The organism is Mammaliicoccus sp. N-M50, from assembly GCF_022386995.1.
GTDB classification, from domain to species: Bacteria; Bacillota; Bacilli; order Staphylococcales; family Staphylococcaceae; genus Mammaliicoccus; species Mammaliicoccus sciuri_A.
Window position 1 is genome coordinate 115,343 of sequence record NZ_JAJNJA010000007.1, and the last position, 57,278, is coordinate 172,620.

Below are 57,278 nucleotides of genomic sequence, written 5' to 3' on the forward strand. Positions count from 1 at the left end.
GAAGGTAAACTGTTCCAATATTTCTGTAAAAATTGATATCTTAGATCGTCTTCTGAAGGTGATTTCATCGGTACAAAGTGTGTGTATTTAGCATCAAGTGTTAAAAGAAGTTCATTTGATAGTCTCGTCTTACCTGATGCGGGAACACCTTCAAATACAATCATGATAGGAATTCCAAGTTCTTTTGTCTTCCTCGTTAATGCTGCTACTTCTAAAGATAATTGTTCATTATTTTTAGTCATTTATATACACCTCTTTTCATTTCATATTATATGCTTTTACCTTTATTTTCGCAATTTTCAATAAAATTACAACAAAGAAATGTTATAATAAATGTATTAAGGGAGGTTTTAACATGACGTTAACTTTTAAAGATTATCAATATGAACAAATCAATATTGAAGAAAAAGAAAAACAAACCAAATCATTATTAAATGAATTCGATAATGCAGAAACGGTCGATCAAGCAATTGAGGCGATTGATGAAATTAATAAGATTAGAAACCATACTGATACGCATTATAACTTAGCTTACATAAGAGCATCTATCGATACAAATGATGAATATTATAATAAAGAAAGAGATTTTTTTGATGAAACAATGCCTAAAATACAACATTTAGATCATTTATTCTATCAATCTTTATTAAAATCTAAATTTAAAAATGATTTAATTGAGCATTTTGGACAACAACTATTTTCTTTAGCAGAAGTTGCTCTTAATACATATAATCCTTCTATTAATGACTTACTTGTTAAAGAAAATAAATTAGTAAGCGAATATGATAAATTAATTGCTTCAGCAGATATCGAATATAACGGTGAACATTTGAACTTATCACAATTCAGTAAGTACTTAATCAACGAAGATAGAGAAATTAGAAAAGATGCATTTAAAGCGAGAGAACAGTTTTTTGCAGATCATCTAGAGGATTTAGATCGTATTTATGATGACCTTGTAAAAACAAGACATGAAATAGCTTTAAAATTAGGATACGAGAACTTTGTTCAACTAGGCTATGATAGAATGCAAAGAATTGGTTACGACGCAAATGATGTAAAAATTTTTAGAGAGCAAGTTAAAGAACATGTCGTACCTATTACTGAAGAGATCAAATCACAGCATGCAAAACGTATTGGCGTTGACAGTTTAAAAGCTTACGATAATAATTTCACTTTTAAAACGGGATCGCCTAAACCACAAATATCAACAGAGGAAATCGTGAAAAATGCTAAAAAAATGTACCATGAACGTTCTAAAGAAACTGGTCATTTTATAGATTTTATGATTGATAAACAATTATTTGATTTAGAAGCTAAAAAAGGAAAAGAAAGTGGTGGATATTGTACAATCATAAATGATTTTAAATCACCATTCATTTTCGCAAACTTTAATGGTACACAAGGCGATATTGAAGTTATGACACATGAAGCCGGACATGCTTTCCAAGTATTTGAAAGCTTGAAGTATTCTGTACCAGAATATTACTTCCCTACTTCAGAAGCATGTGAAATTCATTCAATGAGCATGGAATATTTAACTTATCCATGGATGTCATTATTTTTCAAACAAGATACGGATAAATTTAAACTAGCTCACTTAGAAGACAATATTAAATTCTTACCATATGGTGTAGCAGTGGATGAATTCCAACACTTTGTTTATGAGAATCCAGACATTTCTTCAGAAGAACGCAGAAAAGCTTGGTCAGATTTAGAAAATAAATACTTCCCAAGTGTAGACTATGACAATATTCAACATCTTGAAAATGGTGCATTCTGGCATAGACAAGGTCATATTTTTGCATCACCATTTTATTATATTGATTATACATTAGCGACAATTTGTGCAATGCAATTTTTCATTAAACAAGAAGCTGATCCAGATCAAGCATGGTCTGATTACTTAAAAATATGTCAAATCGGCGGTTCACAATCATTTATTGATATTATGGCATCTGTTCAGTTACAATCTCCATTTGAAGAAGGTACTGTAAAATCCATTATAGAAACATTATACAAAGCAACACAGAATATTGATCAAAGTGAATTTTAATAAAAAGGTGAGAGCGGGACAGAAGTCTACTTTCAAGATAATAGAAGAGACTGAGACATTTCATTATGTGCCAGTCTTTTTTATTTGGAAAAATCAATGAAAAAGCGAGGTTCTATGTTGCTTGTTTGGTGTGTCTTGCAACATATGGGGTTTCTATGTTGCTTGTTTAGGGAGTCTTGCAACATACGGGATATCTATGTTGCTTGTTTGGTGTGTCTTGCAACATAGAAAGCGGCTATTTATCTTGTTTCGTCTGTCTTGATAAATACAAGGCGGTTATTTATCTTGTTTGGTCAGTCTTGATAAATAGAAAGTGGCTATTTATCTTGTTTGGGTAGTCTTGATAAATACAATGCCCCTATTTATCTTGTTTTACCAGTCTTGATAAATACAAAGTGGCTATTTATCTTGTTTGGGCAGTCTTGATAAATACAAAGTCCATATTTATCTTGTTTCACTAGTCTTGATAAATACAAAGTCCATATTTATCTTGTTTCGCCTGTCTTGATAAATACAAGGTCCTCCAACATTGCTAGTCATGCCTCACTTGCAATATCCAGACCTCCAACATTGCTTGTCACGCCCTACTTGCAATATTCAGACCTCCAACATTGCTTGTCACGCCTCACTTGCAATGTTCAGACCTTCAACATTGCTTGTCACGCCCCACTTGCAATGTTCACCCTCCTATTTCTAAAAATATAAAAAGAGTCTAGAACATTTCTGTCCCAGACTCACTTTTATTATATTTATGATTTTGAAAATCTTCGCATTATGAATAATATGATGAATCCTAATACTAGTACGATTGCGATTGAAATACCAATGATGAATGGTTTAGAAATACCTTTGTCGTCAGAAGCTGTTTCAAAACTTTCTGTCGTAGTTTGAGTTGTTTCTGTTTTAGTATCATCATCATCTACAGAAGTAGTTTCAGTCGTTTTATTAGTCTTTTTAAATTTTGGTTGTGCTAAATCAGGTCTACTACCAACTTTACTTGTTACGAGCGCTAGTACATCTTCATCCAATTTACTATAATACGCTTCTGAATGGCCAGGTATAAATTTAGGCGCCTTTTCATCAGTGTATTGCGGATTGTAATATCCATCCCCTACTTCATTTGTATTTGGATATGCTGGCATTGTTGGTTTATATTGATTTACATTTTGATCATTATTGCTATTTGAATTTGGTTCATTAGTTTTAGGTTCTTCAGAAGATGGTTTCCCACTATTGGATTGGTTCGGTGGTGGTACTTGATGATTGTTATCATTACTTGAAGGTTCTTCCGTGCTCGGTTTTTCACCAGACTTTGGTTCAGTACTTGGCTCTTCAGTTGTTGGTTCCTCTGTTGTTGGTTTATCATCTGTCTTTGGCTCTTCTGTACTTGGTTCTTCTGATGTTGGTTTATCATCTGTTTTTGGCTCTTCAGTGCTCGGTTCTTCTGTTGATGGCTCCTCTGTACTAGGCTTTTCATCAGTCTTCGGTTCTTCTGTACTTGGTTTCTGATCTGATTTCGGCTCTGTACTTGGTTCTTCTGTTGTTGGTTCTTCTTTACTTGGCTTTTCATCTGATTTTTGTTCAGACTTTTTATCTCTAGTAGGTTCTTCTGATGACTGTTCCTCAGTGCTTGAATCTTCTTCTGACTTCGGTTCAGTAGTTGTTTCCTCAGTTTTACTATTTTGTTCGCTATTTGAATCAGTTTCTTTGGATTGCTGTGCTTCTATATTTTGATTCGATTGTTCTTGAGTTGTGTTCGGAGAAGTATCTTTTGTACTAGATTCATTGCTTTCTATTGCATCTGTATTATTCCCGTGTGCTACTCCAAATGCCATAGAAGATAATAGTAATGTTGAAATCATAGCATTTTTAAATATCTTCATAAAAATTCTTCCCCTCCTCTACATTAATTAATAGTTAAAGTATAAAGGAATGTTTCTTCGTTTTCTATGCTTGAACGCCATATGTTACACAGAATTAATATTTTGTAATAACTTATTCATATTTCTTACAATTTACTGATATTAAAATAAACACTTGCTGTATCAGAACAACAAGTGTTTTTGATTCATTTAATTATTTAGTTGTAAGTCATATTTCGTAAACTTCAAGTAAACTTGGCCAGACTCTGTAGAAGTTCTGAAATTAACAGCATCTTCATCAGGGAATATTCTCGTTGTTAATACTTTTTCACCATCGTTAACGAAAATTTCTAAACTAGATGTATCGCTATAAATTCTCAGTTCTTTTAAGTCGTTATCTAAAGTTGTTGTACGAGTTGTCTTCTCAACCGCTTCACTCACAATACCACTTTCAAATCGATCTAAAGTAAGTTGTTTAGAACGTGTATTATAAATAATTTGTGTTGAACATTTTTTAGAAACTCTTAAATCAAAGTATATTTCGCTAGCTTCATTCTCTAGAATCTCAATCATTAATTCAAATTGTTTACCTTCATATGGGTGAAGTTTAACTGAATGCTTATTAGCATAACCTTCAGCAGTTTCTTTATTTGTTCTTAATTTTTCTAGTGCTTTTATAGGTCTTTGTTTCAGTTTGCCTTCTTCAATTGTTAACACTCTTGGAATTGTTAAACAATGTGCCCAACCTTCTTCATCTGTAGCATAATCTATTTCAGGAAGTCCCATCCAACCAATTAAAATTCTGTCACCATGTTCATCTAAGAATGTTTGTGGTGCATAAAAGTCAAATCCTTGGTCTAATTCAACAAATTCTTTGTGCTCAAACTTCAACGTATCTATATCAAAATCACCAATTAAATAACCAGATTGATAGATGTTCTCGAATTGGTTATTTTCCGCTTCAATACCTTGAGGTGAAAAGATAAATACATCTTTATCATTTAACTTAAATAAATCTGGACATTCCCACATATAACCAAAGTTTTGCAGTTGTGTTTCGATTTCGCCTTTAAAGTTCCAATCTTGAATATTTTCAGATTCATATATAACAGCCGTACCTGTTTCATTCTCTCTTTGAATACCAAATATTGCGTAGTATTTTCCGTTCTCAAACCATACTTTAGGGTCTCTAAAATGTTCAGTATATCCTTCTGGCTTGTTTGGAATAGCTGGTTGATCAAACTTTTTAAAAGTGCATTCTTCTAATTGTTCAGCAATCATTTGGACAGATTTACGATCCCAATTTTCATTTCGCACATTTCCCGTATACATTAAATATAACTTACCATCATAATCAAAGGCACTACCCGAATATACACCGTGACTATCATATTCTGTATCAGGCGCTAATGCGATTCCCTCATCTTTAAATTCTAATAAATCTTTGCTTGTATAATGATACCAATACTTCAAACCATGTACTGCACCAAGCGGAAACCATTGATGAAATATATGATAAACACCATTATGATAAACTAATCCATTTGGATCATTTAACAATCCTGTTTTTGGTTGAATATGAAAAGTTTGACGCCATTTTGACGCATTCACTTTATCTATTAATTCATTGTATGCTTCATCAGATATGTCTGATAATTTTTTATATCTTTCTTCTCGTGTCCAATTTACCATTATCATTCTCCTTACATCCGATTTAGACCGGTTCCATAATATATATATTTTAGCATACTTGAAAGGCTTAATTTTTTAACCATTCAAATTGTGTTTCAATAATATTTAATTTTTCTACCGTTTCATGATTAATACTTTTATTTAATACATGAACTGCTGTCTCACCAGCTAAATAATAGTTAAACTTCACAGTCCCAATATGAGGTGCCACAATTTCTGTCATCTTATTTCCACCAAATCCAATAATCGTTGGCATATCAACTTCTCTTTTTAGAAGTGTATGGTATATACCTAATGCTATATTATCCGTAGCAGCGACAATAACTTCGTCTTCTCTCAATTTAATATCATTACCCAATATCTGAGCATCTTTAATACTGAAACTACTTTCAATAAATGTTGGTTTGATGCCTTGATCCTTTAGTGGGACAAACAGACCTTCTTTTCTCGTTTTACCGACTGCAATGTCATGTTCAGAAACACCGATATATGTAATATTGTGCTTTTGATGTTTCAATAACCATTCTGCTACTTGATTACCTGCTTGGAAATCATCGTGAACAATCGATAAAAGTGATTCATGAGATTGACCAACAATAACAATCGGGCATTCAACTGACTCAATTGCTTTCATATGTTCTTCAGAAATGTTCGTTGCCATCAAAATAATGCCATCCACTTTACGCTTAGCTAACAGATAAATAGAATCAATTTCTCTACCTTTTGATAAATCTGTATTTACAATCATTGTTTGAACATTTTGTTTAAGTAAAGTTGTTTCAATACCTTTTAACGTTTCAGTCGTTGCATAGGAATCTAGCCTAGGTACAATTGCACCAATGAGCCCCGTTCTCTTAGCCTTTAAACTTTGTGCAAATTGATTCGGTTTATATCCTGTTTCTTCTACTACTTTATGTATTTTTTCTTTTGTACTTTTACTAATGGAGCCGCCATTTAAATATCTAGAAACTGTACTTTTAGAAACACCTGCCATATTAGCAATATCTTTAATCGTCTTCATGTATACACCTCTCAGTCATTTATTTTATCATAAAACCGTTTCCAATTCTTTATAAATAAAATGCTGTTTTAAACAAAAAAACCTAGAAACAAAGCTTAATGTCTTTGTTTCTAGGTTAACTGTAATTTATTGTTTTTCAACCGTTATTGTCCATGAAGCATCTCCAAGTTGTTCATAATTCGTAACGGGATAGCCATTTTCTGCTGCCCAATTTGGAAGTGCTTCTGTCGCTTGTGTACAATCAAAATCAATTTTCAATTGTTCGCCTACTTGTAATTCATCCATTTTATTTTGTGCTTCTATTAATGGGAACGGACATACCATTCCTACTGTACCTAATTCATGTACCATATATATTGACTCCTTTTATTAAATACTTTGTGTGCTAACTTGTGCTTTTGTTTGTCTTGCTTTTCTAGGTTTAACAAAGATGAAATAACTCATAAACCATGCACCAAAAATCATTGATGGTAAAGCAACCCAACCTTGCCAACTCATAGCTGCTGTTGAAACTAAACCATTACCGATTGAACAGCCACCTGCTAATGATGCACCAACACCCATGCATGCACCACCGATAACACTGTTTCTTATTGTTTTAGTATCTGGCATTCTCCATTTAAATTCTCTTGAACCTTTTGCTGCAATATATGAACCGATAAATATCCCAAGTACTAAAAATACGCCCCAGTTAATTAATGACGCATCACCAGTAACTAAGTATTGCACGATATTTGCTGAAGGTGTTGTAATACCAAGGCCAGCAATTCTTCCTGTTGAAGCACTCATTGGCCAAGCAATTAAAGCTATTATCCCTACTGCAATTGCAGCTGCAAATGGGTGATATCTTTTTTCAAATAAGATATGACGAATGCCGGTATATTTTTGTTTTAATTGAGGAATTGCTACTTTTGGTTTTTTGAGAGTCTTTGTCACAAAATAAACTGTAACAATCACTAAAATAGCAATCAATACCCATACAGGTACATTTAGTGTTTCTGCCATATTAGAGTTAACGACACTATATGAATTAATTTTTTCTTGAACAGGATTTAATGGTCCAGATTTCATAATTGCCGCTGTTACACCATATAATACTAAGGCTATCCAGCTTCCAATTAATCCCTCGCCTGCTCTGTACCAAGTCCCAGTCGCACATCCACCAGCTAAGATAATTCCGATACCAAATACAAATGATCCATATATCGTACCTACTAATGGAAATGTTTCTGCTTCTAGCTTAAATACACCTAATCCAACTAGTGTAAATAATCCAATACTTTGAATAGAGATTGCAATTAATAAAGCATAAAACATTTTATTATTTTTCTGTACATACATATCTCTAAACCCGCCTGTTAAACAAAAACGTGTTCTTTGCATAACAAAGCCAAGTAATATTCCGACTATAAGTCCACTTATAATCATCCAAACCATATAAACAACTCCTTATTCCTATTACAATGATAGGAATAATAATATATCATAAACCACACATATTCAAGTTAACATTTGATTACAAATATCAGACAATTCAATAAAAAACAGCTATAGCAATAAGCTACAGCTGCTCTTTATCTTCTTCATCCATCCCAAGTTCTTCTTCCATTAATTTTTGCTCTGCTTTTAAATATTTTTTATAGCCTATTTTTGAAATAATAATACTGATTTCATAAAGTAAAATCATTGGTAATGTAAATAACATATGTGTCATAAAGTCAGGTGGTGCGATTAACGCAGCCACAACAAGTAAAATAAAATACGCATATTTTCTATTTTTCTTTAAAAACATCGGTGTAACGATACCTAATCTTGTTAAAAATAGTAATAAAATTGGTAATTGAAAGACAAATCCGAATGGTATAGTAAATTTAAACATTTCACTAAAGTACTCTTTAATCCCGATTGTTTGCTTAATCCCCATATCATCAGCTAATCCCATTGTGAATGAAATTAAATACGGAAAAATCACAAAGTATGAGAATAATAAACCACCTACAAATAAAATTAAACTAAATGGTATATAACTTAATGTCACTTTTTGTTCTTTCGGATGTAAACCTGGAGATATAAATGCCCATAATTCATATAAAATGACAGGCGATACAATGATAAATGCAATCACAATTATCATTGTTATGTATATCGTTAATGGATCCGTTATTCTAAATGCATTGAGTTCTAATGTTTGTGTAAAATCATCATTTGTTATATAAAAAATAACAGGTTTAGCTACGAAAAAGCCAACGATGAGACCACCAACAAGGAAATATGCAATAATCATAATACGTCCACGAAGTTCTTCTAAGTGTTCGACAAATGTTAAATTGTCTTTATCCACCGTCTTACCTCCAATCTAAAAAAGATGTGGCAGGAAACCCGCCACATTCTTGGGAACATCTGTTAAATAAAATTCTATTTAACTTCTTTATCTTTGCCATCCTCTGGAGTGCTTTTCTTCTCATCAAAGTTTGTCATGCCATCAGTTGCATCTTTAAATTCTTTCAAAGTTGAACCCATTGCTCTACCGAATTGTGGTAATTTCTTTGGTCCAAATATAATTAATGCAACTACCCCTATAAATAATAAACTGACTGGTCCTGAAATACCAAGTGTGTTAATAAACATTAAAGCTTCCATTTGATACCCTCCTATTGATTCTTCATAAAGAAGATTAAAGATTGTAATTCAATTCCTAAATCTATATGATGAACCTGCACTTTCTCAGGTACATTAATTCTTTGAGGTGTAAAATTCAAAATACCAGTAATACCCGAAGATGTTATACGATCCGCAACTTTTTGAGCTGCTTGTTGTGGTACTGTTAATATTACAACTTGTATACCTACTTCTTCAACTACCTTTTCAAAATCATCCATACTATCCACAGTTAATTTACCAACCATACTACCAATGATATCTTCTGATTGATCAAAAGCAGCTACAATTTGCATTCTATCATTAACAGTAAAGTTATAATTCACAAGTGCAGTACCTAAATTACCAACACCAACGATTGCGACTTTAGTCATATCATCTTGTTCAAGCGTTGTTCTAAAAAATTTAAGTAAATAACTAATATTGTAACCATAACCCTTTTTGCCTAATTCACCAAAATACGAAAAATCTCGACGAATAGTAGCTGAATCAATTTTAAGTCCTTCACTTAATTCTTTCGATGAAACACGATCTACGCCAGAATTATGCAATGTGCTAACAAATCTATAATAAAGAGGCAAACGTTTCAAAGTTGCTTTAGGGATCTTCACATCATTCTTTGCCAAAATCCTCACCTTTTCCAATATAAAATAATGTGATTGCGTTCACATCTAATGGCTTAATTATAACAAACTTCACGTAAAATAACTATATAAATATTGTATGTGATTTACATACAATTATCACTCGTTTTCATGTAAAATAATAACTAATAGAGAGGTGTAAACATGATACTTTTACAAATAAATAAATTAGAGAAATCTTATGATGGAGAAGTTATATTCTCTGATGTAGATTTCGAAGTAAAAACCGGTGAAAGAATCGCTATTGTCGGTAGAAATGGCGCGGGAAAAACAACATTAATGAAAATCATCGCTGGTGTTGAGTCGTATGATGAAGGAAATATTTCTAAAGGTAAACAAGTTACGATGGGATACCTTACTCAACAAATGACATTAGATTCTAATGACACTGTTATGAATGAAATGAAAAAACCATTTAAAGACGTTATCAATATTGAAGATAAAATGAAAACTTTAACAGATTGGTTAAGTATTCATGCTGATGAATATGACAAAGACATATATAAAGAAAAATTGTCTCAATACGAAGCGTTATCTAATCAATATGAATTAATGGATGGCTATAATTACGAAAGCAAAATTAAGACCGTATTAACAGGTTTAGACTTTAAAGAATCTGACTTTGATAGACAAATTCAATCATTTAGCGGCGGCCAAAAAACAAGATTATCTATGGCTCAAATGTTATTAAGTGAACCTGATTTACTGTTACTCGATGAACCTACAAACCATTTAGATATGGAAACAACTGAATGGTTAGAAAATTATTTAACACACTTTAAAGGTGCAATTGTTATTATCAGTCATGACAGATACTTCTTAGATAAAATAGTCAATCAAGTATATGATGTCGCTTTAGGTTCTGTTAAAAAGTATGTCGGTAATTACAGTAAATTCTTAAAAGAACGAGATGCACATTACGAAAAAGTCATGGCTGAATATGAAAGACAACAAAATGAAATTAAAAAGTTAGAAACATTTGTCGAAAAAAATATTACACGTGCTTCAACAAGTGGTATGGCAAAAAGTCGTCGTAAAGTACTAGAAAGAATGGAAAGAATCGAAAAGCCGAGACTTGATGCTAAAAGTGCACAAATAAATTTTGAAATAACTAGAGCTACAGGTGAAGATGTCCTTAAAGTTCAAAATTTAGATATCGGTTATTCTAAAAGCATTACACCACCTATCAACTTAGAAGTGAAGCGACATGATCGTATTGCGATAATTGGTCCAAATGGTATTGGGAAATCTACGTTGATTAAAACAATTGCACAAAAAATACCTGCTTTAGGCGGGAATATTGTTTATGGTTCTAATATTCAAATCGGTTATTACGACCAAAAACAAGCAGAATTCACTTCTAATATGACAATTTTAGACTATGTTTGGAATCAGTATGCACATATGCCCGAGAAAGATATAAGAACGATTTTAGGTAGATTTTTATTTACTCAAGAAGAAGTAAAAAAAGTCATCAATGATTTATCTGGTGGAGAAAAAGCTAGACTTCAACTCGCTTTACTCATGTTAGAAAAAAACAATGTACTCATTCTAGATGAACCTACCAACCACTTAGATATCGATTCTAAAGAAATGTTGGAACAAGCTTTGCAAAATTTTGAAGGTACATTACTCTTTGTATCACATGACCGTTATTTTATTAACGAACTAGCAAATAATATTTTCCACATCACACAAAGTGGAAATGAATTATTTAGAGGCGATTACCAATATTATTTAGAAAAGCTAGAACAACGTGAGGCTATTAGTCGTTATGAACAAGAAGACATCCAATCTACTGAAACGGCTAAAGACGATCAATATTACGCAAATCAAAAGCAACTAAAAAAAGAAAAGCGTAAACTTGAAAGACAGTTAGAAGAAATTGAAAATAATATTTCGACATATGAAGAACAAATCTCTGACTATGAACATCAACTGACATTACCAGAGATATTTAATGATATTGAAAAAAGCAATGAAATTAATAAGTTACGAATAGAAACAGAACGTTTGCTCGAAGAAAATATGGAAAAATGGGAAGAACTTGAAAGTAAGTTAAATTAACGAAAAACGGCTGAGGTAAATTTTACACCTCAGTCGTTTTTTTCTGAAATAATTAAGCACATCTTTATACACATCAAAAAGTCTTATTTTTCAAGTAATCCACAAAGTTATCCTAGTTATCCACAAGTAAAATGTAAAATATCGATCTGAATCAACTATTTTATCCACAAATATTTAAAAACTTATACTAATGTTATCCACAAAATGTGGTTAACTTGTGCACAAGTACAAATGTTCTGTATTGACTTTATGATGAATATCTTACAAACATTGATATGACAGCGTTTTTAGGCGTTTTTACATGTTCTCATTTTTACGAACAAAACAGCTATTTCAACCCTATATACCCCCTATTTATACCCAAACTGTCGGAACAACTGTCGGAAGCTAAACTTATTCACAATTGTTACTTGGCCAAGTAACAAAGGTTTTGTTAATAAAAATAAGATTTTTTAAATATAATCTTGGAGACTTGGGGAATTTTTCGATTAATAAATTAATGGTATTGTAATTTATAATTAAAGATGAATAGAAAGCATTGGTGATATAGATATACAGTGGTATCAACACTCTTTGACATGTCCGTATTAATTGGATAATATCAAGTCAAATATAAAAATAATTATAAAAAGGAAGTGTTTATTATAAACATTATTTTAAGTACACAACAACATGGTTATATTTATGAGCATGGTGCTGAATTATTTGGAGCAATAATAACTGCATTAGCCTTTATATATACTTTTAGAAGAATATATAAAGAAAACGAAAAAGAAAATGAAACTGAAAATGAAAAAAATCAAAAAACACTAATAATGATTGATTTAATAAGTGGGAAACATATAGATAATATTGAACATATAAAAAACCAACTGAATGATGTAAAAGTTGGAACTACTTTGCAAATAGGTTTAAACGGTGTAAAACCAGCTTACCAAATAGATTTGAATGATATAGATAGTCACAATATTATGCATACAAAAAAAGTTTATTATACACGTTCTTTCGATAAATATCATATTTTAGAAAGTTTTAAAAGAATAAAAGAAAATAATACAACACAAATAATTAAAGAATATAAAGATGAAATAACAAAAATACTTAGTAACCAACATTTAAATTTGAATCTAAACTCTTTAGATAAAATAAATAATAAAATAAATAATTTAAGTGAGTTACTACAAAAATTAAAAGCACTAGATCGATTTATTGAATTAGTAGAACATTCTGCAGATGTTGAAATGAATGACCCACGAGTAATAAAAAGTGAAAAAGCAAATGAAAATAAATCGAATGACTTTCTCAAAGATAGAATAAAGGATAAAATAGAAGAATTAGACTCAATAATGGAGTGCTTGGAAAAAATTCAAAAAAAATTAGAATAAATTCAATATTACTTTATTGAAATTTGTTCATTCGCATTCATTACAATACTTATTTACCTATCTAATTAATAAAAAATAACCCTATCTAGTTTCCGCTAGATAGGGTTTAATAATGTACGACGGTTCAGTCGTAACCAAGCTATAGCTAATTACATTTTATCACATTTGCTACTTCCATTTAATTTTACCGTACAACTTTTTCTCATTCTTAATCTTCTCTTTTTTATCTGTCACTTCACCTAATGTCGTATAGAAATAGCCTGCTTTAGGATTAGTTGGATACTTAAATTTGGCCATCCAATATTTCTTTTTACCTTTTGTAACTTTTATTAATTGAACAAAGTCGAACCAATCTCCTTTTTTAATCCATGAACCTTTATTTACTACATTCTTATCATCTGATAAACTAGCTGATTTTCTAACCTTAATAGCGGTGTTTGCTGTAAATTTACCTGGCCAATTCCATGTATTCTTTTTACTCTTACCTGCAGGCGTTCCACCTATTGGCTTACCATGTATACCCTCAGCTATACGTTTAGTAAAGTCTTGTAGATTATTCTTGATATAGTCCATATCCTTTTTAGATGTGATGAACCCTAATTCAACTAAACGATAGTTAATATTTTGATTATAAGCTACGTTAACGTTGAGTAAGTCATTTCTAGTTGTTATACCCCTAATTGTCCCTACAGTTTCTTCTAATGCTTTCTGTATGCCTTTATCAATACTATCTGCTGCATAGGCATTTTTGATGACATGGCCACCACTAGCGTTACCACTCGACCAATCTAAGTGGAACTCAATTACCGCATTAGGTTTAAGTTTATTCTTAACCCAATATAACCCGTAGTTCTTCGTATCACCACGATTATATCCATATGCTGTATCTTGGTACATATCTTGCTTTTTATCGTATAACGTTACTGTATGACCTGCTGAACGTAAGTATTTTGCAACATTATCGATAATGTTTTTTCGGATAAAGTCACGTTCATTAGTACCATTACCAACCGCACCTGGATCGCTATAACCATGACCAGCAACAAGAACAAATTTTTTCTTAGTTGCTTTAGCTTTAGGTTTAACCAAATTAGCCACTTTCTTCACAACTGATGGTGATTTAGCATAATGCGGACGAATAAACCACATTGGAAAGTCGTAAGTATGCCATCGTCTAGTTGCTCGTTCCCAACCAGGCTTACCATTTACCCAACCTCCACCAAGCCAATTGTTTTCAATAACTTGAAATTGCGATAAATTTGCTTGAGTGACGACTGCAACATGTCCGCAACCTTCGCCCCAATTACCATTCCAAACAGCTAAATCACCTGGCAATGGTAAGAATGAAGTTGTATTTTCATGTACCGTTGCATAACCCGTGAAATTATTATCTTTAGGAATATCTTTTGCATATAAACCATATAATTTACGACCTGTTACATAATACCAATACTTGTTAGCAACATCATAACATTGATAGCCATACGCTAAATCAAAATCTACAAACGTCCCTTCCATTGCATTGATATATTTAACCGATTCTGCTTGTGTCTTCATTTATTCACCTCATTAAAAAAGGGTGGCCCCTAATTGAGCCACCCTAAAATATTTTATTTATTTTGCAATCCATCTATTGGCTCTTCTGTAACTGGTGCATATCCTGTAGCTTTAGCCATTTTCTTTTGTGCCTTATACTTGTTCGTTTTCTCTTGTCCCCATTTAGCTTCTTTAGTGAAATTATTGTTCTTCCACCATGCTATTAGCGACACAATACCAGTGATCACTGTACTGATTGTTACCTCATCTACTGGTATAGGCGATATACCATTTAACGCTAACGCTTGGTTTACCCACACCATCACTAATAATATTGTTCTAATAATTGTCCCTGTATCCATTTATATTGCCTCCTTATTTAAATAAGACCTGTATTAAAACTGGCACAAATCCACCTGCCCCAAGTCCAGCTGTAATTATTGTTATGAGAAACTTGTTTCTATCTACAACACCTGCTTGTTGGCTTTCTTGGACTCGTTTTAATTCAGTTTCAATACTGTCTGTTTTCTTTACGTAATCTATTAATATGGTATTGACCTCTTTTAAATCATCACGAATACCTTTCATATTTTCATTTATTGGTTTTTGTCCTTCTATAAATGTTCGTATTGTTAAATTCAAAGCATTAAAGTTCTGATCGTGTTTATCTTCTACTTCGTTTATTCTTGCATGTAATTTACCTTTATCTTTCTCACGGCGTAGTTCATCTTCATAATATTTCTCTGTTGTTAGATAGTTCATTACTTACTCTTTTCTTGCTTCATTTCAGAAACGTTTTTGTAAGCTAATAGTGCAGTTGCACCACAAAAGATAGAAAAGGAAAGATTCATAATTGGCGTGACTAAATTTAAGCCACTGTCAAAACCAGCCGTTGAGAAAATATAATAAAAAGGACATGCTATTGCATATCCCCATGCAGTCAATCTATAAAAACTAATACTTGTTTGATGATATGGTAGTTTGATTCCTGCAAGAATAATTAATATTCCAGCAAGTACAAATGGAATGCCCCAAATCGTTAAAGGCATCACCTTATGCATAGCTGTGTAGAGTTCACTTTCGTATTGTGCTTTCTCAGCAAAAAGAATCCAATAGCTACCTCGAACAATACAACATATTCCAAAAGCGAAATCCCACGCAATTGCGTAAAAATGAAAAAAGTTTAATCCTTTTCTGCCCGTCATTAAAGCACCTACTTTCATTAGAATCTAAAAGCACCTACATTAGTAAGTGCTTTATGATCTACTCTGTTTCTTCTGTATCTTCTACGTAATTCTGTCCGTCTTGTTGTTTTTTAGTACGTGAGATTGTTTCTTCAACGTAATAAGTGAATGTGTTATTACCAAAAATTGTTGCTAATGTGTTTTGGACTGTACATGCCGTCTTAGCGTCTGCTTCGTTTAAAAACTTATGCGCATTTTGAGGCGTACCTCCCCTATTAAAACCGTTGCCATAGTTCTTGATCAAACAAGTTTCTTGTCCGTTTTGATCACGCTCTACTAAAAAATACTGTTTGATGTTCATTTCCATTTAAAACACTCCTTTTAATTTTTTTATATATAAAAAAGCGCCTTACTCGTTTTGAGAAGGCACTTGATTATCTTGATTATTTTGTTCTTGAATAATTGCTTTTAACATTGCGTTTTCCTGTGTTAGTGATGCAACCTCTTGCGTTAAATAATTAATAACTAATTGCGGGTTTGCTTGCATTTGATTATCTTCATCCATTTGTATTATCCTCCAATATTTTTACTTTTTCATTTAGTTGCTGTATTGCGCGTAACGCCCAACTCAACATTTCGTTTGTATTAACTCCATCGCCAAAAATAAATTCAGACGGTGTTTTATATCCATCGCCAATGACCGGACCATGTTGAATTAAACCTCTTTCATCTTCTTTGTATTTATAACTGTACAGCTGCAATTCATCGCTAATGACGCTTAATGCGTCATAATTCCAAATTTTGATATCTTTTTTAAATTTTGCACTAGAGGCTTTTATAAAATCTTCTGCTCTAATTGGTTTGTATCCAATACTTCCGCCATTATATAGAAGATTATTAGTAACTCTAACTTCGCCTGTTGATGTACCTAAATACAGATTGTTACCTGTATTAACTCTGATAGTATTAGCTTGAATGTCTCTACATTGTAAATCTTTATATTTTGGGTTTCCGCTGTTATAACCTTTCAGGTCAGTAACGCGCAATGTACTATTTACCATTGCATATAAATTGTCGTTTTTAGTTGCCCAATCACCATATAAATTACGAGCGTAAAAATCGCCACTACCAATGTCACCATTGTTATTAGTTGCGTAAACAAAATTGGTTTTGCTAGATTTATCAAATCGAATGCCACTACCGTATGTTGAGCCACTTGTCAACGACCCGTAAGTTAAAACGCCGTCGGTATCAGTTGCATTATCATTATCTTTAACCCACATTCTAAATTCATTTCTACCAATCCTCGAATTCCTCATTGGTCTAAAATAAACCGAAGCTGTTTCACTCTCAATATTTACTGTCGTGTTAGCGTCTAAAATAACTCTGTTAGTTGAAGACGATAAAGCTACTACGCCATTAGCACTGTTTAATGTTACACCTCTTGCTGTCGAATAAGTGTAATCAAAGAATTGTAAAGTACCAGATGATTCAGAACTTTCGCCGTCCACAAATGTTGAAATGCCAAAATCTGAATAATATAGCGAACGTTCTCTTGTGTTATTTCTAAACCTCAACAATCCATTTTTAAATCTTGCGAATACAAAATCATTTTGAGTTTCACCACGCCAAGTTCTTGTGAATTTACCGGATAATTCAATTAAGTCATTTTTAATAGATACATAACTTGTACTGTCACCACCACGAATGCCGACATTATTTACATTGATATCTAGACCTTCTGGGGATAAATTAATCTTGTTTATAATCTCGTTATATCCCACTTTATTATTTACATTGGCAACTAAAACACTAAAATTACTATTGGCTTGAATATCAACTTTATCACCTTTGATTTTTACACCATTTGGACCAACAACATGTGAAGTTATCGAACCATTTTCATCATATGTTAATGTGAGTCCGTCGGTTGTATTTACTGTTAAATCAGCTAAAACTCTGGATAACGTTTTTTTACTATTATTTAATTCATCTTTACTAGCCTTCAAATTAATTTGCTGCCCATTTTGTTCAATAGATGTTTCCATTGTAATTAAGCGTTTGTCTGTGTCTTTGTCTGACGGTTTCCAATCGGTATTTTTGTTTCCTTCGATAACTTGAAAACCTGTAACCGCAAACTTATTGTTTGCTGTACCTTTAGGCGTTACCAAATAAATGTTTGTTAATGGTTCAACTGCTGTAAATTTAAATTCGTATCTTTGCCACTCGGTTAACGCGTCAAAAGTAATATTTCCCCAACGTGATTTCCCTTCTTGCAATCTTACTTTAGTTCCGCCGGACAATATTTTTATCCATGCGCTTAATACATATTCTTTGCCTATTTCTAATTTTACGTCATTTTGCGCTATCCCTTTTTCAATATTACTCACATCATCTGCTTCAACTACCGCTACCTTTTTAAAAGTATTTGGCAAGTCTTGCATTGTTGTATCAATAGTATTAATTGGCGTTGATTTACCAACACTTCTCCAACCTAGCATGTCAAAACCAAAATCACTGTTCGCAACTAAATTTCTTGTACCTATCTTCATATTATTGTATTCATTCAATGTAACTCTATCTCTAATTTCATTACCTAATTGAACACGTTCCGAATCAGCATTATTTAACCGACTGACTACATTGTTCATATCTGCCGTATACTGCGATTGAGATACTTTGGCAGCTATTTGACTAGGCAAGACATCTAATGATGCTTTTTGCTCGTTTATTTGCGTCTGCATAGGCGTTAAATAGTTATCATATATCTTAGTGACTTCTGTGTTATCAGCCTTTAACTTGATACCGTCTTTTAGGACAGTAATGTCTGCCGATTGTGTTTGAACAGTAGTTTTAATATCAGATATTTGCTTGTCGATATCTCCTGGTGCAGGCGTCCAATCGGTAGCCATATTTCCTTTTTCTAATTTAACGTTTGCTATTGCTACTTTCATATTATTGAAAGCTGTTGCCTTACCGATGTAAAAATTGGCAACACTAGCAGTTGGAACAAAAGTAAAATCATATTTTTCCCAGTTAGAAGTAGTATTAAATTCTTTAGTCTGAAATTTCATACCATCTGTTCCATTTTTACCTGTTTGAAACCTTATTCTATTATCTCCTGATATTGATTTTATATAAGCGCTTAGGGTATACTCTTTACCTATTTCTAAATCTATGTTGTCTTGCGCCCACCCTTTTTCTGCCGAAGCGTCACTCGACTCAAATATAGCAACTTGACCTGTCGTTATTGATAAATCATCACTATTTATCAATGTGTTCGGTGGACTACTTGCACCATAACTACGCCATTTTTCAGTACCTTTTTCAAAATTACTATTCATAAGTAAATTCCTGCCACCAACTTGTAACCCATCAACTTTCTTAGTTACCGATTCAATGCCTGTGCTTAGTTCTTCATTCGTGTTTGTGATGCGCTGATTGGTTTCTGTGATGCCATTTTGTAATTCTTGTAACTTCGCTGCATTATCTGCTGACATATCATTCATTGCCGATTCAAGCGTCGTTCTCATATCCTCCAGCATTTGTTGATTAGGAATATCTGCAACCAATTGCCCTGTTGCTTCGTTAAACGTGCCACCAATAGCGTCTGCAACCTTTTGCATAGCTTCATTATATTTTTCTTCTGTGTATTGTGATTGCAATAACTTAAATCTCTGATCTATTGCAATTTTTGCATTTTCTAAAGAATTATAAAGTGATTGCATACGTTCGCGGTAAGTTAAGAATAGCGTTTGTGTATCAATCAATTTCCCAATGGTAGCTGTTTCTAGTGTCATACTATCAAGATTATTTTTGATTTGGTTAAACACGCCAATTGTGTCATCTAATTTAGAGTTAATTTCATTTTTTAAATCCGTATCAACAAAGTATTCACTATTGATGACTTCATATACATCACTTAATAACTTACTGTGTTGTATGGATAAGTTAATGAACGTATTAGATAATTCACTGTACAATGCTTTTTCTCTTGTAATACCACCAATTTTTTCAACATCGTTTACAGAATGTTCGCGCCACTCACCATTCCAATAACGCCACAAGACAGCTACATCTGGGTTTGATGTATCATACCATAACATATCGTTAACCGGGTTTTCTGGCGCCGTATCTGACTTGATGATTTTCTTTTCATAATATTCAAGTTCTCCACTAATCGTGTCTTGAATAATCGTGTTGACGTTTGATATATTATCATGCATCTTTTGTCTAATATCTGATAACTTTTTATCGAATTCATTTCTTAATTCGGACTCTCTATATTCTTTATATTGACCAAATCCGTACGTACTTTCTTCAGCGAGCATATCGTATTGTTCAGATATTACTTCTGCTTCAACATATAGTGGAGGTGTGAAATCCCTATTTTTAATTCGTACCATATCACCTAGATGTGTAACTTCATGTTTAAAGACTTTACTGATATCTGTACTTGTCACCTCATAGCTGATTAGTTCTGACTTACGTTTATTAAGTTCCGTTGTACCTAACGTCCTCAAACGTGCTTCAGTCATATTCTGATCGTCTGATTCCGGCTCATAAATGCCCCATGAATAACGGCCAGGTAATCCAAAGTTTTCTTGAGCTTCATCATCTGTAACGACAAGTTCAATTCGACTACCATCATCTTTTTCTGGGCCAACACATAACAAAGCTGTTTTTACTTCTGAAAAATCAACAGTACGTTTTAATCCAATTAAATCTTTTCCGTATGTGATTTCTTTACCATTAAACATCGGATTACGTTCTCTTAAAACAACGAATCTGCCTTCTACAGTGTTGTTGCCAAGTTCAATGTAATAGTCTGCCATCATGCTATATGTTGTACATAACTGTAAAAGGACCTCGTACCTTGTTTGGTATGAAGTCCATGATGTAGTTCTTATGCCACCATATTCAGTTTGGTCAGATACTTCCCAACCTGTGTCTTTTAAAACATCGGATAAGGCTTGTCTTGTTGTCATCTTACTAAGTGTACTTGGTCCATAAGGCTTTGCTTTTGCCAAGTCCTCAAAGTAAGACGCTGTAGTTTCAATTTCGGTATAACCGTCTATATCCTGTGAAATATGTTCAATAATAAATTCTCTATACTGTTTGTTGCTATCCTGAATAATAATTCTATTCTTCTTTTGTAAATGCTCTGTCCTGTCAGATAATATCGTGAAATCAAACGTTTCAGTTCTGTCGTTAATATCTCTATTATGTTCTGCCCTTATAATCGCACTATCTGACTGTGAAATAAAATCAATGATTTGTCCTTCGAAGTTCAAAACATGAATCAATCTATTCACCTACCCTTCCTTATAAATATCTATCTTGCCATTTAACAGTTGTATCAAAAATACCAGTAGGGTAAATCACCAATTCACTAACACCATCTTTTACATTGAAAAAATCACTACCAAAAGTTTTCTCACTTAAAAATGGTTCTTCATTAACTAAAACATTTTTGGTTGCTGTGTCAATCATGATGTCATCACCTGCTTTAATAATCATATCTCTAGCACCGACTGGTTTAGGCAATAATTCTCGCGTATATGTACCTAAAATATAAATAGGCATGACAGGATAGTTACCATTTTTCGCACTATATATGGATAGACCAATGACTGGCCTTTGATAGAAATTACCTCTATCAATGAATACTTTTTCATGTTGATCAAATGCAACTTTCCTTAATGGATATGGTATTTCTCGATACTTCCATGTTTTTACACTAAACTGATTACCGATTCTTGTTAACTTGATATATACAACAAACTCTTTAATTTTGTACAATTCTGGATTGTTTTTATAACTGTAAATTGTTTGTTGCGTACCACTTTGATTGAATAACGTTACTATTATACGCCCAATTGCTTGATTTGCATTTGGATTAGTATAACCTATACTAGCAATAACACGATTATCAGAATCATAGATATACTGCGCAAATCTTGCAGCTCCTTTATTTTTTTGATCAACTATTATTTTTACAGTAGTTGTAAAATCTTGAGCTTGTTTGCTAAACGCTTTTTTATACATAGCGCCATTCCATCCACTACCCGAAACCGAATCTTTATTTAAAATAAAGCTTTCTTTAGATGATGATTGAACCATACTCCCTCCAACTAAACCGCCTAATTGACTATCTGAAAAATCAATTGTTGATTGTTTGCTCCAACCCGTGAATGAACGCATCTCATCTTGTAATATTAATGGTGAATAATCCGTCAACTTTTTATTAACATCATCATCACCAATCATAAAATAATCTTCATCACCATTAGCAATCATAAAGTAGTTAGCATTTTTAAGCGCTCTTGCTTCTACAATAATCGGCGTGTCTGCAGTACCACTATTAACTACACTGACTTGGTCAGAAATGGCTGTATTTTGATTACCTGTGTCTTTGTATTTATAAGGGTCTGAAAGCACAACTGATATATTGAAGTTTACGATACCCCTTGTCTCTTTCGGTAATTCAATAGGTCCGTCAAAATATGCATTCCAATACCAATCTTTTGATTTAAATTGTAACTTAACCGCTTCAGCATAATTAAAAAATTTTGTTAATATTTCTAATATTTCATCATGAGATTTTATACCGCCTGGCGATAAATTATCATTGCGAACAATCAAAGGTAATTCAAATTCATATTCATTCAAACCTCTATACTTTAGAACAGATCCTGCTCTACCACGTACACTTTCTCGTTCTGAAACAAAATTAAAAGAGGGTATTTTAAACCCTCTTGCTACAACAAGCCAATCAATTTTCTTTCCATTTACTAAAATAGTATCAAGCATTCATACACCTCCTATTATGTTGCTAAATTATATCTATTTTTTCTTGATTTAGTTCTTTCATATTTCTCAATCAATTTAAACACTTCGCTTTCAAGAGAATATTTATCAATTACTGGCTCATAATCTTTATTTGCAATTGCTTCATTACTTGATACAAGTTTAGAAACTAAACTTAATAACATATCAAATTTCTTTTCAAGATTTGAATTACTACTACCTGAACCAGTTGAAGGGTTTGGTAAATTATTAGGTCTCTTACTTTTCGGTGAATTTTTCTCTAAATCATTAGCAGCTAAAGCTAGCAATTTCCATGAATCTTCACTACGTTTTGGATCTGATGGTATTATCCATTCTGGATATCCTTCTTCTCCTAGATGATAAAAACCGTTCCAAACCTTACCACCTGTTGCAAATCTACGACTACCAGTTGGTCCCCAACCCGAACGACCATAAGGTAAATTCCTTCTCCAATTAGAGTTATTAAAGAATGCAAGTAATTGGTCATATCCAGATTTGATGTTTCCGTGTCCTTTCATTGCATATGCTTTAAATGTACTAGGTACATATTGAAGTAAACCTTGAGCTAAGTTTGCACCAGAGTTGCCATCTTTTAATCTAGAATCTTGGGTAATACCTGCATCTCCACCACTTTCACGTTGAATTTGCGCAATAATACCATTCATCTCTTTGCCAGATAAATTTACTTTCATTCTTCTTGCTGCTCTTTGAATAGTAGAACGCCATTGTGAAGGTGCTTGTTTACCTCCACCTTTTCCAGATAAGAATTTTTCAGGATCTACAGTATTTTTATTCGTAATATCACTAGAATTTCCTTTTTCAACTTGATAATGCAAATGTGCTCCAGTTGTCCAATGACCACTGTTACCTGTTTTAGCAAATTTATCTCCTTTGTTCACACGACCAGTTTTAAGAATATCTTGTAAGTGCATAAAGAACTGAGTGAACTTACCACTTAGTAACTTAGCAACTAATCCTCCACCGTAATTGTGTAAAGTTGATACTGTACCACTTGTCGGTGCTTTAATTACTGTTCCTGCAGGAGTACCGTAGTCGATTCCAAAGTGCCTACCGCCATTAAAACCTGTAGGATAACCAGGAACAGCTGCATTCGGACTATATGGTGTAGTTTTTCCGAATTTAGTGAATGATGAACCATCTCCACCTCCACTATCTTCAAGCCATCCGCTAAATAAATCCTTTATGCCTTCTTTTAGTTTTTTATACATTCCTGCCATCATTTTTCTAGGTAATTCAGGTAGACTACCGAAATCTACACCAAAATGAGACATAACCTTATCTACTAGTTTTCCTGGATTCGATGCAAAGTCCCAAACATCACCTATAGCTTTATCAAAACCTTTTTTCAAAGCTTTGGCAGTGTCTTTAGTACCATTAATAATTTGCTTGCCAGCATTATTTGCTTGAGCCATTTTCTTACCAGCATACTTACCTGCATCTTTTTTCTTGTCATCAAGCCAACTACCTAAACTAAACCTTGGTAATGTACCCGTACTAAACTGTGGCGTATTCAAATAATTATAAGTTGCTGTTCCGTTATGAACTCTTGAACCTTTTGGCAAAATAACCTCTGTATCTGATTTAGGTGTCATTGCTAATCGTCCATTCGGATACTCAATCATTTCATGTCTAAACCCACCAGGACCATTACCAGGTCCTTTATCTCCAACTATCGCTCTTGTATGTTGTTTCAAACGACCTTGACTATCAGATAAAGCATGATTGTGTTTTACCGTACCAGTAGACAACTTAATCTTTTTAAATTTATCCATCCCAATTTTAGTAGCTACTGCGTTGACACCATCAATTAATTTGTTTAAACCTTTTTTAACACCTTTGACCATACCGCCTATATGATCCTTAATTTTCCCTACAATACCTTTTAATTTATCCCTCATTGATCTAAAACTTCCAAGCACAGCATCTTTAATGTTTCTTGCCATTCCCGTCGTTTTATCTTTTATTCCACGCCAAATATTAGACATGAAATCTCTCAATCTTTGATTGATACTTTTACTGCTAGAGAATAATTTTTCAAAATGATTCTTAACACCTTTATATAATGATGCAACTTTATCGACTGTATTCTTGCGAATCGTTGTCCAAACATCATTTAAATATTTACGTAACCTTTTGAAAATGTTAATTGATTTATCATACAATCTTGTAAAACTATTTTTCACACTGACATATAGTTTTAAAGCTATGTTAGAAATTGCATCTCTTAGCCTTTTCCATAAATTCACTGTAAAATCTCTTAATTTACTAAATATATTTTTAGAAGAATTAAACGACTTAGTAAAAGCACTTCTTATATTTGTATAAATCGACTTCACAGATTTGATAATACCGTTGCGCATAGAATCGAAAAGTTTATTTATCGTATTCCTAAGATTAGTAATGATTTTTTTACTAAAACTGAATACTTTGGAAAAGCCTCCAGTAACAGTTCTATAAACTGAAGCTAATGAATTCTTAAACACATTAACTATAAATTTCCAACCACCACTTATTAGCGATTTAAACAATTGAATAAAGACTTTTCCTGCTCCTAAAATTTTTCCAACAAGCATTAACTGTATTCCGTTCCAAATTAATTGAAGTGCACCTTTAAAGATTTGTTTAATGCCCTCCCACATCTTTCGGAAGTCTCCAGTAAATAATCCTGCAAAAACTTTAATTACGCCCATAATCACATTTAAAGCACCTGAAATAACTCCTTTGATATTATCCCAAACAGATTTAACCAGCCATTTTATGCCTGGCCAAATAACTTTCATTAGGTTCCAAATCAAAGTCATTATTGGTTTGATCACAAAATTCCAAATTGTACTAAAAACAGTCCCAATTACCTGTCCGATATTTTTAACAGCTTGTGTAATTTGAGTTCCATTTTGTTTCCAGAATGTTGATAGTTGATTGCCTATTTGTGTAGCAAAACCTTTAATAGCGTTTATAACTTGGAAAAATGTTGCCTTAACTTTATTTGCAAAGTTTGTAATTCCAACAACAATATCTGGAGGGAAAATCTTTGATAATGTAATAACACCATCTTGGCCATTGCCTTTGAATAACTGGAAAAATCCTTGCAGTGCAATCTTAGCTGCTTTAAATGTGTTCATAACACCTGAGACAGCTTTATTAACAATATTTCTGAAAGTCTCAGATTTTTTGTAAGCTATTGTAAATCCAATACCTAAAGCCGTTAATCCTCCAACAATCCACAATAATGGACCACCTGCGAAACTTATCGCTGTCCCTAAAGCAGGGAATAATCTAACAGCTGTTGCAACTTTCCCAGATAAAAATGCCATTAATCCGCCTGCTTTTGATATACCTATTAATAGAGGACCTAATGTTGTCATTGCACTTCCCATAACACTTATAAATGCACCAAAAACAAAAATTACAGGTCCTATTGCTGCAACTAATGAACCAACAACAGCTATTGTTATCTTCATACCATTTGACATGTTAGACATACTTTTTAAAACGCCTGTTAATCCCTTAGCTAACTTTACAACGATTGGCGCGATAGCATCGCCTAGCGAAATACCAAAAGCAACGACATTGTTTTTCAATATTTTTAATTGAGATGCCATAGTTTTGTATCTTTGATTGGCTTCGTTTGATAGTGCTTTATTTTCTTTCCAACCTTTGCCGGAAATTTTCACTGCTTTTCCTAATAATTTATGGTTATTGGCCATTCTTAAAATGGTATCTGATTCTCTAATACCTTTGATACCTAAATCAGCTAACATCTCAGAAAGATTGGCTCCTTCTTTTTTAGATTTGGCCAATCCACCAATAAATGTATCTAATGCTTTTACCGGGTCTTTCTCCCATTGTTTCTTGAACTCAGCTGACGAAACTCCACTAGCATCAGCAAATGCTTTTAATTCTTTGCCGCCTGCACCAACTGCTTTGTCAATCTTCTTAAGCACAGTTGTCATAGCAGTACCACCTGCTTCAGCTTCAATTCCTAAAGAAGACATTGTAGCAGCAAGACCAGTTATATCTGATTCAGTCATCCCGACTAGTTTACCTTGTGCAGCTATTCTCATAGACATGCTCATGATTTCAGATTCAGTTGTAGCCATATTGTTACCTAAAGCAACAATACTTGAACCTAATCTACTGAATGACTTTTGTGGCATATCAACGATATTGGCAAACCTAGCAAATTCTGTTGCAGCTTGTTCTCTTGTTAAATTTGTTGACTCACCCAAATCAATAATTGTTTTAGAAAAGTCTAATATGTTACTTTTCTTAATACCTAGTTGACCAGCCATTTCTCCAACTTCGGCGATATCTGTTGCTGCAACAGGAAGATTTTTAGACATGTTGATAATGCCATTAGATAATTTTTTATAATCTTTTTCACTGCCGTTAACAGTTTTTCTAACGCCTGCAAAAGCACTCTCATAATCAATCGATGCTTTAACTGCTGCACCAAATCCTGCTACAATTGGTGCAGTAACATACATTCCCATGGAACGACCGACATTTTTCATTCCGTCTCCCATAGTTTTTAATTGGGGACCGAACTTTGAAAAATTATTACCTAATTTACCAAGAGAAGTATTTAGGGCTTTTTGATGGTCTTGTAAAGACTTCATATGTTTTGTAGCTTCTTCTAATTCTCGATCATATAGATTTAATTTAGCCCTAGCTTCGTTGTATTTAGCGGCTGCCGCTTGTGTTTTAGCACTATTTTCTCCTGTTTCAGAACTTAGTTTTTCATAGTTTTGACGTAATTCTTTAGTAATTCTCGACTGTACTTGTTGACGTTTACTTAATCCATCAACTTTAACTTTTGATTTTTCTAAAGAATTATCATATCTACTAAATTTAGATAAATTCGCAGACATTTCTTTACTGACCATTCTCATTTGTCGATTTAAACCTGTGACACCTTTATTAAAGCCTGAACCGTCTAAATCAACTTTTATGACCATATTTCCAATAGGGCTTGCCATAAAAATTCCTCCTTTCCTTCTAAAATTAGATAAATAAAAAAAGTCACTCATATATGTTTGAGTGACTTAACCAAATATATCTTTAAAGCTTTTGGCTTCTTTTTTATTTTCGATTTTTGATTCTACAATCTCCAAGAAAAAATGAATAGGCATATTCGCTATTTTTTCAGGATCCATTCCATCTTCTATTAATTGTTTCGATACTTTTAAATAGTTGTTATATACTCCTTCTGGAGTTAAATCTTCATCTTTTAACTCGTCTTCTCGCTCACGAACTTTTTTGTATCACTGGGTTCTCCACCACTTGTTATATTTCTTAATATAGTTCCTAAATATTCAAAGCCATCTTGACCACTAGGTAACCCTTTTTGTAACTCAATTGTTGTAAATTGTTCGTCAAATGCTTCAGTTATGAATTCAAACACTTCATCTAGAACGTCCATTTGAGACATTACTTGTTCAGTATATTCTTCCTGTAACTTATCGTATTCTTGTTTTTCTGTTTCAGATAATGCTTCGTATTGTTCCTCTGTTAATTCATCGAAGTTAGGCTCTTTAAATACTTTTTGCATTTTCATAGATAATTTAGAACCTTGCATTGTTTCAAATAAAGTAAGAATTGGTTTTGCTAAATACTTTTTATATTGTGGTTTACCTGTTTTTGTAAATCCTGTTATTAGTTCAATTGATGTACGTTTCATTTGTTTTCCAACTTTCTATTGTTATTTTTAATTTGGCCAAAATAAAAATAAGTAGAGGACAATGGTCCTCCACTCTTATGCTTCAGGTACTACTCCACCAGCAACAACTGGTTTTTCAACTGCAGGAACAACTTGTTCTCCAACAGTAGACATAAATTCTTCATATGTTTTACCGAATGTTTCCATAAACACATAGTCACGACCTTTAGTTTCACCTTTTGCATCATAACCTGTAACATGCGAAGCTTCATCGAAAATACGGTCAATGAAACTACCTTCAACTTCGTCATTTTGGAATTCTACTTTATCTTGTTTAGTTTGTCCTTTAATAGATGGTCTAGTAAATTTACCTTTAAATAAACCAACCCATTCGCTAGAACCATCATGATTACGTCTTTCAAAAACAGCACCTACATCTGGTGGAATATCTTTCGCACTATATTTAAATCCACCAGTACCTTTAGTTGCACCCGATAAGAATGCTTTTTGTTCTGCAGGTACAGTAACAAAAGTAGTTTTAATTTCTAATTTACCATTAGATACAGCAGTTGCAGCAACGATATCATCACCGTAATCTTCTTCTGATTCTTGTGGTCTTTCTACTTCAATTTCTTTTAAGAATCTTGTTCGAGTTCCATTACCGTATTCGATACCTTCTTCGCTATCTTTTTTAATTGGTGCCCAATAAAAATTAGATACACCAATTGCAATCCCTGTAACTCCAGTGCTTGAAGCAAAGTGCTGTAGGTTTAATTTTAGTAGTCTTTCAGATTGTTTTAAGTTTTTTAACATGTTTAACTCCTCCTAATTTTCTCTTAATGAAAAAACCGTACCTTTTACACGAATGATTTCCCTAAATGTAAGAGTCTCTATTTCATATAACGGTTCACGGTAATATGCTTGGAAATTCATTTTTTCCAATAAAAAAACAAGCATTTCTGCTTGCTCAAATGGTTCGTTTTCTGACCACCAAATATCAATTTGATAATCATATTCTCTTGAAAGTTGCTGATCATCAGCGTAATCTTCTGGTGAAAAAGGTAAAGGAACTATTCTCACTATTGGATTATCTGTTTTTTCATGAAAATTTTCAGGCACGATATATTTAAAAACATTATCTGCCAGTGTTATATCTTTGTTTTTGATTATCTCATTATAAATTTCACTCGTAATGTTTTTAATCATCGTAACCCTCTTTTCATTGCAGTCTTCATAGCATTGAATACTGCATTTCTGCTTTCTTTTTCTGATTTTGTAATAAATAATTGTGGTCTTTGATACATTGTACCGAATTCAGTTGTATGAATACGATGCGAATACCCTTTTTCATATCCAACAGAGACATACTTTTCAGATGTACTTCTATCTGTTTTCACATTAGAAATTGCAATATGATTTCTAGCGTGCCTTTGCTGTTCTCCGAGTGGCGTGTTTTTTCGAAGAATTGGAATGATAGTAGATGCTCCAGCTTTCAAGACTCTCTTTTCTAGTGTAGACATTTGTAATAATTCTCTCTTTAATCCTTCAGCAACCGTATTTTTAACGATTTTTCCACCCATTAAAAAGTAACCTCACAATAAACACGTATAAATGATTTATCTATATAATCAGGTTTATAATATTTAATATTATATTTATAACCTTCATGTAAGACATAGTGCTTATTGCTCGGTTTGTAGTCGCCTCTTGGATCACGAATTATAATTGTTTTGATAAACTTGCTTTCGTTTGAAAGTGCCGTTTGAGTATCTGTCTCTTTAGAGTCTTGGATACAAGCAAAGCAATTATATAATTCAACTGTTTTAGGTCTAGATGGTAAACCATTAACAGATTTACTAATATCTTCGCAAAAAGATACTCTTTCATTCAGATTATTTGAGTTAAATTTCATTTTCATCACTTCCAATGTAATCAATAAACCTACTTCTCAAACGATGTACTACACTCATTACCATATGTGGAGCATAAGATAATGTTCGTTCGTTAAAAGCTATTCTATTCTCATAATAGTACGCTGTTAGTGGAAAAACAGCTGTTCTAAATGAAGTCTGATTATCAAACCAATCTTTATGTTTTTCATATTCATCAGTTACTGCACTCGCAATATCTTCTTTTGCCCACTCATAATAAGCTTTTAATAAATCATCTTCATAGTGATGATCTACCTTGCAGTGCATTTTTAATAATTTAAAATCTTCTTCAGTGATTGTCATTTAATCACCTCTTATTTTTTATCTTCGGATTTTACATCTACTTTTTCTTCAACTTTTTCAACACGTTCTAAAATAACGCCATGCTTTTTTAATTTCTCATTAATTTCATTCGCACGCTTAACTGTCATTTTTACAACATCACCAGGTCTAAAAACTTTCCCAATTTCAATATCCTTATAAATATGTTTCACTTTAAATTCTGTCATTTTATATTCCTCCTAATTTTGTTAAGTTAAAGAGGCTTAAAATTAAGCCTCTGGTGTTACAGGTGCATCTGTGTAATTAATAACAATTGCTGCTTTATAATCAAGAATTCTTACATCTTGACGTGTAGCAACCATTAAGCATTCACCGAAATGCATGTAATCTGTCCAACCCGCTTGATATTGAGAACGGTCGAATAATACTAAAGCATCTTTTAGATTACCAAATACTAAGGACTCATTACCTGCAGTTCCAAATGTTTCATCAGGTAAAATTTCGACTTTCGCTCCTAATAATCGCTGTTGTGACGCTTCTTTCACATCAGGTTGAATTAAGTAATTACCATTTTTATCTTTTAACTTATCTAGTTTAGCAAACATTGTTTGAGAAACTAACGCTACATTGTGTTCATAATTCGGTCTAATGTTTAAATTAACTGCATCTTTAAGTCCGTCGATTCCTTCTGCTGCAATTGTTTGTAATTTAGTGTTATCACCTAATTCACCTGGTCCACCTTTTTGAATTACATCAATAATTGCTTTATTACGTGTAGCAGCAATTGTACGTGCTAACCACAATTTTAATTCTTTCAATACATCGATTTGGCTATCCTCGATTGCTTCGCGTGAAATTCTGAAATAACCACGACGTGTCTTGATATCGTACGACAATTGGAAGAATGGTTTAACTGCTAACTCTGGGTTTTCTGCTAATTCTTCAACTTCTGGTAAAGCAGCAACTTGTGATTCGCGAACCACTGGGTATTTCCCTGAACCATTCTTAACACGTTTAACCGTTACATACTTGTCTAAGTTAAATTCAACTTCTTTTAATTTAAGAATTTCTGTAACAATCTCCTCTGGAATAACCACATATCCTGAATCAGTTTTTAAGCTACCGCCAGGGATATCCGCTCTTGCTTCAATGTATTCAGTAAAATCACGAACTTCTTGTGAGACATCATTACTAGTATGATTTGCACCTAAATAATTCGCATTTGGTGTCTTTTTACTTCTGTTTTCAGGATTATTGTTACGGTTTGCTTCAAGATTAGATGGATCATCCTCATCATTTGGACTCTCATCTTTTAATTTTGAAAGTTCTTCTTCCTTATCAGCAATTTGCTTTCTAAGTTCTGAAATTTCTTGTTCTAACTTTTCAGCTTTCTCTAAATCATCATCATTTAATGCTCTTGTTGCTACTTTGATTTTTAAATCAATACTACGTTGTAAATCATTAATAACTGCTTTTAATTTTGACTTCTTGTTCATATAATGAACCTCCTCATTTTATTTTTTGTATAAAAAATAAGCTCTACCTAATTCGGTAAGCTTGTCGGATTTATTTGATAACGGTGTTAATCTTCACCGAGATATTGGATCATCTCTTAGACAAATTATTTTCAATTTGTAATTTACGTAACCTTTGAGATAATTCCTCTTTTTTAGCGATATCTTCATTTTGTTTTTCTATCATTTCAATACTTCGTAACGCAGGTGCTACATCTGTATCCTTATAAGCAGGGTATGTGACAACTGAAACGTCTGTTAATTGACTTATATTCTTTAAAGTACGTTGATAAATGTTGTTATTTTTATCAAATCTCATTTCATCACCGTCTTCGCTCAACATAAAACCAAAAGAACACTGATTGATATTTCCTAGGCGCATATTTTCGTATAAGTCTTTAGCATAATTGGTATTAGGTAATTCACAACGATATTTTAAACCAATTTCATCTTTAGTAAGTTTTAATGTTCCTGCAGTTGTTCTTCCAATAATTTGAGAAGGTATGTGATCTACTAAACATCTAACATCCGTTAAATCCGTTTCATTCAAAGCATCTGGTGAAATAGTTTCTTTAAAACCACCTAAATCTTCGGACCATGTGTTGTATTTTAAGGCATAGCCTTCAATAAACATTTTGTTACTCTCATCATCGCTTCTAACTTCTACTGATTCTAGAGTCCTAATCTCCTTGCCCTTCACTGTCGTCACCTCCCTTCAATTTATTATTTGTACCTTTAGATTTATTCATTTGATAGCTATCAACCAGTTCAATATTCACATGATTTAAATCAACTCTATGAATACTTCCAAATCCACCTGGCACTGGTGGTAATCCATCTCTTTGACGAACTTCATCAATATTTGTTTTTCCTGAATCCAAATTAATTTTGTCTATCTCTGCTTGTGTTTTTTCGTCTACAACTCGTATTTCTGTTGTATCGAATTTAAATTCTCGAATTCCATCTTCATAATCATTATTAAACTTGAAATTACATTCGGCACAAATACAAGTTGTGTATGGTTTAAGTGTTGAAAGATAGTCTAAATTTGCATCTTCAATGCTCATATTTGTTGGTTCAATACCAAATTTATGAAGTGGTATACCAAAGACACCAGCAATTTCACGTGTAGACGATTTATTGTCACGTATAAGTTTTAAAATTTCAGTATCTACTTCTAATTGTTCAAATGACATTGATTCATCCATTACTACGACTTTACCAGCTTGTTTCGTACCACTATATTGTTTATGAAATGACTCTCTCGCTCTATCTCTCGCTGCCTTATTATCCAATACGCCTTTCATCTTCAAAATGCCACCAGCATGTGTTCCATTTTTTAAAAAATTATTTAGAAATGATTTTCCGTTTTTATCAGTATCAATAGTGTTGCTTAAAGTATCTAAAAGCGACAATCCATTTACACCATCTAACGAATAAAATTTGATATCAAGCATGTCGTTAAACTCAATTTCTTTCTCATAGCCAGTGCCATCAGATAATGTAGATGTTAATTTATAAAAATAATCACCATTTGGACGTATTTTTAATTGCACTTCTGATGTTTTACGAAAATATAGACCATTAGGATTTCCTTTTATATCTCTAAATATTTCTACATATCCATGAGACGTTAATAACGCATTAGCAAAAACAATGAATTTAAACATATAGCCGTTATACATGTTATTAGGGCGTATATTAAATAGTTTTGTCAAAGGGTGGTTATAGTCTATTTGTTTGTTTTCAATCAATCTGATAGGCATTCTAGCCAAATCAGAGGCAATCATGGTAACAGCTGTAAAAATATCACTATTCTTAATAGCTTCTACTGAAGAATATGTTGTAATTGACTGTCCTTGAAAGCCTGGTAGTGTTTGAACCATCATTTGTAAATCATCTTCATTGTATTGTAGATCACGAGTCTTGTTTAAAAAGATTCCCAATCACTTTACCTCCTTTCTGGTTTAGATTCATGGTCAATAATCAACGCAATTAAAATAAATGTAAGTCCTGTTGCTACTAGTCCGACTATTTCATTAAATCTTAAATACATAGCAATATTAACCAAGGTTAAACCTAATAAAAAAAGGATGCCTGTTAAATTAGCAACCAATAACATTAAGAAGTCTTTAATTTTGCTCAATTTCATTTATACACCTCCTAGAAACCAAATTCTTCACTTTCGTATATTGCATCCCAATTTTCTTGGAACTCATGCATTCTTGCTTCAGTCCATGCAATAAGAACTGAAACAATACTGTCTATCTTTTCTCTATACATAGACTTATCAACTTTGCAGTTCCCTTCTTTGTCATATATAAGGACTGCATTGTTAACTCCAACGTCTAACGCTGGATTACTTGCATGAATGATTTTTTCTTGAATGACATCAAGTTGAAAATCTTTAATTGGTTGTGACATTACTTTAAATGATTGACCTACTTCAATCAGTCGCCAGTTAATATCTTTCCGCTTCTCTAACGAAGTTAAAAATGTTTCTGAATGCCAAGGATCATAACATAGTCCAATAACATTTAAGTTATGTTCATCTACATAATTAATTAAAAACTCAATTACATGTTCAAAATCTATAACTCCATATTCAGACCGTGTTAAAGTTGCATTGCCTCGGTTCACCATTTCTAAATAATCTATTTTGTCACGTTTTATTTTCGCTTCAATACCACCTCGAGTTCCAACAAATACATGTGAATCAATATAATACTTTTTATCTATAGGATATATAAAACCAATACCAGTTAAGTCATTTAATCTTGATAAATCGACACCGATATAAACATCTCTGTTTTTAATATCAGGTATATGTTCAACACTTATTTTTTCCCAATCTTTTATATTAACTAGTGATGATTCACTATTTGATTGCCAGATATTAAAGTTCTTTGTTTTAATTTTATGTGTTTCACCTTTATCGATTTGTTCTTGCATATCGTCTTTGATTGTTTGTAAAGCAACATCATAAAATGATTCAACTTCAAGTAATGGGTTAGCTTTAATCCAATTTTTCTCATTATCTATTTCTTCGTCATTATCCATTTCAGCACAATAAACAAAGTAATTATCATTTTCGAACTTTCCATACATTAGCCCTTTGCAATATACATATTCTTTATACATCGGTCCATTTAAATTAAAGCCTGCTGTACTTATGATAGCTATTAATCTATTCACTTGTTGAATCATACCTGAACGCAGGACTTCAAACATTGAATCGTCTTTAGCTTCGTGATATTCATCTAGAATACCTATATATGGGTCAAATCCATCTAATTTCTTAGTGTCTTTTGAAAGTGGCTTCAATATTGATCCATCACGCTTATTTTCCAGAAGGTTTTTTGATTCTGTTATTTTAGTAATGTTGTATACTTTAGCCGATTTATCTCGTAATGAATTCAATTGTTTCATACACATTTCCCAAACAACTTTAGCTTGGTCTTTTGCATTGGCTGTACAATATATTTGTCTTCCTAACTTAGGGTTTTCACCAAAAAGTAATTCATAAAGATTAATACCAGCTACTATGATAGACTTACCATTTTTTCTGGCCATACTGATATAAGCACGTTTAAACCTTCTATGACCTTGTTTGTTCTGCCAACCATAAATACTACCTACAATAAACTTTTGAAATAATGCTAGTGGATGACATTCACCAGTTTTAATGTCTGGTAACTTCTCAATGAAATTAATAACATGTAATGCCTTGTTTGGTTGCCACTGAAATGCTAAATCTTCACGTTTTAAGTCTTTTAAATGCCGTTTACACGCTCTTTTAACCATATTTGATGCTAAAATGTCGCCTCTTAGCACTTTTTTTGCATAAAAAGTAACTGGATCAATTAATTTATTATCAGTTAAAGAACTCATCCATCGGGTCCTCTACAACTTCATTTTTCTTTGGTGCGACAATTTTTATACGACTATCTAAACTAATACCAATCATACTTGCTGCAGCTCTCATTTCCCTTGCTACTTCTAACCTTTTTGATACTGCAGGATTAATCTTGATGTTAATAATTTCACCGTCGTCATTTCTAACTGGTATATTATGACCATTCTCTTGTAGTTCTTTTGTGAGTTCCAAATAACTTGAAACTTGTTCGCAATAGTGACAAACAATTTGTAAATCTAGGTTTGCTATTGGCAAATTTTTCATTAAGGGAACAATACGCTTATATTCTTTTTTGGCCAATTTACTTAACCAAGTTGGTGGCCGTTCAGGTACACCCTCAAAGACATTCAAAAGTTCTTCTTCTTGCTTTCGTTGTCTGATTTCATCTTTTGTTAAGTTCTTTTTAGTAACATCAGTCGCAACTCGTCTTCTTCCTGCCAAACAAACCACCTCCTTCATAAATTCGGCTTAAAAAAGGGAAAAAGTCACAAAGAAAGCCCCGCCCCGTTCCGGGGAAAAATTTTTCCTCGGCCGTCAAAATTGGTGGGGGACTTTTTATTTTTTCGTATTTTCAATTTCTGAATTTTTGTTTTTTCACTTTTTTACTTTTTATTAATTTCGCCCTTTTAAATCTTCTTGTGTTTTTTTGTTATGACATTCATTACATAATGGTTGAAGGTTTTCTTCATCCAATCTCTTTGACCAATCTACTTTTGTTGGAATAATATGGTCTACTACTTCAGCAATTCTTCCACAACTACTACATAAGTAATCATGTTTCAGAAGTATTCTTTTTCTCATAGTTAACCAAGCATTTGATTTATAGAAGTTGATATATTCTGGATCGTTTCTTCTTCTAGTATCGTTATATGCTTTGTTTGTATATGTTTTGTGCTTATCACAATATGTTTCGTCTCTACTTATCAATGTATTACATGTTGGATGATTACATCTTCGCATGATACCAATATCAATCACTCCTTCATCACATAATAAAAGGACCAACACAATGTGTCAGTCCTAGTTATAATTTTTCTATGCTATAACAATATCATGATTAATCAATAGTTTGTGTAGACTGTTTGTTGACAACGTTGACTACTAACTAATGAACTTGATTCTCTTGATACACTCAGCATGTTTCTTTCTAATGTATTGTTCACTATAACCTAAGTCATATGCAATCTCTTGTAATGTCATACCATCTACATATTTCTTTCTAAGTATCTTGTGTTCTATACCTTGGAAACGGTCCAACAAACTTAATACTCTTTCCTTCTGTTCTTCTAACTTTTTTATCCTCTCATTCAATTCCTCTAACTCCTCCTCAATACGGCTGACCTGTTGTAAGCGAGAATGAAAGTCATGCTTCTTTCCTAAGTCTGCTCGTGCATAACTTATTGAGTGCCACCTCTCCATTTCTTCAATGCATATATCTTTTTTTATCTCTAATGCCTGCTGTTGCATATCCAAGTTCTGGTATAACTCTAGCCACTCGAACAATACATCTCACCACCTTTATTAAGAAGAAACTAATTACAGTTTCTTTACATCATATACATTAACTTGCTGATCATCGTTATCGTTACTAATCAATAATGTATTTCCAATTACATCATCCACAATATATTGGCTATTACTAAACAAAATTTTATCTCCTGGTGAAATGTTCTCTACTCGATTAATACTGTGCTGTTGATTAAATCCACCTGGATATCTATTAGATAATTTATTTAAATTATGACCTGCCACTTCATCGAGTGTTACGTTACACATACTAGCGAGTGAAGATAAGTACCAAAGAACATCGCCGAGTTCTTTAACCATTTCGTCTTTGTTTAACTCATGGCCATGGAATATATGTTTCTTAATGTTGTCTGCAACTTCGCCCGCTTCACCTGTTAAACCTAATGCATAATTCGTTAAAGCTTCACTCATATTTTGTTCAACGTTATGAGTTCTCAAAGCTATCTCTTGATACTTATTGAGTTCCATCTATTCCTTACTTCCCTTCTTCTTTAACTATCATATAAACTTCAGGCATCCAATCTTCTGGATACTCTATCCAATGTGCATTGATTGCATTGTAAATTTTATTGAATTTATTCGCTTTTTCGTAAACTTCATAAAGTTCCTCAATACCAGCTTTATCACCTGAATAATTATAGTAACCACACAATACTTGCTTATTCGTATATTCATAGTCATACGTTGAATCACAGGATGTCATTATTGTTCCAGCTTTAGACTTAATAACATTTATTTCTTTATCTATTACATCCTCAAAGTTTTGGCCATATGCTTTGTTAGACAAAATAAAATATTCATTGATCAGCCATTTAATCAGTTCGTCTTTGTTTCTTATGTGCTTCATTTGTTCTTCTACTGATGGCATTCCTTATACCTCCATTAGCGCAATAATAATTAGTGCTAAAACAATTACTACAAATAGTGTCGCTGCGATTAACATCGTCTATCAACTCCATTAAATACTTCGCTTAATTTCTTACCAACTCGTTTTAAATTTATCCCCAATCTTTCAATATCATTGCTTGGTACATATATAAACTCTAATCGTTCAATAGGGTGTTCTTTAACTTTGCCTCTGTACTTGTATGTTGGCTTTATAAATACTGGTTCTCGTTTCATTCAACATCTCCCCATTCCTGTGAACCACGGCTCATTATCTTTGTAGCTTTGAGTGTCTTCATAATCTAACGGTGCTTGGCTAGTCAGCATGACTTGATTACCACTTTTATCTTTATATACATCACCTTGCTTTAATCCTCGCATACTATTTGGTGCCTCCACTTCATCCTGCACACTAGCATACGTATATGATCGTTTGATGAACGCGTACAATGCTAAGAGAGTTATTGTTAGTGTGATTAGATATTTCATAACTTTAATTCCTCCCATATTTCTTTCTCTCTTTCAGTCATTGGTATTCCATACTCGTCCTTCATCAAAACGATGTCACGTTCAATATCTCGTAATACCAGTTTTTCCGTATATAAATCTGCTTTACTAGCACCTTCTCTATTCATGTAGTAGATAAGTGCATGTTTAATGATTTGTTTCTTTTTGTAGGATTTCATATGTTAGTCCTCCTTAATCTTCGACTACAATGATAGGTCGCTCAAATTTCCTATCTTTAAACTCAACTTCAATCGTTATCTCTTGTTCATCAGCAGTTTTTAAATCAACATTTTCACCGTATTGATCAACAATATAGTTTAATTCGTCTATCAACTCTTTTACTAACATCTATTCGTCCTCCCCTAGTAAGTACAGTCTTACTTGCACGTCATTTGCATATATGCGTATTTGTACAAGTAAAACCTTATACTTACGGTATTTGTTTACTTGCGTAGTATTTCTCGTACCTTATCTAAAATATCAGGGTGACTTTCGCCACCCTTTTTATTACTCGATTTCTTCTTTTGATAATTCTTCAACTTTTTCTTCTCCGCCATCAAATAATGTTTCATTTTCTGTTTGCTCTTGTTCTTCTTCACTGTCTACATCTTCTAATGTTAATTGATCTGGATTTTCTACTTCATCTTTAAATAGTTCTTGTCTAATGTACTCAACTCTTTGATATTGTTGAATTACAAACCCGTATGGTACATTATCCCCAGAGACCTTAAATTTAGTTCCAGCTTTACTTGCTGTACATACAATTGTTGCTTCATAAGCAAAAAACTCAATTGACCAAGTCACATGTTTATCAGTGGCGTTAAATTGTTTTCTTACTACTCCATCTTGTTCATTTTCTCCAAAAGTCATTTTAATTAATTCATCTGCAAATTGAATATTTCTCATCATAATTCCTCCACTTTCACTTTTATTTTTGGTACTTCTGCGTATCTTTTAGCACAATGTAATTCAACGACTAATGCATCATCAGTCCATATCTTTTCATTTGCTGCATCCATAAATGTTTTAACCAAATTATCGATGTCAGGTTTATTCTTTTTAAATGCATGTATCATTCTTTTAATTAATGATTTTGACCATGACTTGTTCATTGGAAATTCAAACAGTAAAGTTAACTTGATTGCATCATCGATATTTAGTTCTGGCATTTGTTCTTTTATAAATTGTTTGTGTTTTACGTAGTTAGTTGGCATGTATGTTTGAATAAACTTTCCAACGTTTCTAAACCTCGGCCTAGGAGATGCCATTGGTTTATCTAGATGTTTTGTGTCTTTTTTGAACAGTATCGTAAATGAATGAACCGTCATGATACTTCATTTACTTTCTGGTAATATAACAACGCATGTGCTTTATAAAACGCTAGTTCCTTTTGTATTTGATCTATATTCACTTCTGATCGTCTTGTGTCTCTTTCGCTAAGCATCGCCATTTTATTTTGATATTCTTTGTTTGCCTCACGATATTTCTTGGCTTCTGCCAAAATATTATTAGATTCCTCAACTAATTCATCTAACTGTTTCTTGTACGACTCTTTTTCTTCTTTAATCTTCTGATAATCACGTGACAGCTTTTCATACTCATTTCTCAGTTCCGTCTTTTCATCACTAATCACTTTTATTTCATCTTCAAGTAAATTAATCCGACCATGCAATTGATTCTTTTCAGATGTTAGCTTGTTTACTTTTTTATTAAGTGATTTATTTTGCTCATCTAAAATGGCTTTTTTAGAAATAGTTATTTTAGTTGAATCATCTTGTTGATTATTCACTATCTTCTCTGGTTTTATAATTTTTGTAGTTAATTCTGGATTAGCTGTATTGTTTTCATCTTCTTTAACTTCCGACCCTGCTTTTAATTTTTTAAATGCTTTATGATTTTCTGATCTAAAACTATAAACTGCTCCAGGTGTTACACCAATTTCTTCAGCAACAGCTTTAACTGATTTTAATTCTTGTAGTAATTCAAATACTTCTCCTATAGTTTTACCTTTAAGTAGTACGCCCAAATTCTTCACTCCATTCCATTATTTCTTTTTCCATTTGTTTTTTCTTTTCTTCAAATTCTGGTGCATTTATATTTACTTCGTTTTGATTATCTTGATTTTTTTGTTTTTGCTTTAATAACCATTCAGGTGTTTTCTCTTTTGATTGGTTATTATTATTCTGGCCACTTTTACTTTTAAAGTTGGCCAACTTTTGTTGTTCATATGCTCGTACATCCTTGATTGATTTAAGATTAGAGTTTAACCAATCTTTTAAAATCGCTTTAGCATATCCCCAGTTCACTTTATTTCTATCAAGCGCTAGTTTAAGTGCAGCTGTCACTATTTCGTCTGAATCATTCTCAAAGCTTTCAAGATAGTAAGTGATGTCTTGTGCAGTGTATTGATTAATAATTCCGAATCCTGAATCTTGATAAAAGTCGAAGACGTTCGACGACTTCTTATTCTCCTTATTATCATTATTTTCATTATTCTCCTTATTATCATTATTGTTTGTTTTTTTCTGTGTCTTTTCTCTGTCTTTTCTGTGTTCTTTCTCTGTCTTTTCACTGTCTTTTCTGTGTCTCTTTTCTAAATTCACATTTTGATAAACGTCATAATTGACAATGGTTACAAGCGTTTTTTTGGTGTCTTTTTTTACAACTATCATTTTGTCTTCTTCTAATAGTCTTAAAAACGAATCAACTTTAGTTAATGACCATTTCCATCTATCACCTAGTTTCCGGAGTGAAGTAATACGTTGACCTCTTTTCACAGTGATTAACTTACCGTCCATAACTGTTTTATTATCTTTATGATTAACCATTAGAAGTAAATCAATCCATGCTTCGAACTTAGAAAACTTTCTTTCTTCTTCATACAACCAATGATTCTCAATCGATCTATGCAAGCTAATCCAACCAGCCATAACTCCACACCTCACTTTCAAAACTGGTTAAATTAAAATGGCAAATCATCATCGTTTATTTCAATTGGGCCATTAGCATTTATAAATGGATTATTGCTATTAGTTTGACTAACATTTTGGTTAGTTGTTGTATTTTGGCCACGCTGAGTGCTACCTTCTTGATTTGCACTGTTAGTAGATTTCTCTTTATTCAAAAATAGAATTTGAGAATTCACTTTATTTACTTTCAATTGCGTACCATAATTAATCGTGCCATCTTGACGTTCATGATTATTATTTTGTATCTCACCTTCAACACCTATTAAATAGCCTTTCTTTGCATAGTTGTTTATAAATTCAGCAGTTTTATTAAAGGCAATACAATTAATAAAATCACTCTCATATTCATCTTCATTATTTTTAAATCTTCTTTGAACCGCAATATCAAATAGTAAGTACTTTGTGCCATTTGTTGATTCTTTTAGCTCTAAGTCTTTTGTTATTCGGCCAATAAACTTACAATCATTATTATCCATTTATAAACCTCCAATATAGACAGGTACACCACTCGCTTCTTGTACCTTCTGTTTGATTAATTGTGCATCGGAATTGGTATTACTAAGGTGTATTAGATGAATCTGTTGTAATTGAGACAGATCATTCACCTTTAATAGTTTTAATGCATATTCTAAGCTAAAATGTGATTCCATTATCCTGTTAGCCAATCCTTGATGAATAGAGCCTTTTTGCACATTATCTTGCATTTTTTCGTAGATATAATTCACTTCTAACATCAAGTGCGTTAAACTTTTAAAACTATACTTACAATACTTTGTATCTGTTAAGTACAAGACTTTATAACCTTGTGTACTTTTTAGTAAAAAGCCAACTGGTTCAGCTGCATCATGTTCTATTTCAAAAGGTAAAATTGACCATGTCCCAATTCTTGTTTCCTGTTTAGCTTTTACTGAATACAGTCTGTGACTTTGAATTTCCGTTGCTTCCTTTGTTCCCTTGGTCATGTAACAATTAATTCCGTTCTTTAAATACTGATCTGTATATTTAGCGTGATCACCATGTTCATGAGTGATGAGACAACCTGCAATGTCTCTCGTTCTGTATTGAAGAGCTTTTTGCACCTTTTCAAACTTCACTCCTGCTTCTAATAAAAGTGTGGTTCTGCCATCTGAAATACGATAGCAGTTACCACTCGAACCAGTTGCTATAACATCAATTAAAATGGTTCTTCATCCTCTGTTGGATGTTGTGCAGGTTCTTCTTTAATCTCTTCAACTTCTTCAAAATCAGTAACATCTGTTGCCTCTTTATGTGGTACTTCTTCGAATTCTAATAGTTCTTTATTCGCATTTGCTTCTTCTTCAGCATCTAAAATCTCTTTGCGTTGTCTGCTATCTCTGCTTTTAACTTCACTTGATAAAAGACTACTGTCATCAGAACTATTTAATAACTTCTTACATGCTCTATTAATTACAGTCTTTTTGGCCATTTCTTGGGGGAATCTTCTATGCGTTCCATCTTCCTTGAACTTGCCGTCATATACCATTTGAGATTGTTTCCATGCTTCTTCAATTTCTTCGAAGCTCATAATCTCTGTATAGTTTTTACTTTCATCCTCAAACACAACAGTTGCATATGCACCAATGATTTTTTTACTATCTCTGTTTCCAAATGATTGAGAATGTTCTAAATCGACGATTTTACCGTTCTTTGTTTTGTATTTAACTTCATCACCTTCAAAGATAACTTCAGCATTTATTTCTTTAGCACCAGTAACTCGTCTTGTAACTGCCATCGTACCTAGATATGAACGCTGGAACTGAACTTTATCTCCGTACATGATGAAATAACCCTGATTCTTAGCTGGATTTAGCCCTTGCACGACCATATCCATTAACGCATTGGCAATGCTGTTTGGATTAGCAAATTCTAATGCTGGTTTGTAACCGTCTTTCTTAGATCCTTTTAAATCTTGTAATGTTAACATTGCTGATTTCATTGCATTTTCGGGTGAATAATTTTTTGGAAACTTTAAATCACCCTGTGTTTCTAAACTCTTAACTCTAGCGAGGACGTTGTCTCCCATTTTTTGATTTTTTACTAATACTTCGTTTTTATTTGTCATATATATAATCTCCTTTATTGTGTATAATTAAATTAATTTATTATGAAAGGTGGAACTATTTAATGAGTAATATCCAAGAAAGATTTAGCGAACTGACTAAGAATCAACAATATATATTATCTGTTCTTTATAAGAACTATCTTGAGTGCGTTAATAATGGTAGTATTAAGATTCAATGTAACGATTTTGGTGATGCCTTAAACATTCATGCTTTATATTTTTCTCAATTTCATTTTGAAGATATAGAGAGTGACCTTAAGAAATTAAATAAAGCCAATTTCATTGAAGGAACAATAGCAGATGGAACTATCTATTTTATCCAAATATCTGATTCAACTATTTCTTATTTTGAAAATGAGTTTAAAAATAATATGAAAAATTTATTAGATAATATTTCTAAAATAGCTTCTTTTATCCCTGGTCTATAACAGGAGTAATAACTTCCCAATCGTCTGCCTTAAGGTCATCAGCTGAAGGTTGCCAATATTTAATTATTTCTTCACCAGTATTTCCGATGATAAGACATTGTAGAAAACTATCATTAGTTGGTAATACTTCGGCCTTATGACTTTGTTTCCATTCTTTTCGAGTCATAGTTACTAAATACTTAGTAGATAATATTGTTGCTTCTTGAATATTCATCTCAATTCCTCCACGTCTTTAATTAATTGAATATCTTCTTTGCTTACTTCATATAGACAATTCATTCTTGTTGCTACCAGGTATACATCGATTGCTTGATGATTATATATTTGAATGAACTCTGCTCCTTCATCGAGAATTTTCATTACTTCTTTTGATTGTGTATATCCGTATCTAAATCCAGCAATAAAGCCAGTTTCCTTACAATCGATTTTCTTTCTAATTACAATAGTCTCAGCATCTTCAATCTTTAAATCTTCCTCGTTCAGATATTCTTTCGTCTTCTTCCAACGTTTGTTAATTCGTACATAATCACCTAACTCATATTTCATTCGCTTTTCTCCATTCTTAATGTGTCGTCTTGTTTACTAACAACTAATCTAATTTGTTGTGATTTTGTTGGTAAGATATCAATTACTGATTCAGCATTGTCAATAAAGATTGGCGCGTTAATTTTGTAGTGATCACACAACGTATTAATGATGTCTAGTCCTGCATTAAGCTTTTTAGCGCTATTTAATCCCCTGTGGTACTCAATACCATTCACAGTTGTTTCACACGTTTCTTTAACTTCTCCGTCAACTTGTGTATAGAATAATTTGAATTTTACATACTTGAATTTTTGATTAATGTTATCGGTTAATTTATTGATTTTAGTAATCGTAAATTTATTTAGTTTGTAAAGTTGACCAGAATAAACTTCTTTCTCGTCCAACAATTCATCTTCTTTATCTTTTAATTCTTGAATTCGTTTTTTAACATTCTCATTCGATGCAGCAATAGACTTCAATTTATCTAGATGTTCTTTTTTAGCGTTTAGTTCATTTGACTGTGAATCTAATTCATCTAAACGATCAGCAACTTCTTTTTGAATATTCATGCGCTTTTTATTGAGTTCATCAATATCGCTTTTAATTAACTGATACTCTTTTGATTTTGTAACGTCTGTTATTTGTGATTTCAGGCTCTCGATTTTACTTTTGATACTTTTAGACTTCTCTGTAGCTTCATCTATTAGTTCTTGATGTTTATTGTTTTCTTCGTTTAGTGCATCAATGATTGGTTTAATCTTTTTACCGTCTGCCATTACTCGTTCAATTGACCCTGTAATAACTTCTAGTTCATGTGATTTTTCTTTGTTGAATTTTTTAAGTGCATTTTCTCTTGCCTCTTCCACTTTTTCTGTTGGCAACTCTTGGCCACAACATGAACAAACTTTTTCATCTACATATTCAAACTTGTGATTTTTGGCCATTTCTAAATCAGACTTTAATCTTTTATGTTCTGCTAAAAGTTCTTTTCTTCTACCTTCTTCATAATGAATCTGAGTTTGATTATTCTTAATTTTTGATTTGTAATTCAAAATAGTACTTTCTTCAGCGTTAAACTCATTCATAAGTGAATGAATTCTTGATTCAGTATTAGAAGAGTGGTCTCTTTTGATACGTTCTAATTCTGATTGTTTATCTTTAACTTGATTTCGTAATTCAATTTCAGCACTTCCATTTTGTAATTCATATCTCTTATTCACTAACGATTGAATATTCTCTTCAAGCTGCTTGTAATCAGATTCGTTCAATTCTTCTACTTCAACTATTGAGTGCGATGCTTCATTGATACGTGTTGGTATATCTTTAATTTGTTGATTAATTTGCTTAATCTTATCAGCAACTATCTTCTTCTTTGTTTCAATATCATGATCAGTAAGTAATTCTTTCAATCCCTCAAGTTCTGAATCGCTGGCAATGACATCGTCATCTGTAATGTCATCTGCAATTTGGAATAATAGTTCCCTACGCTTTTTCCAATCCAGATTATTGAAAGCTGTAGGATTTGTTATAAGTTTAAAAACTTCTTCATCTACAATCTCAGCCACTCTATTTTTGTAATCTGTAACCTTTACCTTTTCATCATTCACATATTGGTACTTTGTTCTACTTCTGGTATATTCTTTACGATTTGTTTTTTGATTTGTAGAATATTTTGGGTGTGACTCTTTCTTAAGTGTTAGTAATCCACCATCAATCTCAAATTCAGCAATAACTATAGGGATTAGTTCATATAGTTCTTCTCCATTTTCTTCTTCGGGTACAGGATTAAACGATTTAGTTGTCCCATCTAATCCTTTATCAAATAGCAACCATTGCAACGCAGTAGCTGTTGTTGTTTTACCTGTACCGTTTTGGCCAAAAATATCTGCATCTTGGCCATTAAATTCAAAAGTTTGATTTTTAAAGCCTGCAAAATTCTCCATTTCTAATTTATTTAATTTTAATTGCATTGCTTAATGTCCTCCTCCGTGTTATTCTGTACGTGTATTTTTATTTGAAATTGTGCCTTTTCCAATTGCCGTTGGATTAGGCTTTTTTAATTCCTTGATAAGTTCTAGTGTTTTAAGAACATCTTCTACTGTTAACCAACCTAAAACATCATCAGTGATTTCAGTGTCATAACATAAATAATCATCAAACAATACTGCCAGTTCATATAGCCCTTCGTGTCCTCCATATGAAGAGGAATGACACACCACACTTGCTCCATATCCATTTTCGAAAATATATATATTGAATGCCCATGTTTATGAAATTGTTAGTGTTGAAATTAGGGTGTTCTCTAAATTTTTGTTCCATTTACTCACCTCCTTAATATCTAGCCTTGATTTTAAAATAATAAGGTTTGTTACTGCCCTTTAGTATTTCAACCATTAATGCGTCTACTTCGCTTGTGTTGTCGTCAATCCAACTTAAAATTGTCTCATTCATTTCTTCAAAAAGACCTTCAGCTGTATCTTCAACATGTACTTCTGCAGCAAATACCAAATCATGATTAGTACTAAATACCTTTACTAAAATTAGGTCTTCCCCTATAACTTCATATCGATGCAAAAATTTAAAACCATAATGATATTCTGTCTTAGAGACTTGTGAACCTTCTTTAAAATATGGCATTTACATTTCCTCCTGTTCTAAAAATATTTGATCAGCCATTTCAAATCCTGCTACCGTCACTATCCAAAACAGAAACGAATGCTCAATAGGCGTTGTACTAAATGACGATATAATAAAGAACTCAACAACAATTGCTAACGTTAAAGCTGGGTACTTCATGATGTTCCATGCAATATTCATGTGTTTTCCTCTCCCATCCGAGTATGCTCCCCAAGTCTCCAATTTGTTTAAGCATCATACTCGTACATTATTTGTATACATATATCTTTTGCTTTGTCAGATGGCCACCAGGATTTTCTGTTTGTTTTTTTAATCTCAATTGCTTTCATCCGACTATCTTTCACGATGTGATTTCTAAAGAATTTCTCTCCAATGCACATTCGTTCTTTAATTTCTTCAGCATCTACTAGCCAGTCTCCTTTCGGCATAGGATCACATCCTTTTACTTATCTCATGATTATTTGAGTTTTTTCATTGATAATTTATTTCACACCTTATACTTCAATTTGTTTTCACCTAAGAACTTATTAATAAAATACTGTTGCCCTTTACCAGTCACTTTTGGTGTTTTACTAATAGATACATGACCATCTGAATGTGTGATTGATGTCTCTTTGATTTCGAATAATTCTCGTTCCATTGAGTACTGTGTTGGCATGTTATAGTCAACGCCTTTACGTTTTATTAAGAATCCATTTTGGCGTAACCATTCAAATAACCTGCGTTGTCCAATTTCTACACCATTTTGTTTAATTATCTTTGCTAATTCTCCAACTAGAATTGATGTCTTTGTTGTTGCTACTGCATCAGCAAATAATACTTTTGGCTTATCTTTTTTAATCTGTGTTTCTAATTGAAAGATTGTACTATTCGCTATCTTTAATGCTCGTTGCATAATCATTTCTGGACTGTTCCACGCTTTTTCAATTTGAATGAAATATTCTCTAAAATCAAAACCTCTTTCTGTACCTGACATCATCGCTATATGCTTAGCTACATCAAGCGTTAAAGCGTAATCTTCTAGTTGCCTAACAGCACCATTATTAACAACCGTACTTGTAAGTACACTTGTATAATCTCGGTTTTCTTTAAAATGTTTTAAATTAATATCTGCCCATGCGCTAAAACGTTTTTTGACACCTAACGCTTTGTATAACTCTCTTGCGCTTATTGCGATTTCTCCATTTTCTTTTTCTTGGATATTAAACATTTCACCAATATTGGATTTTGTTTTTAAATCTTGCATTCAATCCCCTCCTTAATTACGGTTTAACCGTTATGTTTTGGTAAAAAAATAATCTCATTATAAGTGACATTAAATACTTCCTCGATTTTCTCAATTTGAGGAACGTTTGGAAACGTCTTTGCTTTTTCCCAATTGTGCCAAACATCAGCTGAAACACCTACTCTCTCTCCTGCTTGTGCTTGGGTCAAGTCATACTTAGCCCTTAACATTTTTAAAGTGTAGGGTTCTCGTCTTAGTTGGATATCTTGCATGTTTTCACCCCGCTTTCTTTTCTAACTGCCACAACTATACTACGGTTAAAACGTAATGTCAACGGTTTTACCATACTTAATTTTTAATACTTGTATATATTACGGATAAAACGTATAATAAATTTATAGACATTATATGAAAGGATTTGATTAATATGCTAGGTAATAAAGAAGTGATGGCTAAAAATATTTCTAAATACATGAAAGAAAAAAATGTTGATAGAACTAGATTATCAAATGACTTAAAACTTAAATATACTACTGTATCAGACTGGATAAACGCTAAAACATATCCACGTATAGATAAAATTGAATTACTTGCTAATTACTTCGGTGTTACTAAAGCTGATTTAGTAGAAGAAAGTACCTATCAACAACCTACTGTCGCTGCTCACTTTGATAAATCAGATTTAACTGAAGAGGAAATGAAAGAAGTAGAACAATTCATTGAATTTGTGAAGAACAGACGCAAAGGGTGATTAAATGGGGTATGAAAAGTTATTAATGCAACAAGATATCGAAGTAATAGAAACAACTCACTTACCTTCTTTTCAAAGTGGTTTGTATTATGACGGTACAATTTATATAAAAGAAAAAATGAATTTAATAAAAAAACACGAAACTTTAGCAGAAGAAATAGGACATCATAATTTAACATACGGGGATATTACTGACCAAAAAATATTGATGAATAGAAAGTATGAGTTAAAAGCTAGAAGATATGGTTATGAATTGATCGTATCATTAGATGGTTTGATTTCTGCACATAAAGACGGTGTATACAATATATTTGAAATGAGTAATTATTTTGATGTAAGCGAAGGATATATTATAGATGTCCTAGATCATTACAAAATGAAGTTTGGTCTATCCACCTACCATAATGGCTATGTTATTAAATTTGAACCATTGCAGGTGTTTAAACATATACAATTTGAATAAAGGGGTAATGTAGAATGAAAAAATTTGAGAATCTATTTCATGAGTCAGACTATTCTCATGAAACATTGTTTTTCAATACATCTTCACTTATAAGTTTCAATAAAGATTATTTTGGAGAATGTGGGATATTTTTAACTAAAGACTATATATTGATTTTAAATAAAAAGATAAGCCGCACCATTAATTATGCTGGTATTTTTGACTTTGAAACTAAAAATACTCTTTTTGGACGCAAAGTTATTTTTAATATTCCTATAGATAATTTAACTGTTGAAATGGATTTTAATTTTGATAAAGATAGAAAACAGTTCCTTTCAAAGTTGCAAGAACTAATGGAAAATAAGGAAAATGAAATTCAAACAATAATAGAACGTGAGGAATACATACAAGAACAGCGAAAAAACATGCCTTATGAAGAACTAAAAAAATTAAAAGAGTTATACGATTTAGAAATACTAACTGAAGATGAATATAAAATTAAGCGAGAAGAAATGCTTAAAGATTATTTATAAAAATTAAGAAAACAAAGGGGCTATAACAAAATGAAAAAATTATTTGTTTTATTACTTTCATCACTCTTAGTATTAGGAGCATGTGGTCAAAATGAAGAGAATGTATCAAAGGATGACAGTAAAGAATCAAAAAAAGAAGTTAAGAAAGATGAGCCAAAGAAGAAAGAATCGGACAAAGATAAGAATAAAAAAGAAAAAGAGTCTGCTAAAAAGACTGAATCTAAAACTAAAGAACAACTAACTGAGGAAGTAACAACAAATGAACAACAGTCTACCGAAGAAGCTAACTCAACAGAACAAACAACTCAGGAACAACAACTACAAGTAAATACTTCTAACATTTCTAACGAAAGTCAGTTACAAACCGTATTAAATGGAAATTTTAGTGAAGAACAGAAAATTCAAGCATATAATAGTGCAGTTGCTAATGGTGTAATACCTCAAGGAACAGTATCAGAAGGTTCAGCTCAAGCTGCATATGAAAGTTCTAAAGGAATTCAGAATGGAGAAACTGAAAAAGACCAACTAGCAGAGAGGTATCAATCATGGGTTGATGCAGGTTTAATGACTGAAGATGAGATGCAAGAAGAATTAGCGAAATAACTAACACACCTCACACCTCGTGAGGTTTTCTTGTAAGGAGGTTATCTATGAAAGTATTAAACTACACAGTTACACACATTTACATTTTGACTAATGATGGTCATCAACTAAAGATAATAAATCCTGGCCATAAAAATAAAAAAGAAACAAATAAATGGTTAGAGATGGTTGCATCTGATTATGACAAAATGATGAAAGACGAAAATAAAAACGTCTAACTATGCTAGATCTCGAAAGGTGGTGATAACCTAAGACTTAACAACCTCCCCAAGTCTCCAAACTTAAACGGAGGTAATATCAATGAAATATATTAAGTCGAAAAAATATGAAAATGTATATAGTTATAAGACCACAAATGGTGAAAAACTTTATTGTTATAGACTCAAATATTACTTAGATGGCAAACGAAAAGAAAAACAAAAAAGCGGATTTCTAACTGAAAAAGCCGCATATAGAGAAGTTCTGTTGTTAAAAACAGATATAGAAGAACAAGATTATTCAGTTATAGAAGCTGACAAAATGACAGTTAAGCATGCTGCTGAAATGTATTTTGAATTTAAAAGTCCTAGTTGGGCAAATTCAACATTAAGAAACAACAAAAACTATATTAATAATCATATCATCCCCTTAATAGGTAAAACCTATTTATCAAGATTAACACCCTATGAAGTTCAAACTAGTCTAATCAATCCACTTCAAGAGAAAGTTAATTATAGAACAACATATAATATCTATTGTACCTTTATAGCGATTCTGGACTTCATGGTGGATAACGAAAAATTAAAACGCAATAAAATATCTGGAAAAATGCATTTCAAAGAAGAAGATGCTCAACCAATATTTTATGATCAGAACACCTTAAAAAGTATATTAAATTACGCAGATAAAATGGAACCTGTCTATAAGACTATTATATATACACTCACTTATACAGGTATGAGAATCGGTGAATTACAAGCTTTGAGATGGACTGATATTGATATCAAAAATAATACAATCAGTATTAGAGAATCTAGAAATGACCATGACAATTTTACTAAAACAAAAACGAAACGTTCAAAAAGAACAATTCACGTAGATCCTGAATTGATAAAAATGTTGAAAGAATATCAAAAATACATCGAGAATAAATCTTTTTATCGTAATGCACCTATCGATATCCATTCAACAATTTTTGTTGGTAATTATAGATTAAAGCCTATTTCTAGAACAATCATTTATCAAGCATTCAATCAGATGTCTGAGGATTTAAATATAAAAATCCATGCACATGCTTTTAGGCATTCTCATGCTACATTATTATTAAAAGGTAATCAGTCTATATTCTATGTTGCTGAACGTTTAGGCAATACACCTAAGATGATTGAGTCCACTTATGGCCATATCATTGATAGTGCCAAACGTGACGTTTCAGATGCTTTTTCAAAAATACTGTCGGAAGAAGTGTCGGAAGTCATTCCATTTAACGCTCAATCCCTTTGACAACAAGGGGTTTGGGCGAACATGCTTGACTTTGTGCACAAGTACAAATGTTCTGTATTGACTTTATGATGAATACGTGACCTTCATGTATTTTTTGTAAATATTTTAAATTCTAAATGTTGAAATGACTAAAATATTAATATATTTATCAATTAGGCTAGATTTAATATCAATTAAGACTTATAATTTATGTAACCAATTTTCTTGTTTATAGACTTTAGTTATAAATTCTACTTTTATTTTGAAGTTAATGATGTGCTTAGAGTTAAATTTCATTGATTAATTGGTCTTGTGTATGCTACAGAAGGGATGATGATTTATGAAACAATCTAACATTGAAAATTATACAACGAAAGCTAAGGAACTATTGAAACATAAAATTATAACTAAAGAAGAATATGATCAACGTATAAAAGATTATACTGACTATACGAATAGTGAAGGCAAATACGCACGCAAATAAAAAAGGACGTTCAAAATTTTGAACGTCCTCTTATATTATTCTGTATATGCATTTACCATCCAAGTTACACCAAATGGATCTTGGAATGAACCAAAGAGTGGTGACCACTCTACCTCGTTTAAAGGCATATCAATTTTACAACCCGCTTCTTCAGCTTTCTTAAACAATTCGATGACAGCTTCTCTATCCTGCTCATCGTTATAATTAAACTGAAAACATGCTTGAGCGCCTTCGTTATTGATATCTTTATTTTGCCAAGTGTCACTACATAAAAATGTCTTCCCTAATAAGTTAAAGCTCGCGTTCATTGTAAAAGATTCGGGCAATTTAAATTCATCAGGTGCATCTTTAAACATCTCATGGTTACCCGGAACTCTCATAATATCCGTTGCACCTAATTTTTCTTCGTAGAACTTTAATGCTTCAATACTATTTTTAAAATTAAAATAAGTATTAACTTCCACTTTACAACGCCTCCTCAATCTTTTTATATCATATTGAGTATAACGTCTATAGTGCAATATTACAAATTATTGTATATTAAAATGCTTCAATATCTAGAGAGCTTTTACCGTTTAATTTCATATTTGAAAAGCGGTTATTTTCATATAAGAAATGAGCTACTGACCCTATCATAGCAGCATTATCTGTACATAAATTTAATGGTGGAATACTAAGATCTATTCCTAATTTATTTGATTCTTGTTCTAGTGCATGACGTAACCCTTTATTCGCAGCTACTCCACCAGCCACAATTAAATGTTGAACATCATAGTCTTTAACTGCAGCCATTGTTTTGCCGACAAGTACTTCAACAACACTATTTTGGAAACTAGTCGCAACATCTTCTTTTATGATTTCTTCATTTTTTTGCTTTTTATTATGCAATGTATTAATAACTGCGCTTTTCAAACCACTGAAACTGAAATCATAGCTGTCTTTTTCTAACCAAACTCTAGGAAAATTCAAAGTATCTTGACCGATTTGAGCAAGTCTATCAACTTCAGGACCTCCTGGATATGGTAAACCTATTGTTCTAGCAACTTTGTCATATGCCTCACCGACTGCATCATCACGCGTTTCACCTATAACTTCAAAATCTAAATGATCTTTCATGTAAATCAGTTCTGTATGTCCACCAGAAACGATTAATGCAATTAAAGGAAATTCTAATGGTTTAACGAGATGATTAGCATAAATATGCCCTGCAATATGATGAACTGGAATAAGTGGCTTTTGATGACTAAATGCTAAAGCTTTAGCACTTGCAACACCGACAAGTAAAGCACCAATTAATCCTGGACCTTCTGTTACGGCTATTGCATCAATGTCATCCATTTGCATATTTGCATTTTTTAAAGCTTCATCAATCACTGTTGTCATCACTTCAACATGTTGACGACTCGCTACTTCTGGTACTACACCGCCAAATTTTTTATGTGTCATCATTTGTGTAACAACTTCATTACTGATAATTTCATTGCCGTTTTTTATGACACTTGCTGCTGTTTCATCACAGCTTGTTTCTATACTTAATATAATTGATTCAGACATTTTTTAGACTCACCCACATCACTTTAGCATCCTCTCCATCGCCATAATAATTTTTCCTAACGCCACCATACGTAAAGCCAGCTTTCTCATAAACATGTCTCGCCGCTTCATTATCCACTCTTACTTCTAAGCTCATCGTTGTACAAGTTGCACTTGCAAAAGTCATCGCATATTCTAATAACATTTGTCCTATTCCATTACCTCTATATTGCTCGGCAACAGATATTGTCGTAATTTGTGCTTGATCAATAACTAACCACAATCCACAATATGCAATGATTTCTTCACCTATAGATACAACAAAATAATGCGCAAATTCATTTTTCTCTAACTCATGATAGAATGCGTCAATAGACCATGAACTTTGTGTAAAACTATGATTTTCTATTTCGTATACTTGAGGGACATCTTCAATTGACATTTTTCTAATTTCTAATGCTTCGTTTGATTGTTTTTCCAATTTTGTTCCGCCTCTGATAATTTTAGATATCTTGGTTTTAGTTCATGAACATTTAACACCGGTTGTTCCTTAATTTTATACATTATTGAAGCATCAGGTAATTTTGAAAGACTTCTACCTTCTAACTTATCTTGTAACTTTAATACATCGTGACCAATAAATATATACGGATGATTTTGTGATTTTAAAAATTGATTCAATGCTTCAATAGAAATATAACTATCTTCTTTGATTGTTTCTAATTTATCATCTTTATATTGATAAACACCAGCAAATACATGGTCTCTTCTAGCATCAAATAATGGTACAATAAGATCATTTTCGTTGTTATATGTTGCTGCTAATGCCTTTAAAGATGAAACTTCATATAAAGGAATATCCAAAGTATATGCCATCGTCTTTGCTGTTGTAATACCAATTCTTAACCCCGTATACGAACCAGGTCCATTAGCAACGACTATATCTGACAATGTTTGAGGTGTTAATTGCGCTTCATCCATTAATGATTCAATAACGGGCATTAATTGTAATGAATGATTCTTCTTTATATTGGACTGATAATTGATTAATACATTTCCCTCTTTAACAAGTGCTACTGCTAAAGGTTGATCAGAAGTATCAATTAGTAATGTTGTCATCATTTAGCACTTCCTTTATCTGTTTATAATGTTCACCTTTAGAAATAATTTCAAACACCCTTTTATCGGCGTCAATATACTTAATGTTGATTTCTAAACGCTCTTTAGGTAAATATTCTTGAATGAATTCACTCCATTCAATAATCGTAACACCATTATCATTAAAGTATTCATCAAACCCTAAATCTTCGTCACTATCTTCTAATCTATAACAATCCATATGATGAAAAGGCAATCTCCCTTTGTAGGATTTTATTATATTAAAGGTAGGTGAATTAATGTTTCTTTTAACGCCTAAAGCCTTTCCGAAATATTGGCTAAAAGTGGTTTTACCCGCTCCTAAATCTCCATTCAACAAAATAATATCATTTTCAGTTACAACTTGAGCTAATTTTTCAGCAATTTGCTGCGTTTTTTCTAATGAGTCAACTTGAATAATCACTAATTTGGCACCTACCTTTTCTTTACTTAAACTAACTGAACTATTATAACAAATATTTATTTAATTGGGTAATGAATGGTTCATTTATCAGTAAAGCGCTTTCATTATCTAAATTTTTAGAAAAATCTAAATATTCTGTTGACATGTATTCTGATATGCGTTAAATTTAGTACATAAATTTTTTAACTATTCAAAAATCTTAACTAAAAATATGGTTCACATTTGAGAAGAAAGGACGAGTTGTAATGAATTTCACAATGACGGCAAATAAACCGACAATCGAATACAGCATATTAGTGATTTTATTACGCTCAGAAGGACTCGAACAACAGTAAGCTTCAATTTACTGTATGGTTTAAGTCCTATTTCTACTTGAATGGGACTCGAAGCAACGTCCCATATTTATTGGGACGTTGCTTTTTTATTTTTCTAGAGGAGTGTAATTATGAGAAGTGACATGATCAAAAAAGGTGATCACCAAGCACCTGCAAGAAGCCTATTACATGCAACAGGACAAATCAAGAGCCCAACGGATATGAATAAACCATTTATTGCGATTTGCAATTCTTACATTGATATTGTCCCAGGACATGTTCATTTAAGGGAATTGGCAGATATCGCAAAAGAAGCGATTAGAGAAGCAGGTGGTATTCCATTTGAATTCAATACAATCGGTGTTGACGATGGTATAGCAATGGGTCACATCGGGATGCGCTACTCATTACCAAGTAGAGAAGTTATTGCTGACGCAGCTGAAACTGTTATTAACGCACACTGGTTTGACGGCGTATTCTACATGCCAAACTGTGACAAGATTACACCAGGAATGTTATTAGCATCTGTTAGAACAAACGTACCTGCAATC

71 protein-coding genes and 2 pseudogenes (2 of these 73 running past the window's edge) are annotated in these 57,278 nt (G+C 32.4%); 12 read left to right on the top strand and 61 right to left on the bottom strand.

The genetic code is table 11. From position 1 onward, the window contains the following. Positions 1-242, bottom strand: the start of a protein-coding gene (locus LQ622_RS11585; protein ID WP_239762539.1) for a phosphate--AMP phosphotransferase. Its footprint begins 1,186 nt before the window's first position; the window shows 242 of its 1,428 coding nt (coding positions 1-242); its start codon is at positions 240-242; its stop codon lies beyond the left edge, outside the window. A gap of 113 nt (positions 243-355) precedes the next feature. Here LQ622_RS11585 and LQ622_RS11590 point away from each other — a divergent pair, with 113 nt between their 5' ends. Further along, entirely contained in the window at positions 356-2,056 is a 1,701-nt protein-coding gene (locus LQ622_RS11590) for a M3 family oligoendopeptidase (RefSeq protein ID WP_239775156.1), read from the top strand. 749 nt (positions 2,057-2,805) lie between these two features. Here the strand turns inward: LQ622_RS11590 and LQ622_RS11595 are convergent. The 8 genes from LQ622_RS11595 to LQ622_RS11630 all read right to left on the bottom strand — a co-directional run bounded on the left by LQ622_RS11595 (position 2,806) and on the right by LQ622_RS11630 (position 9,915). Continuing rightward, complete coding sequence (locus LQ622_RS11595; RefSeq protein ID WP_239775158.1) at positions 2,806-3,939, bottom strand: SdrH family protein; 1,134 nt, start codon at positions 3,937-3,939, stop codon at positions 2,806-2,808. Between the two features lie 189 nt (positions 3,940-4,128). Next, the gene (locus tag LQ622_RS11600; protein ID WP_239775160.1) at positions 4,129-5,610 is read right to left on the bottom strand and encodes a glycoside hydrolase family 32 protein; all 1,482 of its coding nucleotides are present in this window, start codon (positions 5,608-5,610) and stop codon (positions 4,129-4,131) included. A 67-nt stretch (positions 5,611-5,677) separates the two neighbouring features. Further along, positions 5,678-6,631 carry a LacI family DNA-binding transcriptional regulator gene (locus LQ622_RS11605; protein WP_239775162.1) on the bottom strand — a complete coding sequence of 318 codons (954 nt, stop codon included), beginning with the start codon at positions 6,629-6,631 and terminating at the stop codon, positions 5,678-5,680. Between the two features lie 126 nt (positions 6,632-6,757). After that, a complete protein-coding gene (locus LQ622_RS11610) occupies positions 6,758-6,982 on the bottom strand; it encodes a sulfurtransferase TusA family protein (protein ID WP_025905061.1) in 225 nt (74 codons plus the stop codon). A gap of 18 nt (positions 6,983-7,000) precedes the next feature. After that, the gene (locus LQ622_RS11615) at positions 7,001-8,068 is read right to left on the bottom strand and encodes a YeeE/YedE family protein (RefSeq protein ID WP_239775164.1); all 1,068 of its coding nucleotides are present in this window, start codon (positions 8,066-8,068) and stop codon (positions 7,001-7,003) included. Between the two features lie 124 nt (positions 8,069-8,192). Further along, a complete protein-coding gene (gene tatC, locus LQ622_RS11620; protein WP_103361776.1) occupies positions 8,193-8,972 on the bottom strand; it encodes a twin-arginine translocase subunit TatC in 780 nt (259 codons plus the stop codon). A 74-nt stretch (positions 8,973-9,046) separates the two neighbouring features. Further along, positions 9,047-9,271, bottom strand: coding sequence for a twin-arginine translocase TatA/TatE family subunit (tatA, locus tag LQ622_RS11625; RefSeq protein ID WP_025905058.1), 225 nt, complete (start codon positions 9,269-9,271; stop codon positions 9,047-9,049). A gap of 11 nt (positions 9,272-9,282) precedes the next feature. Next, a complete protein-coding gene (locus LQ622_RS11630) occupies positions 9,283-9,915 on the bottom strand; it encodes a redox-sensing transcriptional repressor Rex (protein WP_025905057.1) in 633 nt (210 codons plus the stop codon). 162 nt (positions 9,916-10,077) lie between these two features. Between LQ622_RS11630 and abc-f the strand changes: the two genes are divergently transcribed. Together abc-f and LQ622_RS11640 are read left to right on the top strand one after the other, a co-directional pair. Continuing rightward, the gene (gene abc-f, locus LQ622_RS11635) at positions 10,078-12,000 is read left to right on the top strand and encodes a ribosomal protection-like ABC-F family protein (RefSeq protein ID WP_239775166.1); all 1,923 of its coding nucleotides are present in this window, start codon (positions 10,078-10,080) and stop codon (positions 11,998-12,000) included. A gap of 635 nt (positions 12,001-12,635) precedes the next feature. Continuing rightward, positions 12,636-13,385, top strand: coding sequence for a hypothetical protein (locus tag LQ622_RS11640; protein WP_239775168.1), 750 nt, complete (start codon positions 12,636-12,638; stop codon positions 13,383-13,385). A gap of 168 nt (positions 13,386-13,553) precedes the next feature. On the opposite strand, the gene LQ622_RS11645 is transcribed toward LQ622_RS11640, so the two are convergent. The 38 genes and pseudogenes from LQ622_RS11645 to LQ622_RS11830 all read right to left on the bottom strand — a co-directional run bounded on the left by LQ622_RS11645 (position 13,554) and on the right by LQ622_RS11830 (position 44,230). Next, positions 13,554-14,942: an N-acetylmuramoyl-L-alanine amidase gene (locus tag LQ622_RS11645; RefSeq protein WP_239775170.1), complete on the bottom strand. Its 1,389-nt coding sequence runs from the start codon at positions 14,940-14,942 to the stop codon at positions 13,554-13,556. A gap of 53 nt (positions 14,943-14,995) precedes the next feature. After that, positions 14,996-15,283, bottom strand: coding sequence for a phage holin (locus LQ622_RS11650; protein WP_179926234.1), 288 nt, complete (start codon positions 15,281-15,283; stop codon positions 14,996-14,998). Positions 15,284-15,296: 13 nt separating this feature from the next. Next, the gene (locus LQ622_RS11655) at positions 15,297-15,683 is read right to left on the bottom strand and encodes a hypothetical protein (protein ID WP_048542392.1); all 387 of its coding nucleotides are present in this window, start codon (positions 15,681-15,683) and stop codon (positions 15,297-15,299) included. After that, positions 15,683-16,144 carry a hypothetical protein gene (locus LQ622_RS11660; protein ID WP_228097489.1) on the bottom strand — a complete coding sequence of 154 codons (462 nt, stop codon included), beginning with the start codon at positions 16,142-16,144 and terminating at the stop codon, positions 15,683-15,685. The genes LQ622_RS11655 and LQ622_RS11660 overlap by 1 nt, the downstream gene beginning before the upstream one ends. A 40-nt stretch (positions 16,145-16,184) precedes the next feature. Next, positions 16,185-16,472 carry a hypothetical protein gene (locus LQ622_RS11665; RefSeq protein WP_239775172.1) on the bottom strand — a complete coding sequence of 96 codons (288 nt, stop codon included), beginning with the start codon at positions 16,470-16,472 and terminating at the stop codon, positions 16,185-16,187. Positions 16,473-16,514: 42 nt separating this feature from the next. Then, entirely contained in the window at positions 16,515-16,670 is a 156-nt protein-coding gene (locus tag LQ622_RS11670; protein WP_239775174.1) for a hypothetical protein, read from the bottom strand. After that, the gene (locus tag LQ622_RS11675; protein ID WP_239775238.1) at positions 16,663-21,411 is read right to left on the bottom strand and encodes a phage tail spike protein; all 4,749 of its coding nucleotides are present in this window, start codon (positions 21,409-21,411) and stop codon (positions 16,663-16,665) included. Before LQ622_RS11675 ends, LQ622_RS11670 begins: the two co-directional genes overlap by 8 nt. Before the next feature lie 19 nt (positions 21,412-21,430). Continuing rightward, positions 21,431-22,918, bottom strand: a complete 1,488-nt coding sequence (locus LQ622_RS11680; protein WP_239775176.1) for a phage distal tail protein — start codon at positions 22,916-22,918, stop codon at positions 21,431-21,433. Between the two features lie 14 nt (positions 22,919-22,932). Continuing rightward, positions 22,933-27,936 (bottom strand): phage tail tape measure protein, encoded by a 5,004-nt coding sequence (locus tag LQ622_RS11685; protein WP_239775177.1) that lies wholly within the window; start codon positions 27,934-27,936, stop codon positions 22,933-22,935. A 66-nt stretch (positions 27,937-28,002) separates the two neighbouring features. Next, a complete protein-coding gene (locus LQ622_RS11690) occupies positions 28,003-28,113 on the bottom strand; it encodes a hypothetical protein (RefSeq protein WP_239775179.1) in 111 nt (36 codons plus the stop codon). Positions 28,114-28,187: 74 nt separating this feature from the next. Continuing rightward, on the bottom strand, positions 28,188-28,637 hold the full coding sequence (locus tag LQ622_RS11695) for a hypothetical protein (protein ID WP_179926227.1): 450 nt from the start codon (positions 28,635-28,637) through the stop codon (positions 28,188-28,190). Positions 28,638-28,748: 111 nt separating this feature from the next. After that, positions 28,749-29,429, bottom strand: a pseudogene (locus tag LQ622_RS11700) (major tail protein); the annotation flags it as partial. A gap of 12 nt (positions 29,430-29,441) precedes the next feature. Further along, positions 29,442-29,822, bottom strand: a complete 381-nt coding sequence (locus LQ622_RS11705) for a DUF806 family protein (RefSeq protein ID WP_218927017.1) — start codon at positions 29,820-29,822, stop codon at positions 29,442-29,444. Then, on the bottom strand, positions 29,819-30,196 hold the full coding sequence (locus LQ622_RS11710) for an HK97-gp10 family putative phage morphogenesis protein (protein ID WP_191836041.1): 378 nt from the start codon (positions 30,194-30,196) through the stop codon (positions 29,819-29,821). Before LQ622_RS11710 ends, LQ622_RS11705 begins: the two co-directional genes overlap by 4 nt. Further along, positions 30,196-30,528, bottom strand: a complete 333-nt coding sequence (locus LQ622_RS11715) for a head-tail adaptor protein (RefSeq protein WP_179926225.1) — start codon at positions 30,526-30,528, stop codon at positions 30,196-30,198. Before LQ622_RS11715 ends, LQ622_RS11710 begins: the two co-directional genes overlap by 1 nt. After that, positions 30,518-30,850, bottom strand: coding sequence for a head-tail connector protein (locus LQ622_RS11720; protein ID WP_048542377.1), 333 nt, complete (start codon positions 30,848-30,850; stop codon positions 30,518-30,520). Before LQ622_RS11720 ends, LQ622_RS11715 begins: the two co-directional genes overlap by 11 nt. 11 nt (positions 30,851-30,861) lie before the next feature. Beyond that, entirely contained in the window at positions 30,862-31,056 is a 195-nt protein-coding gene (locus tag LQ622_RS11725; RefSeq protein ID WP_070369218.1) for a hypothetical protein, read from the bottom strand. Positions 31,057-31,098: 42 nt separating this feature from the next. After that, positions 31,099-32,325, bottom strand: a complete 1,227-nt coding sequence (locus tag LQ622_RS11730) for a phage major capsid protein (protein WP_239775182.1) — start codon at positions 32,323-32,325, stop codon at positions 31,099-31,101. Between the two features lie 109 nt (positions 32,326-32,434). Next, entirely contained in the window at positions 32,435-33,043 is a 609-nt protein-coding gene (locus LQ622_RS11735) for an HK97 family phage prohead protease (RefSeq protein WP_239775184.1), read from the bottom strand. Continuing rightward, entirely contained in the window at positions 33,024-34,289 is a 1,266-nt protein-coding gene (locus LQ622_RS11740; RefSeq protein ID WP_239775186.1) for a phage portal protein, read from the bottom strand. Before LQ622_RS11740 ends, LQ622_RS11735 begins: the two co-directional genes overlap by 20 nt. A 5-nt stretch (positions 34,290-34,294) precedes the next feature. Continuing rightward, positions 34,295-34,495 carry a hypothetical protein gene (locus LQ622_RS11745; RefSeq protein WP_191836037.1) on the bottom strand — a complete coding sequence of 67 codons (201 nt, stop codon included), beginning with the start codon at positions 34,493-34,495 and terminating at the stop codon, positions 34,295-34,297. A gap of 11 nt (positions 34,496-34,506) precedes the next feature. Beyond that, on the bottom strand, positions 34,507-36,234 hold the full coding sequence (locus LQ622_RS11750) for a terminase large subunit (RefSeq protein WP_239775187.1): 1,728 nt from the start codon (positions 36,232-36,234) through the stop codon (positions 34,507-34,509). Then, a complete protein-coding gene (locus LQ622_RS11755) occupies positions 36,218-36,700 on the bottom strand; it encodes a phage terminase small subunit P27 family (protein ID WP_048542363.1) in 483 nt (160 codons plus the stop codon). The genes LQ622_RS11750 and LQ622_RS11755 overlap by 17 nt, the downstream gene beginning before the upstream one ends. Positions 36,701-36,871: 171 nt before the next feature. Further along, on the bottom strand, positions 36,872-37,228 hold the full coding sequence (locus tag LQ622_RS11760; RefSeq protein WP_239775241.1) for an HNH endonuclease: 357 nt from the start codon (positions 37,226-37,228) through the stop codon (positions 36,872-36,874). Between the two features lie 132 nt (positions 37,229-37,360). Next, entirely contained in the window at positions 37,361-37,570 is a 210-nt protein-coding gene (locus LQ622_RS11765; RefSeq protein ID WP_229412506.1) for a sigma factor-like helix-turn-helix DNA-binding protein, read from the bottom strand. A gap of 225 nt (positions 37,571-37,795) precedes the next feature. Further along, positions 37,796-38,254 (bottom strand): nucleoside triphosphate pyrophosphohydrolase family protein, encoded by a 459-nt coding sequence (locus tag LQ622_RS11770; RefSeq protein WP_239775189.1) that lies wholly within the window; start codon positions 38,252-38,254, stop codon positions 37,796-37,798. A 7-nt stretch (positions 38,255-38,261) separates the two neighbouring features. Further along, positions 38,262-38,654, bottom strand: coding sequence for a hypothetical protein (locus tag LQ622_RS11775; RefSeq protein ID WP_239775191.1), 393 nt, complete (start codon positions 38,652-38,654; stop codon positions 38,262-38,264). Between the two features lie 68 nt (positions 38,655-38,722). After that, positions 38,723-38,908 carry a hypothetical protein gene (locus LQ622_RS11780; RefSeq protein WP_239775194.1) on the bottom strand — a complete coding sequence of 62 codons (186 nt, stop codon included), beginning with the start codon at positions 38,906-38,908 and terminating at the stop codon, positions 38,723-38,725. Continuing rightward, positions 38,909-39,052 (bottom strand): hypothetical protein, encoded by a 144-nt coding sequence (locus LQ622_RS11785; protein WP_239775196.1) that lies wholly within the window; start codon positions 39,050-39,052, stop codon positions 38,909-38,911. Between the two features lie 104 nt (positions 39,053-39,156). Then, entirely contained in the window at positions 39,157-39,357 is a 201-nt protein-coding gene (locus LQ622_RS11790) for a hypothetical protein (protein WP_239775198.1), read from the bottom strand. Positions 39,358-39,370: 13 nt separating this feature from the next. Then, positions 39,371-39,526 (bottom strand): hypothetical protein, encoded by a 156-nt coding sequence (locus LQ622_RS11795; RefSeq protein WP_239775200.1) that lies wholly within the window; start codon positions 39,524-39,526, stop codon positions 39,371-39,373. Between the two features lie 159 nt (positions 39,527-39,685). Further along, positions 39,686-40,084, bottom strand: coding sequence for a hypothetical protein (locus tag LQ622_RS11800; protein WP_239775202.1), 399 nt, complete (start codon positions 40,082-40,084; stop codon positions 39,686-39,688). Then, positions 40,084-40,506, bottom strand: a complete 423-nt coding sequence (locus tag LQ622_RS11805; protein WP_239748925.1) for a RusA family crossover junction endodeoxyribonuclease — start codon at positions 40,504-40,506, stop codon at positions 40,084-40,086. The genes LQ622_RS11800 and LQ622_RS11805 overlap by 1 nt, the downstream gene beginning before the upstream one ends. Further along, positions 40,503-41,204 (bottom strand): hypothetical protein, encoded by a 702-nt coding sequence (locus tag LQ622_RS11810; RefSeq protein ID WP_239775204.1) that lies wholly within the window; start codon positions 41,202-41,204, stop codon positions 40,503-40,505. The genes LQ622_RS11805 and LQ622_RS11810 overlap by 4 nt, the downstream gene beginning before the upstream one ends. Further along, a complete protein-coding gene (locus LQ622_RS11815; RefSeq protein ID WP_239775206.1) occupies positions 41,188-42,108 on the bottom strand; it encodes a DnaD domain-containing protein in 921 nt (306 codons plus the stop codon). Before LQ622_RS11815 ends, LQ622_RS11810 begins: the two co-directional genes overlap by 17 nt. A gap of 32 nt (positions 42,109-42,140) precedes the next feature. Continuing rightward, complete coding sequence (locus LQ622_RS11820; RefSeq protein WP_239733717.1) at positions 42,141-42,623, bottom strand: single-stranded DNA-binding protein; 483 nt, start codon at positions 42,621-42,623, stop codon at positions 42,141-42,143. After that, complete coding sequence (locus LQ622_RS11825) at positions 42,624-43,226, bottom strand: MBL fold metallo-hydrolase (RefSeq protein ID WP_239748563.1); 603 nt, start codon at positions 43,224-43,226, stop codon at positions 42,624-42,626. A gap of 95 nt (positions 43,227-43,321) precedes the next feature. Beyond that, positions 43,322-44,230 carry a recombinase RecT gene (locus LQ622_RS11830; RefSeq protein ID WP_239775208.1) on the bottom strand — a complete coding sequence of 303 codons (909 nt, stop codon included), beginning with the start codon at positions 44,228-44,230 and terminating at the stop codon, positions 43,322-43,324. 62 nt (positions 44,231-44,292) lie between these two features. Here LQ622_RS11830 and LQ622_RS11835 point away from each other — a divergent pair, with 62 nt between their 5' ends. Beyond that, positions 44,293-44,658 carry a hypothetical protein gene (locus LQ622_RS11835; protein ID WP_239775210.1) on the top strand — a complete coding sequence of 122 codons (366 nt, stop codon included), beginning with the start codon at positions 44,293-44,295 and terminating at the stop codon, positions 44,656-44,658. Here the strand turns inward: LQ622_RS11835 and LQ622_RS11840 are convergent. From LQ622_RS11840 to LQ622_RS11880, 9 genes are all read right to left on the bottom strand, one after another. Beyond that, positions 44,642-44,872, bottom strand: coding sequence for a Thoeris anti-defense Tad2 family protein (locus LQ622_RS11840; protein WP_239775211.1), 231 nt, complete (start codon positions 44,870-44,872; stop codon positions 44,642-44,644). The genes LQ622_RS11835 and LQ622_RS11840 overlap by 17 nt on opposite strands. Next, positions 44,869-45,204 (bottom strand): hypothetical protein, encoded by a 336-nt coding sequence (locus tag LQ622_RS11845; RefSeq protein WP_239775214.1) that lies wholly within the window; start codon positions 45,202-45,204, stop codon positions 44,869-44,871. The genes LQ622_RS11840 and LQ622_RS11845 overlap by 4 nt, the downstream gene beginning before the upstream one ends. Then, the gene (locus tag LQ622_RS11850) at positions 45,201-47,153 is read right to left on the bottom strand and encodes an AAA family ATPase (RefSeq protein WP_239775216.1); all 1,953 of its coding nucleotides are present in this window, start codon (positions 47,151-47,153) and stop codon (positions 45,201-45,203) included. The genes LQ622_RS11845 and LQ622_RS11850 overlap by 4 nt, the downstream gene beginning before the upstream one ends. A 21-nt stretch (positions 47,154-47,174) precedes the next feature. Continuing rightward, positions 47,175-47,399, bottom strand: a complete 225-nt coding sequence (locus LQ622_RS11855) for a hypothetical protein (RefSeq protein WP_239775218.1) — start codon at positions 47,397-47,399, stop codon at positions 47,175-47,177. 115 nt (positions 47,400-47,514) lie between these two features. Further along, positions 47,515-47,820 carry a hypothetical protein gene (locus tag LQ622_RS11860; protein ID WP_239775220.1) on the bottom strand — a complete coding sequence of 102 codons (306 nt, stop codon included), beginning with the start codon at positions 47,818-47,820 and terminating at the stop codon, positions 47,515-47,517. Next, positions 47,821-48,000 (bottom strand): hypothetical protein, encoded by a 180-nt coding sequence (locus tag LQ622_RS11865; RefSeq protein ID WP_204253882.1) that lies wholly within the window; start codon positions 47,998-48,000, stop codon positions 47,821-47,823. It lies immediately after the preceding gene. A gap of 47 nt (positions 48,001-48,047) precedes the next feature. Continuing rightward, on the bottom strand, positions 48,048-48,248 hold the full coding sequence (locus LQ622_RS11870) for a hypothetical protein (RefSeq protein WP_070369236.1): 201 nt from the start codon (positions 48,246-48,248) through the stop codon (positions 48,048-48,050). A gap of 59 nt (positions 48,249-48,307) precedes the next feature. Further along, on the bottom strand, positions 48,308-49,066 hold the full coding sequence (locus tag LQ622_RS11875) for a phage antirepressor KilAC domain-containing protein (RefSeq protein ID WP_239775222.1): 759 nt from the start codon (positions 49,064-49,066) through the stop codon (positions 48,308-48,310). 23 nt (positions 49,067-49,089) lie between these two features. Continuing rightward, positions 49,090-49,317 carry a helix-turn-helix transcriptional regulator gene (locus LQ622_RS11880; RefSeq protein WP_239775224.1) on the bottom strand — a complete coding sequence of 76 codons (228 nt, stop codon included), beginning with the start codon at positions 49,315-49,317 and terminating at the stop codon, positions 49,090-49,092. Positions 49,318-49,472: 155 nt separating this feature from the next. On the opposite strand from LQ622_RS11880, the pseudogene LQ622_RS11885 reads away from it, so the two are divergent. The 7 genes and pseudogenes from LQ622_RS11885 to LQ622_RS11915 form a co-directional block, all read left to right on the top strand. After that, a pseudogene (locus LQ622_RS11885) lies at positions 49,473-49,691 on the top strand (helix-turn-helix domain-containing protein); the annotation flags it as partial. A 109-nt stretch (positions 49,692-49,800) separates the two neighbouring features. Next, positions 49,801-50,259, top strand: a complete 459-nt coding sequence (locus tag LQ622_RS11890; RefSeq protein WP_239775226.1) for an ImmA/IrrE family metallo-endopeptidase — start codon at positions 49,801-49,803, stop codon at positions 50,257-50,259. A 14-nt stretch (positions 50,260-50,273) separates the two neighbouring features. Then, positions 50,274-50,771: a hypothetical protein gene (locus LQ622_RS11895; protein WP_239775228.1), complete on the top strand. Its 498-nt coding sequence runs from the start codon at positions 50,274-50,276 to the stop codon at positions 50,769-50,771. Between the two features lie 30 nt (positions 50,772-50,801). Next, a complete protein-coding gene (locus LQ622_RS11900; protein WP_239775230.1) occupies positions 50,802-51,374 on the top strand; it encodes a hypothetical protein in 573 nt (190 codons plus the stop codon). A 47-nt stretch (positions 51,375-51,421) separates the two neighbouring features. After that, entirely contained in the window at positions 51,422-51,592 is a 171-nt protein-coding gene (locus tag LQ622_RS11905; protein ID WP_239762525.1) for a hypothetical protein, read from the top strand. Positions 51,593-51,674: 82 nt separating this feature from the next. Beyond that, a complete protein-coding gene (locus LQ622_RS11910; RefSeq protein ID WP_239775232.1) occupies positions 51,675-52,856 on the top strand; it encodes a tyrosine-type recombinase/integrase in 1,182 nt (393 codons plus the stop codon). A 319-nt stretch (positions 52,857-53,175) separates the two neighbouring features. Continuing rightward, entirely contained in the window at positions 53,176-53,319 is a 144-nt protein-coding gene (locus LQ622_RS11915; protein ID WP_164961626.1) for a hypothetical protein, read from the top strand. A gap of 35 nt (positions 53,320-53,354) precedes the next feature. Here LQ622_RS11915 and LQ622_RS11920 read toward each other — a convergent pair whose 3' ends face one another. The 5 genes from LQ622_RS11920 to tsaE form a co-directional block, all read right to left on the bottom strand. After that, the gene (locus tag LQ622_RS11920; protein WP_037589607.1) at positions 53,355-53,783 is read right to left on the bottom strand and encodes a VOC family protein; all 429 of its coding nucleotides are present in this window, start codon (positions 53,781-53,783) and stop codon (positions 53,355-53,357) included. A 76-nt stretch (positions 53,784-53,859) separates the two neighbouring features. Continuing rightward, positions 53,860-54,873: a tRNA (adenosine(37)-N6)-threonylcarbamoyltransferase complex transferase subunit TsaD gene (tsaD, locus tag LQ622_RS11925; protein WP_239762523.1), complete on the bottom strand. Its 1,014-nt coding sequence runs from the start codon at positions 54,871-54,873 to the stop codon at positions 53,860-53,862. Continuing rightward, entirely contained in the window at positions 54,866-55,333 is a 468-nt protein-coding gene (gene rimI / locus LQ622_RS11930; RefSeq protein WP_049320460.1) for a ribosomal protein S18-alanine N-acetyltransferase, read from the bottom strand. Before rimI ends, tsaD begins: the two co-directional genes overlap by 8 nt. Continuing rightward, positions 55,306-55,971, bottom strand: coding sequence for a tRNA (adenosine(37)-N6)-threonylcarbamoyltransferase complex dimerization subunit type 1 TsaB (gene tsaB, locus LQ622_RS11935; protein ID WP_239762520.1), 666 nt, complete (start codon positions 55,969-55,971; stop codon positions 55,306-55,308). The genes rimI and tsaB overlap by 28 nt, the downstream gene beginning before the upstream one ends. Next, entirely contained in the window at positions 55,952-56,410 is a 459-nt protein-coding gene (gene tsaE, locus LQ622_RS11940) for a tRNA (adenosine(37)-N6)-threonylcarbamoyltransferase complex ATPase subunit type 1 TsaE (protein ID WP_025905051.1), read from the bottom strand. Before tsaE ends, tsaB begins: the two co-directional genes overlap by 20 nt. A 448-nt stretch (positions 56,411-56,858) precedes the next feature. On the opposite strand from tsaE, the gene ilvD reads away from it, so the two are divergent. Further along, a protein-coding gene (gene ilvD / locus LQ622_RS11945) for a dihydroxy-acid dehydratase (protein WP_025905050.1) crosses the window boundary here: on the top strand, positions 56,859-57,278 show its 5' portion. 1,269 nt of this gene lie beyond the right edge of the window; the window shows 420 of its 1,689 coding nt (coding positions 1-420); it begins with the start codon at positions 56,859-56,861; its stop codon lies off the right edge, out of view.

Bases quoted from the DNA above. Each gene is read 5' to 3' on its own strand.
- LQ622_RS11590 (WP_239775156.1), top strand. From the start codon at position 356: ATGACGTTAACTTTTAAAGATTATCAATATGAACAAATCAATATTGAA.
- LQ622_RS11595 (WP_239775158.1), bottom strand. From the start codon at position 3,939: ATGAAGATATTTAAAAATGCTATGATTTCAACATTACTATTATCTTCT.
- LQ622_RS11600 (WP_239775160.1), bottom strand. From the start codon at position 5,610: ATGGTAAATTGGACACGAGAAGAAAGATATAAAAAATTATCAGACATA.
- LQ622_RS11605 (WP_239775162.1), bottom strand. From the start codon at position 6,631: ATGAAGACGATTAAAGATATTGCTAATATGGCAGGTGTTTCTAAAAGT.
- LQ622_RS11610 (WP_025905061.1), bottom strand. From the start codon at position 6,982: ATGGTACATGAATTAGGTACAGTAGGAATGGTATGTCCGTTCCCATTA.
- LQ622_RS11615 (WP_239775164.1), bottom strand. From the start codon at position 8,068: ATGGTTTGGATGATTATAAGTGGACTTATAGTCGGAATATTACTTGGC.
- tatA (WP_025905058.1), bottom strand. From the start codon at position 9,271: ATGGAAGCTTTAATGTTTATTAACACACTTGGTATTTCAGGACCAGTC.
- abc-f (WP_239775166.1), top strand. From the start codon at position 10,078: ATGATACTTTTACAAATAAATAAATTAGAGAAATCTTATGATGGAGAA.
- LQ622_RS11645 (WP_239775170.1), bottom strand. From the start codon at position 14,942: ATGAAGACACAAGCAGAATCGGTTAAATATATCAATGCAATGGAAGGG.
- LQ622_RS11650 (WP_179926234.1), bottom strand. From the start codon at position 15,283: ATGGATACAGGGACAATTATTAGAACAATATTATTAGTGATGGTGTGG.
- LQ622_RS11655 (WP_048542392.1), bottom strand. From the start codon at position 15,683: ATGAACTATCTAACAACAGAGAAATATTATGAAGATGAACTACGCCGT.
- LQ622_RS11660 (WP_228097489.1), bottom strand. From the start codon at position 16,144: ATGAAAGTAGGTGCTTTAATGACGGGCAGAAAAGGATTAAACTTTTTT.
- LQ622_RS11665 (WP_239775172.1), bottom strand. From the start codon at position 16,472: ATGGAAATGAACATCAAACAGTATTTTTTAGTAGAGCGTGATCAAAAC.
- LQ622_RS11670 (WP_239775174.1), bottom strand. From the start codon at position 16,670: ATGGATGAAGATAATCAAATGCAAGCAAACCCGCAATTAGTTATTAAT.
- LQ622_RS11680 (WP_239775176.1), bottom strand. From the start codon at position 22,918: ATGCTTGATACTATTTTAGTAAATGGAAAGAAAATTGATTGGCTTGTT.
- LQ622_RS11685 (WP_239775177.1), bottom strand. From the start codon at position 27,936: ATGGCAAGCCCTATTGGAAATATGGTCATAAAAGTTGATTTAGACGGT.
- LQ622_RS11690 (WP_239775179.1), bottom strand. From the start codon at position 28,113: ATGGATCCTGAAAAAATAGCGAATATGCCTATTCATTTTTTCTTGGAG.
- LQ622_RS11695 (WP_179926227.1), bottom strand. From the start codon at position 28,637: ATGAAACGTACATCAATTGAACTAATAACAGGATTTACAAAAACAGGT.
- LQ622_RS11705 (WP_218927017.1), bottom strand. From the start codon at position 29,822: ATGATTAAAAACATTACGAGTGAAATTTATAATGAGATAATCAAAAAC.
- LQ622_RS11710 (WP_191836041.1), bottom strand. From the start codon at position 30,196: ATGGGTGGAAAAATCGTTAAAAATACGGTTGCTGAAGGATTAAAGAGA.
- LQ622_RS11715 (WP_179926225.1), bottom strand. From the start codon at position 30,528: ATGAAATTTAACTCAAATAATCTGAATGAAAGAGTATCTTTTTGCGAA.
- LQ622_RS11720 (WP_048542377.1), bottom strand. From the start codon at position 30,850: ATGACAATCACTGAAGAAGATTTTAAATTATTAAAAATGCACTGCAAG.
- LQ622_RS11725 (WP_070369218.1), bottom strand. From the start codon at position 31,056: ATGACAGAATTTAAAGTGAAACATATTTATAAGGATATTGAAATTGGG.
- LQ622_RS11730 (WP_239775182.1), bottom strand. From the start codon at position 32,325: ATGAACAAGAAGTCAAAATTAAAAGCAGTTATTAATGATTTACAACGT.
- LQ622_RS11745 (WP_191836037.1), bottom strand. From the start codon at position 34,495: ATGAAATTGAGCAAAATTAAAGACTTCTTAATGTTATTGGTTGCTAAT.
- LQ622_RS11750 (WP_239775187.1), bottom strand. From the start codon at position 36,234: ATGAGTTCTTTAACTGATAATAAATTAATTGATCCAGTTACTTTTTAT.
- LQ622_RS11770 (WP_239775189.1), bottom strand. From the start codon at position 38,254: ATGGAACTCAATAAGTATCAAGAGATAGCTTTGAGAACTCATAACGTT.
- LQ622_RS11775 (WP_239775191.1), bottom strand. From the start codon at position 38,654: ATGCCATCAGTAGAAGAACAAATGAAGCACATAAGAAACAAAGACGAA.
- LQ622_RS11780 (WP_239775194.1), bottom strand. From the start codon at position 38,908: ATGAAACGAGAACCAGTATTTATAAAGCCAACATACAAGTACAGAGGC.
- LQ622_RS11785 (WP_239775196.1), bottom strand. From the start codon at position 39,052: ATGCGAGGATTAAAGCAAGGTGATGTATATAAAGATAAAAGTGGTAAT.
- LQ622_RS11790 (WP_239775198.1), bottom strand. From the start codon at position 39,357: ATGAAATCCTACAAAAAGAAACAAATCATTAAACATGCACTTATCTAC.
- LQ622_RS11795 (WP_239775200.1), bottom strand. From the start codon at position 39,526: ATGTTAGTAAAAGAGTTGATAGACGAATTAAACTATATTGTTGATCAA.
- LQ622_RS11800 (WP_239775202.1), bottom strand. From the start codon at position 40,084: ATGAGAAATATTCAATTTGCAGATGAATTAATTAAAATGACTTTTGGA.
- LQ622_RS11805 (WP_239748925.1), bottom strand. From the start codon at position 40,506: ATGACGGTTCATTCATTTACGATACTGTTCAAAAAAGACACAAAACAT.
- LQ622_RS11815 (WP_239775206.1), bottom strand. From the start codon at position 42,108: ATGGCTGGTTGGATTAGCTTGCATAGATCGATTGAGAATCATTGGTTG.
- LQ622_RS11820 (WP_239733717.1), bottom strand. From the start codon at position 42,623: ATGGATAATAATGATTGTAAGTTTATTGGCCGAATAACAAAAGACTTA.
- LQ622_RS11830 (WP_239775208.1), bottom strand. From the start codon at position 44,230: ATGACAAATAAAAACGAAGTATTAGTAAAAAATCAAAAAATGGGAGAC.
- LQ622_RS11835 (WP_239775210.1), top strand. From the start codon at position 44,293: ATGAGTAATATCCAAGAAAGATTTAGCGAACTGACTAAGAATCAACAA.
- LQ622_RS11840 (WP_239775211.1), bottom strand. From the start codon at position 44,872: ATGAATATTCAAGAAGCAACAATATTATCTACTAAGTATTTAGTAACT.
- LQ622_RS11845 (WP_239775214.1), bottom strand. From the start codon at position 45,204: ATGAAATATGAGTTAGGTGATTATGTACGAATTAACAAACGTTGGAAG.
- LQ622_RS11850 (WP_239775216.1), bottom strand. From the start codon at position 47,153: ATGCAATTAAAATTAAATAAATTAGAAATGGAGAATTTTGCAGGCTTT.
- LQ622_RS11860 (WP_239775220.1), bottom strand. From the start codon at position 47,820: ATGCCATATTTTAAAGAAGGTTCACAAGTCTCTAAGACAGAATATCAT.
- LQ622_RS11865 (WP_204253882.1), bottom strand. From the start codon at position 48,000: ATGAATATTGCATGGAACATCATGAAGTACCCAGCTTTAACGTTAGCA.
- LQ622_RS11870 (WP_070369236.1), bottom strand. From the start codon at position 48,248: ATGCCGAAAGGAGACTGGCTAGTAGATGCTGAAGAAATTAAAGAACGA.
- LQ622_RS11875 (WP_239775222.1), bottom strand. From the start codon at position 49,066: ATGCAAGATTTAAAAACAAAATCCAATATTGGTGAAATGTTTAATATC.
- LQ622_RS11880 (WP_239775224.1), bottom strand. From the start codon at position 49,317: ATGCAAGATATCCAACTAAGACGAGAACCCTACACTTTAAAAATGTTA.
- LQ622_RS11890 (WP_239775226.1), top strand. From the start codon at position 49,801: ATGGGGTATGAAAAGTTATTAATGCAACAAGATATCGAAGTAATAGAA.
- LQ622_RS11895 (WP_239775228.1), top strand. From the start codon at position 50,274: ATGAAAAAATTTGAGAATCTATTTCATGAGTCAGACTATTCTCATGAA.
- LQ622_RS11900 (WP_239775230.1), top strand. From the start codon at position 50,802: ATGAAAAAATTATTTGTTTTATTACTTTCATCACTCTTAGTATTAGGA.
- LQ622_RS11905 (WP_239762525.1), top strand. From the start codon at position 51,422: ATGAAAGTATTAAACTACACAGTTACACACATTTACATTTTGACTAAT.
- LQ622_RS11910 (WP_239775232.1), top strand. From the start codon at position 51,675: ATGAAATATATTAAGTCGAAAAAATATGAAAATGTATATAGTTATAAG.
- LQ622_RS11915 (WP_164961626.1), top strand. From the start codon at position 53,176: ATGAAACAATCTAACATTGAAAATTATACAACGAAAGCTAAGGAACTA.
- tsaD (WP_239762523.1), bottom strand. From the start codon at position 54,873: ATGTCTGAATCAATTATATTAAGTATAGAAACAAGCTGTGATGAAACA.
- tsaB (WP_239762520.1), bottom strand. From the start codon at position 55,971: ATGACAACATTACTAATTGATACTTCTGATCAACCTTTAGCAGTAGCA.